The 46,865-nt window shown below is 70.2% G+C and carries 44 protein-coding genes and 2 pseudogenes; 26 read left to right on the forward strand and 20 right to left on the reverse strand.

All coding sequences use genetic code 11. The features are described 5' to 3' along the window. Positions 1 to 341: 341 nt before the first annotated feature. Together CFP71_RS08930 and CFP71_RS08935 are read left to right on the forward strand one after the other, a co-directional pair. On the forward strand, positions 342 to 1,040 hold the full coding sequence (locus CFP71_RS08930) for a GAF and ANTAR domain-containing protein (RefSeq protein ID WP_093933357.1): 699 nt from the start codon (positions 342 to 344) through the stop codon (positions 1,038 to 1,040). A gap of 130 nt (positions 1,041 to 1,170) precedes the next feature. Beyond that, the gene (locus tag CFP71_RS08935; RefSeq protein WP_093933358.1) at positions 1,171 to 1,632 is read left to right on the forward strand and encodes an SRPBCC family protein; all 462 of its coding nucleotides are present in this window, start codon (positions 1,171 to 1,173) and stop codon (positions 1,630 to 1,632) included. On the opposite strand, the gene CFP71_RS08940 is transcribed toward CFP71_RS08935, so the two are convergent. Beyond that, positions 1,623 to 3,215 (reverse strand): phytoene desaturase family protein, encoded by a 1,593-nt coding sequence (locus tag CFP71_RS08940; protein WP_093933359.1) that lies wholly within the window; start codon positions 3,213 to 3,215, stop codon positions 1,623 to 1,625. The two genes, CFP71_RS08935 and CFP71_RS08940, sit on opposite strands and share 10 nt — an antisense overlap. A gap of 14 nt (positions 3,216 to 3,229) precedes the next feature. Beyond that, the gene (locus CFP71_RS08945; RefSeq protein WP_093933360.1) at positions 3,230 to 4,306 is read right to left on the reverse strand and encodes an NAD-dependent epimerase/dehydratase family protein; all 1,077 of its coding nucleotides are present in this window, start codon (positions 4,304 to 4,306) and stop codon (positions 3,230 to 3,232) included. Positions 4,307 to 4,407: 101 nt separating this feature from the next. On the opposite strand from CFP71_RS08945, the gene CFP71_RS08950 reads away from it, so the two are divergent. The 4 genes and pseudogenes from CFP71_RS08950 (at position 4,408) to CFP71_RS08965 (ending at position 7,962) form a co-directional block, all read left to right on the forward strand. Beyond that, a complete protein-coding gene (locus CFP71_RS08950; protein ID WP_093933361.1) occupies positions 4,408 to 5,223 on the forward strand; it encodes an SDR family NAD(P)-dependent oxidoreductase in 816 nt (271 codons plus the stop codon). A 68-nt stretch (positions 5,224 to 5,291) separates the two neighbouring features. Further along, the gene (locus tag CFP71_RS08955; RefSeq protein WP_244199607.1) at positions 5,292 to 5,687 is read left to right on the forward strand and encodes a DUF4383 domain-containing protein; all 396 of its coding nucleotides are present in this window, start codon (positions 5,292 to 5,294) and stop codon (positions 5,685 to 5,687) included. Between the two features lie 27 nt (positions 5,688 to 5,714). After that, positions 5,715 to 6,679, forward strand: a pseudogene (locus tag CFP71_RS08960) (glycosyltransferase). A gap of 29 nt (positions 6,680 to 6,708) precedes the next feature. Then, the gene (locus CFP71_RS08965; protein ID WP_093933363.1) at positions 6,709 to 7,962 is read left to right on the forward strand and encodes a glycosyltransferase; all 1,254 of its coding nucleotides are present in this window, start codon (positions 6,709 to 6,711) and stop codon (positions 7,960 to 7,962) included. Here the strand turns inward: CFP71_RS08965 and CFP71_RS08970 are convergent. From CFP71_RS08970 to CFP71_RS08980, 3 genes are read right to left on the reverse strand one after another with little or no spacing between them, the layout of a single operon-like run. Further along, positions 7,926 to 8,819 carry a glycosyltransferase family 2 protein gene (locus tag CFP71_RS08970; RefSeq protein WP_093933364.1) on the reverse strand — a complete coding sequence of 298 codons (894 nt, stop codon included), beginning with the start codon at positions 8,817 to 8,819 and terminating at the stop codon, positions 7,926 to 7,928. The genes CFP71_RS08965 and CFP71_RS08970 overlap by 37 nt on opposite strands. Before the next feature lies 1 nt (position 8,820). Further along, entirely contained in the window at positions 8,821 to 9,693 is an 873-nt protein-coding gene (locus CFP71_RS08975) for a glycosyltransferase family 2 protein (RefSeq protein ID WP_093933365.1), read from the reverse strand. Beyond that, on the reverse strand, positions 9,690 to 10,577 hold the full coding sequence (locus CFP71_RS08980) for a polysaccharide pyruvyl transferase family protein (RefSeq protein ID WP_093933366.1): 888 nt from the start codon (positions 10,575 to 10,577) through the stop codon (positions 9,690 to 9,692). The genes CFP71_RS08975 and CFP71_RS08980 overlap by 4 nt, the downstream gene beginning before the upstream one ends. A gap of 69 nt (positions 10,578 to 10,646) precedes the next feature. Between CFP71_RS08980 and CFP71_RS08985 the strand changes: the two genes are divergently transcribed. The 7 genes from CFP71_RS08985 to CFP71_RS09015 all read left to right on the forward strand — a co-directional run bounded on the left by CFP71_RS08985 (position 10,647) and on the right by CFP71_RS09015 (position 18,220). Next, positions 10,647 to 11,594 carry an NAD-dependent epimerase/dehydratase family protein gene (locus tag CFP71_RS08985; protein ID WP_093933367.1) on the forward strand — a complete coding sequence of 316 codons (948 nt, stop codon included), beginning with the start codon at positions 10,647 to 10,649 and terminating at the stop codon, positions 11,592 to 11,594. 136 nt (positions 11,595 to 11,730) lie between these two features. Then, the gene (locus tag CFP71_RS08990; RefSeq protein WP_093933368.1) at positions 11,731 to 13,353 is read left to right on the forward strand and encodes a carbamoyltransferase family protein; all 1,623 of its coding nucleotides are present in this window, start codon (positions 11,731 to 11,733) and stop codon (positions 13,351 to 13,353) included. 15 nt (positions 13,354 to 13,368) lie between these two features. Further along, the gene (locus tag CFP71_RS08995; RefSeq protein ID WP_167406052.1) at positions 13,369 to 13,932 is read left to right on the forward strand and encodes a D-sedoheptulose-7-phosphate isomerase; all 564 of its coding nucleotides are present in this window, start codon (positions 13,369 to 13,371) and stop codon (positions 13,930 to 13,932) included. Then, positions 13,929 to 15,287 (forward strand): PfkB family carbohydrate kinase, encoded by a 1,359-nt coding sequence (locus CFP71_RS09000; RefSeq protein ID WP_093933369.1) that lies wholly within the window; start codon positions 13,929 to 13,931, stop codon positions 15,285 to 15,287. Before CFP71_RS08995 ends, CFP71_RS09000 begins: the two co-directional genes overlap by 4 nt. After that, a complete protein-coding gene (locus CFP71_RS09005) occupies positions 15,287 to 15,973 on the forward strand; it encodes an SDR family oxidoreductase (RefSeq protein WP_093933370.1) in 687 nt (228 codons plus the stop codon). The genes CFP71_RS09000 and CFP71_RS09005 overlap by 1 nt, the downstream gene beginning before the upstream one ends. Then, positions 15,964 to 16,911 (forward strand): glycosyltransferase family 9 protein, encoded by a 948-nt coding sequence (locus tag CFP71_RS09010; RefSeq protein ID WP_093933371.1) that lies wholly within the window; start codon positions 15,964 to 15,966, stop codon positions 16,909 to 16,911. The genes CFP71_RS09005 and CFP71_RS09010 overlap by 10 nt, the downstream gene beginning before the upstream one ends. Beyond that, positions 16,904 to 18,220 carry a UDP-glucose dehydrogenase family protein gene (locus tag CFP71_RS09015; RefSeq protein WP_093933372.1) on the forward strand — a complete coding sequence of 439 codons (1,317 nt, stop codon included), beginning with the start codon at positions 16,904 to 16,906 and terminating at the stop codon, positions 18,218 to 18,220. The genes CFP71_RS09010 and CFP71_RS09015 overlap by 8 nt, the downstream gene beginning before the upstream one ends. On the opposite strand, the gene CFP71_RS09020 is transcribed toward CFP71_RS09015, so the two are convergent. Next, a complete protein-coding gene (locus CFP71_RS09020; protein WP_093933373.1) occupies positions 18,196 to 19,536 on the reverse strand; it encodes an aldehyde dehydrogenase family protein in 1,341 nt (446 codons plus the stop codon). The two genes, CFP71_RS09015 and CFP71_RS09020, sit on opposite strands and share 25 nt — an antisense overlap. A gap of 103 nt (positions 19,537 to 19,639) precedes the next feature. Between CFP71_RS09020 and CFP71_RS09025 the strand changes: the two genes are divergently transcribed. Genes CFP71_RS09025 through CFP71_RS09035 form a run of 3 tightly spaced genes read left to right on the forward strand, consistent with a single transcriptional unit; the run spans position 19,640 to position 22,682 of the window. Next, entirely contained in the window at positions 19,640 to 21,127 is a 1,488-nt protein-coding gene (locus CFP71_RS09025) for an HAD-IIIA family hydrolase (RefSeq protein ID WP_093933374.1), read from the forward strand. Continuing rightward, positions 21,124 to 22,176, forward strand: a complete 1,053-nt coding sequence (locus tag CFP71_RS09030) for a glycosyltransferase family 9 protein (RefSeq protein WP_093933375.1) — start codon at positions 21,124 to 21,126, stop codon at positions 22,174 to 22,176. Before CFP71_RS09025 ends, CFP71_RS09030 begins: the two co-directional genes overlap by 4 nt. 41 nt (positions 22,177 to 22,217) lie before the next feature. After that, entirely contained in the window at positions 22,218 to 22,682 is a 465-nt protein-coding gene (locus tag CFP71_RS09035; RefSeq protein WP_093933376.1) for a DUF4383 domain-containing protein, read from the forward strand. A 45-nt stretch (positions 22,683 to 22,727) separates the two neighbouring features. Here the strand turns inward: CFP71_RS09035 and CFP71_RS09040 are convergent, their stop codons facing one another. Both CFP71_RS09040 and CFP71_RS09045 read right to left on the reverse strand, forming a co-directional pair. Next, a complete protein-coding gene (locus CFP71_RS09040) occupies positions 22,728 to 23,993 on the reverse strand; it encodes an NAD(P)/FAD-dependent oxidoreductase (protein ID WP_093933377.1) in 1,266 nt (421 codons plus the stop codon). 422 nt (positions 23,994 to 24,415) lie between these two features. Further along, positions 24,416 to 25,465: a Rieske (2Fe-2S) protein gene (locus tag CFP71_RS09045; RefSeq protein WP_093933378.1), complete on the reverse strand. Its 1,050-nt coding sequence runs from the start codon at positions 25,463 to 25,465 to the stop codon at positions 24,416 to 24,418. A 191-nt stretch (positions 25,466 to 25,656) separates the two neighbouring features. On the opposite strand from CFP71_RS09045, the gene CFP71_RS09050 reads away from it, so the two are divergent. The 7 genes from CFP71_RS09050 to CFP71_RS09080 are packed head-to-tail and all read left to right on the forward strand — an operon-like array spanning position 25,657 to position 32,125. Continuing rightward, positions 25,657 to 26,757: a polyprenyl synthetase family protein gene (locus CFP71_RS09050; protein WP_093933379.1), complete on the forward strand. Its 1,101-nt coding sequence runs from the start codon at positions 25,657 to 25,659 to the stop codon at positions 26,755 to 26,757. Beyond that, positions 26,754 to 28,271 carry a phytoene desaturase family protein gene (gene crtI, locus CFP71_RS09055; RefSeq protein WP_093933380.1) on the forward strand — a complete coding sequence of 506 codons (1,518 nt, stop codon included), beginning with the start codon at positions 26,754 to 26,756 and terminating at the stop codon, positions 28,269 to 28,271. The genes CFP71_RS09050 and crtI (CFP71_RS09055) overlap by 4 nt, the downstream gene beginning before the upstream one ends. Continuing rightward, positions 28,268 to 29,224: a phytoene/squalene synthase family protein gene (locus tag CFP71_RS09060; protein ID WP_093933381.1), complete on the forward strand. Its 957-nt coding sequence runs from the start codon at positions 28,268 to 28,270 to the stop codon at positions 29,222 to 29,224. The genes crtI (CFP71_RS09055) and CFP71_RS09060 overlap by 4 nt, the downstream gene beginning before the upstream one ends. Next, positions 29,225 to 29,566: a lycopene cyclase domain-containing protein gene (locus CFP71_RS09065; protein WP_093933382.1), complete on the forward strand. Its 342-nt coding sequence runs from the start codon at positions 29,225 to 29,227 to the stop codon at positions 29,564 to 29,566. Further along, positions 29,563 to 29,883, forward strand: coding sequence for a lycopene cyclase domain-containing protein (locus CFP71_RS09070; RefSeq protein ID WP_093933383.1), 321 nt, complete (start codon positions 29,563 to 29,565; stop codon positions 29,881 to 29,883). Before CFP71_RS09065 ends, CFP71_RS09070 begins: the two co-directional genes overlap by 4 nt. Before the next feature lie 5 nt (positions 29,884 to 29,888). Continuing rightward, the gene (locus tag CFP71_RS09075; protein WP_378274119.1) at positions 29,889 to 30,587 is read left to right on the forward strand and encodes a class I SAM-dependent methyltransferase; all 699 of its coding nucleotides are present in this window, start codon (positions 29,889 to 29,891) and stop codon (positions 30,585 to 30,587) included. After that, entirely contained in the window at positions 30,584 to 32,125 is a 1,542-nt protein-coding gene (locus CFP71_RS09080; RefSeq protein WP_093933385.1) for an FAD-dependent oxidoreductase, read from the forward strand. Before CFP71_RS09075 ends, CFP71_RS09080 begins: the two co-directional genes overlap by 4 nt. A 46-nt stretch (positions 32,126 to 32,171) precedes the next feature. Here CFP71_RS09080 and CFP71_RS09085 read toward each other — a convergent pair. The 6 genes and pseudogenes from CFP71_RS09085 to CFP71_RS09110 all read right to left on the reverse strand — a co-directional run. After that, positions 32,172 to 33,020 (reverse strand): annotated as a pseudogene (locus CFP71_RS09085) (DMT family transporter); the annotation flags it as partial. A gap of 49 nt (positions 33,021 to 33,069) precedes the next feature. Further along, complete coding sequence (locus CFP71_RS09090) at positions 33,070 to 33,390, reverse strand: hypothetical protein (RefSeq protein ID WP_093933386.1); 321 nt, start codon at positions 33,388 to 33,390, stop codon at positions 33,070 to 33,072. 186 nt (positions 33,391 to 33,576) lie between these two features. Further along, positions 33,577 to 34,548, reverse strand: coding sequence for a quinone oxidoreductase family protein (locus CFP71_RS09095; RefSeq protein ID WP_093933387.1), 972 nt, complete (start codon positions 34,546 to 34,548; stop codon positions 33,577 to 33,579). A gap of 161 nt (positions 34,549 to 34,709) precedes the next feature. Continuing rightward, the gene (locus CFP71_RS09100; RefSeq protein ID WP_093933388.1) at positions 34,710 to 35,510 is read right to left on the reverse strand and encodes a GNAT family N-acetyltransferase; all 801 of its coding nucleotides are present in this window, start codon (positions 35,508 to 35,510) and stop codon (positions 34,710 to 34,712) included. Positions 35,511 to 35,969: 459 nt separating this feature from the next. Then, positions 35,970 to 37,124, reverse strand: coding sequence for an acyl-CoA dehydrogenase family protein (locus CFP71_RS09105; protein WP_093933389.1), 1,155 nt, complete (start codon positions 37,122 to 37,124; stop codon positions 35,970 to 35,972). A 43-nt stretch (positions 37,125 to 37,167) separates the two neighbouring features. Continuing rightward, positions 37,168 to 38,508: an MFS transporter gene (locus tag CFP71_RS09110; RefSeq protein ID WP_093933390.1), complete on the reverse strand. Its 1,341-nt coding sequence runs from the start codon at positions 38,506 to 38,508 to the stop codon at positions 37,168 to 37,170. Between the two features lie 422 nt (positions 38,509 to 38,930). On the opposite strand from CFP71_RS09110, the gene CFP71_RS09115 reads away from it, so the two are divergent. Then, the gene (locus CFP71_RS09115; RefSeq protein WP_093933391.1) at positions 38,931 to 39,851 is read left to right on the forward strand and encodes a hypothetical protein; all 921 of its coding nucleotides are present in this window, start codon (positions 38,931 to 38,933) and stop codon (positions 39,849 to 39,851) included. Between the two features lie 116 nt (positions 39,852 to 39,967). After that, positions 39,968 to 40,525 carry an HAD family acid phosphatase gene (locus CFP71_RS09120; protein ID WP_093933392.1) on the forward strand — a complete coding sequence of 186 codons (558 nt, stop codon included), beginning with the start codon at positions 39,968 to 39,970 and terminating at the stop codon, positions 40,523 to 40,525. Here CFP71_RS09120 and CFP71_RS09125 read toward each other — a convergent pair. Both CFP71_RS09125 and CFP71_RS09130 read right to left on the reverse strand, forming a co-directional pair. Next, positions 40,491 to 41,147, reverse strand: coding sequence for a YdcF family protein (locus tag CFP71_RS09125; protein ID WP_093933393.1), 657 nt, complete (start codon positions 41,145 to 41,147; stop codon positions 40,491 to 40,493). The two genes, CFP71_RS09120 and CFP71_RS09125, sit on opposite strands and share 35 nt — an antisense overlap. Before the next feature lie 80 nt (positions 41,148 to 41,227). Then, the gene (locus CFP71_RS09130) at positions 41,228 to 41,614 is read right to left on the reverse strand and encodes a VOC family protein (protein ID WP_093933394.1); all 387 of its coding nucleotides are present in this window, start codon (positions 41,612 to 41,614) and stop codon (positions 41,228 to 41,230) included. A gap of 106 nt (positions 41,615 to 41,720) precedes the next feature. Between CFP71_RS09130 and CFP71_RS09135 the strand changes: the two genes are divergently transcribed. Further along, entirely contained in the window at positions 41,721 to 42,698 is a 978-nt protein-coding gene (locus CFP71_RS09135) for an FG-GAP repeat domain-containing protein (RefSeq protein ID WP_093933395.1), read from the forward strand. A gap of 351 nt (positions 42,699 to 43,049) precedes the next feature. Here the strand turns inward: CFP71_RS09135 and CFP71_RS09140 are convergent, their stop codons facing one another. From CFP71_RS09140 to CFP71_RS09155, 4 genes are all read right to left on the reverse strand, one after another. Next, positions 43,050 to 43,838 carry an LLM class F420-dependent oxidoreductase gene (locus CFP71_RS09140; RefSeq protein ID WP_093933396.1) on the reverse strand — a complete coding sequence of 263 codons (789 nt, stop codon included), beginning with the start codon at positions 43,836 to 43,838 and terminating at the stop codon, positions 43,050 to 43,052. Then, positions 43,835 to 44,764, reverse strand: a complete 930-nt coding sequence (locus CFP71_RS09145) for a phytoene/squalene synthase family protein (protein WP_093933397.1) — start codon at positions 44,762 to 44,764, stop codon at positions 43,835 to 43,837. The genes CFP71_RS09140 and CFP71_RS09145 overlap by 4 nt, the downstream gene beginning before the upstream one ends. Then, positions 44,761 to 46,236 (reverse strand): phytoene desaturase family protein, encoded by a 1,476-nt coding sequence (gene crtI / locus CFP71_RS09150; RefSeq protein WP_093933398.1) that lies wholly within the window; start codon positions 46,234 to 46,236, stop codon positions 44,761 to 44,763. The genes CFP71_RS09145 and crtI (CFP71_RS09150) overlap by 4 nt, the downstream gene beginning before the upstream one ends. Further along, a partial coding sequence (locus CFP71_RS09155) for a polyprenyl synthetase family protein (RefSeq protein WP_208635913.1) occupies positions 46,236 to 46,865 on the reverse strand: 630 nt, incomplete at its 5' end. The genes crtI (CFP71_RS09150) and CFP71_RS09155, both read right to left, overlap by 1 nt.

The following is a 46,865-nucleotide window of genomic DNA, read 5'->3' on the forward strand; positions in this document are numbered from 1 at the left end:
AAGCCACGCAAAGTGCCCAAAACGGATGTTCCATCTAGGGCAGCCTCTCGATAACCCGAATCGCCACTCACGACGTGGCTTTCGCGGCACCCGAACCAGGCAGACGCGCGAGCGGCCGAGCACGACACCTTCGCCTCGGGCGGATATCGACTTCGTGCAAGCGGAGCTGCGGATTGGACCCCACGTGACACTCGCCGTACGCCGGTCGGCGGATCTTCACAGAAGGCGCGGACCGCGAAGTTACGAGAGACGTGTCGCGAGGTAGTTCACCATTGGCGCTCGGTGCGCGACCGCGTTCCCGGGACGACCTTGCGTTGTGAAAGGCGACGGAGGAGGCGGCTATGACCAGCTCTGAGAGTCTCGTGGACAACAGCGTCAGCGGTGCGCTCGCCGCGATCGCGCGCACGCTGCAGGCCGAGCCCGACGTCGAGACGACTCTCGCGGCGATCGTGAAGGCCGCCGTGGACCAGGTGACCGGAGCCGAATACGCCGGGATCTCCCTGGTCGACCGGCGGCAGCGGATCCGGACGGTCGCGCCGACCGATCAGCTGGTGGTCACCCTCGACGAGGTGCAGTACCGCACCGGGCAGGGTCCGTGCATCGACGCGATCACGGAGCACGAAGTCTATCGCACCGGCGACCTCACCACCGAAGCCCGCTGGCCGGCGTTCACCCCGGCCGCCGCCGAGACCGGTGTTCGCTCGATGCTCTGCTACCGCCTCTTCGTCAGCGAAACCACGCTCGGCGCCTTGAACCTCTCCTCACGCGGCCTCGACGCGTTCAGTGATCAGACCCAGCGGGAAGGCGGCGTGTTCGCCTCCCACGCCGCGATCGCCCTCGTCGGCGCCCAGACCGAGGCCAACCTCCACACCGCGCTCGAACACCGGGACGCGATCGGCACGGCCAAGGGAATCCTGATGCACCGCCACGGGATCGGGCCCGCCGAAGCGTTCCGTCTCCTCGTCGAAGCCTCCCAGGCGGCCAACCTGAAACTGCACGTGGTCGCGGCCTGGCTCGTCGACCATCACCGTGAAGTGTGACCGGAGGCGAATCCGGTGACGGTTTCGCGTGTGGCGTCACTCCCCGCGGGTATCAGAGGGACGGTGGTCGGCTTGTTGAGCAGACAGCGGTCGGCCACCGCCGCCGCCCAGCCCGGAACAGGAGGACGTCGTGCCCGAAGTCAGCCGCGTCGTCGAAGTACCCCCGGAAGCCGTGTTCGCCGTACTCGCGGATGGCTGGCTCTACGCGGGATGGGTGGTGGGTAGTTCACACATCCGTGACGTCGACGAGGACTGGCCCGCCGTCGGCTCCCGCATCCACCACAGTGTCGGGCCGTGGCCCCTGCACATCCAGGACGTGACCGTGGTGAAGGCCGTGGAGCCCGGCACTTCCCTTTCGCTGGAAGCGAGGGGCTGGCCACTCGGTGCCGCGGAGGTGGGCCTCACCCTCTCGCCTCACGGTGCGGGTGAAACGCGGATCCGGATGACCGAACGTATCGTGCGCGGGCCCGCCAAGGTGCTCCCGGAAGCCGTTCAGGCGCTCATCGCCAAGCCGCGCAACGAGGAGGCTCTCGCCAGGCTCGCGGACCTGGCGACCGGGAAGTACGCGAACCGGAAGAGCGCTCAGTCGTAGACCGCCCGGTTCGCCGCCCGGATCACCGCCGCGTAGCCCGCGCCGAGCAGGCCCGTCCTGGCCAGCGCGGCGCGGGCCGCGTTGGCTCCGGGACCACCGTGGACCGCTCCACCGGGATGGGCCGAGGCACCCGCCAAGAACAGCCGGTCCACCGGGGTGTCGGCCCGGCCGAGACCGGGCACCGGGCGGAAGAACAACTGCTGGTGGATGGCCGTGGTACCGGCGTTGATCGCGCCGCCCACGAGGCCCGGGTTGTGTCCCGCCAGTTCTAGAGGACCCTGGACGTACCGGCCCCGGATCAGGTCGGTGAACCCCGGCGCGTTCTTCTCGACGGTCCTCTCGATCCGCGCGACCTGCCGGTCCAGCGCCGTCCGGTCCTCCATCACCCCGCGGGGGACGTGGGTGTAGGCCCACGCCGATTCGGTGCCCGGCGGTGACCGATCCGGATCGCTCGTCGTCATCTGGCCGAACAGCAGGAACGGCTCCTGCGGGCTCCGCCCCCGGACCAGGTCGCCGCCGAACGCCGAGAGGCCGTCCAGATCGGCGCCGAGGTGGATAGTGCCCGCCTCACGAGCGCCTTCCGCCGTCCAGGGAACAGGGCCGGAGAGCGCCCAATCCACCTTCACCGTGGCGCTGTCCCACTGGAACCTGTCGAGGTCGTCCAGCAGCCGGGGCGGCAGCCATTCCGGACCGACCATCTCGCCGTACAGCGTCGGGGCGGGTACGTCCGCGAGCACCGCCTTGCGGGCCCGAAGCAAGTCGCCCGCGCCGGTGCGCACCCCCATGGCGCGGCCGTCGGCGATGAGGACTTCCGTTACCGGACAACGGCATCTCACTTGCCCGCCGCGCGCGACGAGCCGGCGTACCAGCGCGGCGGTCAACTCCCCCGCCCCGCCGACCGGGACGGGAAAGCCCTCGTCCTGGCCGATCATCGCGAGGAGCCAGCCGAAGACCGCGCTTCCCGCGTTGTCCACGGAAAGGTCGCTGTGCGCGGCGTTCCCCGCCAGCAGCAATCGCGCCCCTTCGCCGGCGAAACGCTCCTCGCCGAAGCGGCGCGCGGGCAAGGTGAGCATCCGGGCCAGGCGCAGCGCGTCCGCGGTACCCGTGCGGCGCAGCAGCCGCACCGCGGATCGGACCGGCGGGAACGGGGTGAACAGCGCGTTCAGCAGGGGTTCCCGGATCTCTTGCCATTGGGCGAACAGGCTTCGCCACGCCGCGCCGTCCCCCGGCGCGAAATCGCGGACGGATTCCGCCGTGCGTTCGAGGTCGCGGGACAGCACCACGCACCGGTCGTCCGGCAGGACGTGGGCGAGTACCTGGGGCGCGTGCCGCCAGCGCAGGCCGTGGTCCTCGAGGTCCAGCCCCCGCATGACCGGCGAAACCGCGGTGAGCGGGAAGAAGGCGCTGCACAGGTCGCTGCGGAAGCCGGGTTCGGTGACCTCGTCCGTCCGTACCGATCCGCCGGGCTTCTCCGCCTGCTCCAGCACCAGGACCGACCAGCCGGCGTCCGCCAGGAGGTTGGCCGCCACCAGGCCGTTGTGCCCGGCGCCGACGACGACGGCGTCATGGACTTCAGTACTCACTTTTCCCCCGTTCGTCAGGACTGGGACCGATGGCTCGGCCGGAAGCGGGTCAGTGAGCGGAGTCTCGGCAGCAGCCCGTCGCCGCGTGGTGGGGCGAGCGGCAGGCTCGCCTCGCCCGCCCCCGACCTGAGCCCGGCGACCAGGTCCGCGACCACGCTCGCGGCGTCGTACCGAGGTCGCCAGCCCAGCGCGGTTTCGGCGAGCGTGGTGTCCACGAGAGGCGCGCCGTCGGCGAGATCCAGCCAGCCCGGATGCAGAGGCAGGACACCTGTGCGCCATGCCGCGTACGCGGCCGCGCGGACGAGCTTCTGGGGCGCCGGGACACGGATCCCGCCGAGCAATCCGGCCAGCGCGTCGGCGTCGAGGACTCCTGGTCCGGCCAGATTGACCGCTCCGGTGAACCCGCTGTCGAGAACGAGCCGGATGGCTTCGGCGACATCGGCGCTGTGCACCGCCTGGGCCCGTAGATCTTTCCAAAGAGGAAGGGGCAGCCATCGGTCGCCGACCAGCCGGGCGGGCAGGGCCGGGCCGAGCAGCCAGCGCTGGAACTCCCCCGCCGCCCGCTGCTGGAGGATCGCGCACGGCCGCAACCGCGCCACCCCGACCTCCGGATGATTCGCCTCGAACCGGTCGAGCAGGGTTTCGAGGGCGGCCTTGCCGCGGCTGTACGCGCTGGTTTCGATGCCCTTGCACGGCCAGCTCTCGGTCACCTTCTGCCAGCGCGGAGCGGGGGCGTAGGCGGCGACCGACGAAAGAACGACCACCCGGGGGACACCGGCCGCCACCACCGCGTCGAGTACATGCCGGGTTCCGTGGTCGTTGGAGCGCCACATCGGAGGATCACCACGCTCCGGCGAAATCGCCCAGGCGAGATGGACGACCGCGTCCGCCCCTTCCAGCAAAACGGCCAGCTTGGTCCCGGCGTCGGGTTCGCCGAGGTCTTGCGCGCACCAGCTCGCCGCGCGATACCGCGCGGAGGTGGTGTCAGGCAGTCTCCTGGCCACACCGATCAGCTCGTCGGCGTCGGATTCGAGGACGTCGAGCAGGGCTGTTCCCACGTTTCCGGTGGCACCGGTGATCACGATCCGCACCCCGACCGCGTACCCGGACGCTCCCCGGCGGAAACCCGTCGTCCGGACAGGGTTAGCCGGACGCACAGGGGGTAGCCGCAGGGAACGATCGAAGGAGGAGCATGTCCACTGAGGCCCGTTCACTCGCCGTCGTCACCGGGGCGTCCAGCGGGATCGGATTCGAACTGGCGAAGGTCTTCGCCGACCACGGCTACGACCTGGTGGTAGCGGCGGAAGACGACAGTCTCCTGCCCGCCGCGCGCGAGATTCAGGCTCGCGGAGCCGGCGTGGATGCCGTCCGGACCGACCTCAGCACCTTCGAGGGTGTCGAAGAGCTCGTCGAACACGTGGCCGCGACCGGTCGCCCGGTCGACGTGCTGGCCGTCAACGCCGGGGTCGGTGTCGGCGGCGCGGTGCTGGACAACGATCTGCGGTCACAGCTGCGCACGGTGAATCTCAACGTGACTTCCGCGGTCCACCTGACCTATCGGCTGACCGGGCCGATGGCCGAGCGCAAGGCGGGACGCGTGCTGTTCACCTCGTCCGTCGCCGCTACCGCCCCGGGCCCCTACCTCGCCGTCTATGCGGCGTCGAAAGCGTTTCTGCAGTCCTTTTCGGAGGGCCTGCGGGTCGAGCTGAAGGATTCCGGTGTCACGGTGACGGCGTTGCTGCCGGGCCCGACTGACACCGAGTTCTTCGAGCGGGCCGGGATGCTGGACACCAGAATCGGCGCGGGCCCCAAGGACGATCCCGCCGACATCGCCCGGGCCGGATTCGAAGCCCTGATGAAGGGCGACGACCAGGTGGTCGCCGGCTCGGTCAAGAACAAGGTGCAGGCCGCGGCCGCGCATCTCCTGCCGGACAAGGTCAAGGCCGCTCAGCAGGCGAAGGCCGCCGAACCCGGCGGTGCCGAAAACACCGGAAAGCGGTCCGGCTGATCGAGCGGTCCGCGTCGAACGGAGGCATTCCGATGAACGAACACGGGACCGGACGGCTTTTGCGACCGGTGGTGCTGGTCATCGCCCTGGTCCATCTCGTATTGGGCGTACTGGGCTTTTTCTTCCTGCCGGAAGCCAACCAGACGGGAGAGAACACGGTCTGGATCTTCAGCGCCACCGGCATGCTGAACGTCATCCGCACCCTGATCGGTGTCCTGGGAGTGGTGGCGGTCCTGAAACCGGCGGCCATCTATGGCTACTGCTGGATGGTTTTCGTGGCCTTCGCGGGCTTGACCGCGTTCGGTGTGCTCTCGGCGGCGACCTCGTCGGCCGGTGACGCGGTCAATTTCAACTGGGCCGACAACGTGCTTCACGCGCTGACCTCGCTTTCCGCGCTCATAGCGGGCATCGTTCTGGTTCGGCGGCCGTCAAGGGAACGCACCGGGAGGCGGGCGGACGTTTAACCCGGCGTTTGCAGGAAACCTCCTGGTATGAAGGAAAAAGCACCGCTGCGGATTCTCGTGTGGCATGTACACGGATCCTGGACCGAGGCCTTCGTGCGAGGTGGTCACCGGTACTTCGTCCCCTCGTCGGCCGATGGCGGGCCTTGGGGTCTCGGTCTGAGCGGTCGTGAATGGCCCGCGGCCGAAGAGGTCTCTTTCCCCGAGCTCGCGGACCTCGACCCCGACGTGGTGGTGCTCCAGCGGCCGGAGGAGCTGGAACTGGTCGCCCAGTGGCTGCGCCGTCGTCCCGGCAAAGACCTGCCCGCCGTCTTCGTCGAACACGACACGCCTCGCCCGCACGCGGCCATCACCCGGCACCCGTTGTCCGATCGCGACGACATCCCGGTGGTCCACGTGACGCACTTCAACGACCTGATGTGGGACTCGGGGCTCGCGCCGACGACGGTGATACCGCACGGGATCCCCGATCCCGGCGAGCGCTACACCGGGGAACTCCCGCACGGGGTGGCCTTGATCAACGAGCCGGTCCGCCGAGGACGGATCACGGGAACGGACCTGCTTCCCGCTTTCGCCGAACTCGCCCCTGTCGACGTGTAGGGATCGGGAGCGAGCAACTCGACGGCCGTCACCGCTCCCTGCGTTCCGGCGGAGACCTGCGGAGCCGTGAGCTGCACACCGAAATGGCCCGGCGCCGGGTCTACCTCCACACCGCCCGGTGGACTTCGCTGGGCCTGTCGCTGCTCGAAGCGATGCATCTGGGCATGCCCGTCGTCGCGCTCGCGACCACCGAGGCCGTGCACGCGGTGCCGTCCGACGCCGGTGCGATCTCGACGGACGTCCTTTCCTTGGCCAAGGCTTACCGAGAACTGATCCACGAACCCGATTTCGCCGTCCTCGCCGGGAAATCCGCCCGCGAGTTCGCGCTCGCCCATTACGGGCTCGAAGCGTTCCTCGACCGTTGGGACGCCCTTCTGACCGAGGTGACCGCTTGACTCCGCCGGGCGCGGAGGGAAGGAGTCCGATGAGGATCGCGATGGTTTCCGAGCACGCCAGTCCGCTCGCAGCCCTGGGCGGAGCCGACGCGGGGGGCCAGAATGTCCACGTCGCCGAACTCTCCGCCGCGTTGAGCCGAGCGGGACACGACGTCACCGTCTACACCCGCCGGGAGAACCGCCGCGTTCCCGCCACCGTCGAGGCACCACAGGGGTACCGGATCGTCCACGTCCCGGCGGGACCGCCGAAGAAGCTGCCCAAGGACGAACTCCTGCCGTACATGGGCGATTTCGGCAGGTTCCTGCGGTCTCGCTGGACGAAGGACCGCCCGGACGTCGTCCACGCGCATTTCTGGATGTCCGGTATCGCGGCGATGCTCGCCGCGAAGAACCTCGACATCCCGGTGACGCAGACCTTCCACGCGCTGGGCGTGGTGAAACGCCGCTACCAGGGTGAGCACGACACGAGTCCGGCGGAGCGGATCCGGCTCGAAGGCATGCTCGCCAAACGGGCCGACCAGGTGATCGCGACCTGTTCGGACGAGGTCTTCGAGCTCGCGCGGATGGGCCTGCCCCGGTCACGCGCGGCCGTCGTCCCTTGCGGAGTCGACCTCACCAAGTTCACCCCGGACGGCGAAGTCGCTCCTCGCAAGGCTCGTCATCGGATCGTCAGTGTCGGCAGGCTGGTACCGCGCAAGGGGTTCGACACCGCGATCGCCGCGCTTTCCGCCTTGCCGGACACGGAGCTGGTCATCGCGGGCGGCCCCGACTCCGGCGCCCTCGCCCGGGACCCGGAGGCCACGCGGCTGCGCGAGGTCGCCACCGCGGCCGGCGTCGGTGACCGGTTGTCCCTCCCCGGGCTGGTGTCCCGGGACGACATGCCCGCTCTCCTGCGATCGGCCGACGCGGTCGTCTGCGCGCCTTGGTACGAACCCTTCGGGATCGTCCCGCTGGAAGCCATGGCTTGCGGGGTGCCGGTCGTGGCCACCGCTGTCGGAGGTCTGACGGACACAGTGGTCGACGGCGTGACCGGGCTGCTGGTGCCCCCGCGCAAGCCGAGGGAGCTGGCGAGCGCGCTGAGGAAACTGCTGGACGACACGTCGATGAGGGAAGTGTTCGGCCTCGGCGGGGTCGACAGGGCCAGGGCACGGTACTCGTGGGATCGGGTGGCCTTGGACTGCCTGCGCGCCTACCAGCGGGTTCTGCGGACGGAAACCGATCGCGGCCTAGCCGTCGCGCGTGAAACTCACCCCACGTATCGCCGGGCGGCCGAGTCGCGCTGAGACTCCTCCAACAACAGCAGTCCTCGCTCGACCTCGGCCGGCACCACCCGGCGTTCCCGCAGCACCCACGGGATCCCCCGCGCCGCCTCGGCCACGGCCGCGACGGTCGCCCGGTCGAGAGGCGCGGAGCGCAGGACGACGGCCATGCGGCGCACGGCACTCCGCAGTGGACGCCTCAGCCACAAGGTCCAGAGCGTGTTCCTGATACCCAGCTGACGGCGCCGTCGCGAGTCGCGGACCTTCGAGGGGGCGTGGTGGATCACCATCTCCTGGTCCCAGCACATCCACCAGCCCCCTGCCGCGAGGTCGAGGGCGAACAGTTCTTCCTCTCCCCCGAGCCACATTCGTTCCGAGAACCCACCCACCTGGTGGAAGGCGCGGACCCGGACAGCCGAGAGACCGGCCATGACGCCCAGCAGTGCGGGTCCGGGCAACCAGTCCGGACCGGGGATGGGCGAATGCCGCAGTTCCGGTGTGATCGGGTCTTCGGTCAGCTCCGGCGCCACCAGGCACCGGCCCGTCGTCACCGCGAGGCCGGGGTACCGATCGAGCCTGTCCGCGGCCCGCCGCAACGAGCCCGGCTGCCATCGGGTGTCGTCGTCGCAGAAGGCGACATACGGGGTGGTCACCTCGCGGACGGCGACGTTGCGTGCGACGGCGCCGAGGTTACGGCTCGACCGGATCACCCGTACCGAAGGGAAACCCTCTTCGACCGCGTCCGCCGTCCCGTCGGTGGAGGCGTTGTCCACCAGCACGATCGGTGCGGCGTCGGGCAGGGCGGTCATCGCGCGGAGTGTCTCCAGCACCTGGGCGCGCCGTTCGTGCGTGATCACCACGACCGTGATCCGATCCTCCACTTCAGTCTCCCTGCGCGTGTTCGAGAACCCGGATCTGGCGCTCCACCCCGGCGGGCAGCGGCCGGCGCTCGGCGAGCGCCGACGGCAAGCGCCGCAGCGCCCCGGCGAGTGCGCCCAGCACTCCCGGCTCTCGCGGAACCCTCTTCAGAATCCGCAACCCCTCGGCCACACAGTGGCGGCCAGGTCGTCGCAACACGGTGATCAGCAGCCTGTTGCGCAGCTCGACGCGCTCGCGCCAGCGCTGCGGAGGCCGTGACGCGGAAGGATGATGATGGGCTCGCACGGCGTCCACGTAGCAGAGCCGCCAGCCGTGCGCGGCGAGGTCGTAGGACAGCAGCCTTTCCTCCGCGCCGAAATGCAGCAGCGGATTGAATCCCTCCACCTGGAGATAGGCTTCGCGCCGGACGATGGCGGAGCAGGCCAGGAATCCGAGCACGGCCGGGCCGGGCAGTCCGGCGGGACGTCCCAAGGGGCTGTCCGCCATCAGGGGGACGACTGGATCTTCCCGTTCCTCTTCGCCGACAAGGGTTTTCGCCGCCACCAGTCCGACGTCGGCGTGTCCGTCGAGGATCCGTTCGGACTCGGTGAGAGCGTCTTCGGCCCACCAGGAGTCGTCATCGCTGAAGGCCACATAAGGCGTCCGCGCCAGTGCCACACCGAGATTGCGTGCCGCGACGCCGATGTTGCGCGGCAACCGGACCACGTGCACGCCGGGGAACTCGGCGGCCCGGTCCGCGGTGCCGTCGGAAGAGCCGTTGTCGACCACGATGACCGGCGGCACCGGCCGCAACGCCGTCAAGGCGGTCAACGTCCGTTCCAGTTCGGTCACCCGGTCGCGGGTGGCGACCACGACCGTCGTCCGTGCCCCCGTCATCGCACCGGTCCGCTCTTGAGCGTCTCGACCAGATCCCGTACGAGACCGTCGCCGGTCGGCAGCGCGCGAAGGGCGGCCACCGACCTTCCCTGGACCGAAGAACACCAGCGCCACCAGGAATCGAGGAGGTTAGTGTCGCCGCTCTCCGCCGCGGAAACCAGCGCGGGCCAGCCGAGGGCGTCGGCCTGCGCGCTGACCTTCCCCCCGCCGTCGACCGGGTCCACGGCCAGCACCGGGATCCCCGCCCGGAGGCCCAGCACCAGACCGTGCAGCCGCGTCGTCACCACGACGTCGAGATGCGACAGGATCGAGGTGAACTGATCGGGTGTCTCACAACGCTCCCAGTCGGAGTGAGCGAGCCGGGTGTCGAGCGGGATCCTGGCGCAGTCGACGCCGGCGATCCATTCGGTCACCGAAGTGTGGACCTCCGCGTGACGGCCCGCCGACCCGTACTCGCCTTGCCCCGGCGCCAGGATGACCCCGGTGACCAGCACCTCGTCGGTCCTCGCGCCGAGGGAGAGGTCCGGGGTGCCGATGCCGTCGTGATCGCGGGCGAACACCCGGTCGAACCCCGTGACCGCGTCGTCGGCCGGGTCGATCACGGAGACGCCGACGGCGATCCGGCAGCAGTGGGCGAATCGCCGGTGCACCTCCCGCACCTGCCGGCCGTGCGCGGGCCCGCAGACGAACACGACGTGGCTGTACCTCGCCGGATCCACCTCCTCGTAGCTCAACTCGTCCGGACGGTAGACAGGGCTCCAGGCCAGATCGTGCGGCAGCCCGATGGTCGAAAGGACCTCGCCAACCTCACGCATGGCGAGCACATCCCCGGCGGTCGCCTCGCCGTGCCGGAAACTCGCCCAGCTGATCACCAGTGCACGCATATCCGTGGCTTACCCGGCTGTACCCGGTTCACACCGGTTTTTTCCGGCCCGGACCGGGTAGCCGCCGACATGGACAGTGTGTTCGGACGTGCTTTGGTCACGGGGGGCGCGGGTTTTCTCGGGTCACATCTGTGCGAGCTTCTGCTCGACACCGGCGCCGAGGTCGTCGCGGCCGACAATTTCGCCACCTCCGACGCGGCCAACGTCGCGCATCTCCTCGAACGACCGCGATTCCATTTGGTCTCCCAGGACATCACCGCGCAGGCGACCCTGCCGGGGCCGTTCGACGTCGTGTTCCATCTGGCCTCCGCCGCGTCTCCCCGGGACTACTTCCGTCTCCCGCTGGAGACACTGCGTGCGGGGTCCTACGGCACCGAAAGGGCGCTGGACGTCGCCGCCCGCGACGGCGCGCGGTTCGTCCTCGCCTCGACCAGCGAGGTCTACGGCGATCCCCACGAACATCCGCAGCGCGAGGACTACTGGGGCAACGTGAACCCGATCGGCCCCCGCAGTGTCTACGACGAAGCCAAGCGGTACGCCGAAGCGCTCACCTCGGCCATGCGGCGGGAGCGCGGGGTGAACACCGGGATCGCGCGGATCTTCAACACCTACGGACCGAGGATGCGCGCCGACGACGGCCGCATGATCCCGGAATTCATCGGCCAGGCCCTGCGAGGAGCCCCGCTCACGGTCACCGGAGACGGCAGGCAGACCCGGTCGATCTGCTACGTCGACGACACGGTCCGAGGACTTCTCGCCCTGGCCCGCTCGGGCTCACCCGGCCCGGTCAACCTGGGCAATCCGCAGGAACTGACCGTGCTCCGGATCGCCGAGGAGATCCTGGCGGTCACCGGGAGCACCTCCCGCATCGAACACGTCGAGGCCGCCGTCGACGACCCGGCCCGGCGATGCCCCGACATCTCCCGTGCCCGCCGGGAGCTCGGCTGGGTCCCGGAGATCTCGATGGCGGAAGGACTTCCCCGCACGGTCGCCTGGTTCGCCCGGAGGCTCTCGTGATCCCCCGCGGAGACGCTTCGCTGAGTAGCGACGTCCTGGGCATTCGCGCGGCGTCGTTTATCCCCGACTCCACCGGGTAGCGCTAAAAGAGCAAGCGCGGGTCACGGCCCGTGTCTCCGACCGGAGAGGTGGCCCGGTGCGCATTCTCGGTATCAACGCCGTCTTCCACGACCCGGCCGCGGCACTCGTCATCGACGGCGAGATCGTGGCGGCCGCGGAGGAGGAACGGTTCAGCCAGCGCAAACACGGCAAACGACCAGTGCCCTTCTCCGCTTGGGAACAACCCGCCGAGGCGGCCGCGTGGTGTCTCGCCGAAGCGGGTATCGCGCCGCAGGATCTCGACGCCGTCGGCTATTCCTACGATCCGGCGCTCGTCGAACCCGGACTGGTGGGGCACGACGGCAAGAACGAATGTCTCCGCACCGATTTCGCCCGCCGCGCACCCGCTTTCCTCAAAGCCGCGCTGCCCGGGCTGGATCCCGCGAACGTCCGGTTCGTCCGGCACCATGTCGCGCACGCCGCCTCGGCCGCGTTCGCCGCCCCGTTCGAGGACTGCGCCGTGCTGGTCGCCGACGGCCGTGGTGAGAGTACGTCCTATCTCGCGGGCGAATACCGCGACGGCGAATTCGAGGAACTCGCCGAGCAGCGGCTCCCGCATTCACTCGGGTTGATGTACGAGGACCTGACCGAACACCTCGGTTTCGCCCGCTCCAGCGACGAGTACAAGGTGATGGCCTTGGCCTCGTACGGGAAACCGCGCTTTCTCGGCCGGATCGCCGAGAGCGTGCAGGTCAACGGAATGGGGTTTCGCACCGACGAGATCGACTGGTCCTCGTTCGCCCCGGCCGTCGAGCCCGGTCAGGAACCCGGACGCGAGCACGCGGATCTGACCGCGAGTGTCCAGCGCTGTCTGGAGGACGTGCTGCTGGAACTGGCGGGGAAGCTCCACGAGCACACCGGCCGGGCCGATCTGGCGATGGCGGGCGGGATCGCCCTCAACTGCGTCGCCAACACCCGGCTCCACGCCGAGGGCCCGTTCGACCGGATCTGGGTCCAGCCCGCCGCCGGTGACGCCGGCACCGCGCTCGGCGCGGCCCTGCAACTCGCGGCGGACTTCGGCGACCGGACCAAGCCGATGTCCGGCGCCGACCTCGGGCGCGGCTGGACCGACGCGCAACTGGAGAACGCCCTGCGGACCGCGAACGTGCGGTACGAGCGGCCGGACGACGTCGCCGAGTCGGTCGCCGAGGCCTTGGCCGAGGACCGGATCGTGGCGTGGTTCCAAGGCCGGTCCGAATTCGGGCCGCGCGCGCTCGGTCATCGTTCGCTGCTCGCCCATCCCGGCCACGAGGCCAATCTCGAACGGATCAACGACGTCAAGGGCCGGGAGCAGTTCCGCCCGGTCGCCCCGATGGTGCTCGCCGAACGCGCCGGCGAGATCTTCTCCCGAGGGCCGCTTCCCAGCCCGTACATGCTTTTCGTACACGATGTCGCTCCACAGTGGAGGGACCGGATCCCGGCGGTGACCCATGTCGACGGCACCGCCCGCGTACAGACCGTGGACCCCGCGCAGGAGCCGCTCGTCGCGAGGATGCTCGATGCGTTCGAACGACGCACCGGGGTACCCGCGGTCGTCAACACCAGCCTCAACACGGCGGGCAGGCCGATGGTCGACTCGCCGAGGGACGCGCTCGAATGTTTCGGTTCGGCGCCCATCGACCTGCTCGCGCTCGGACCTTTCGTGGTCCGCCGCCCCTGACCCTGGAGGTGTGCCGTGATCGAAGAACACTTCGCCGCATTGAGCGAAGCCGCAGGGAAATCCGTTTCCTGGGGACCGAAGATCGTGGGCTGGGGTGATCATCTGGCGGCGGTCCTGTCTTCCGGCGGGCGACTGCTCGCCTGCGGCAACGGCGGGAGCGCCGCGGAGGCACAGCACCTCACCGGGGAGCTGGTGGGCCGTTTCCGCAACGACCGGCGGCCGTTCTCGGCGATCGCCCTGCACGCGGACACCTCCGCGGCCACGGCGATCGCCAACGACTACGGCGACCACGAGCTGTTCGCGCGGCAGGTACGCGCGCACGGCCGCCCCGGTGACGTCCTCGTCTGCCTGTCGACCAGCGGCGGCAGCCAGAACGTCGTCGCGGCGGCGAAAGCCGCGCACGAGGAAGGGGTCACGACCTGGGCGCTGACCGGCCCCTCCCCCAACCCGCTCGCCGCGCTCTGCGACGACGCGATCCCGGTGGAGGCGCCGTCGATGGCCACCGTCCAGGAGATCCACCTGGCCCTGGTGCACGCCTTGTGCACGGCGCTGGACGACGCACTCGGGGTGCCCACGTGAGGCCGCTGGTCGTGGTGGGCGACGCCTTGCTGGACGTGGACGTCGACGGCGTCTCGGACCGGCTCTGCCCGGACGCGCCGGTGCCCGTGGTCGACCTGGTCCGCGAATGGCGGCGGCCGGGTGGCGCGGGACTGGCCGCTCTGCTCGCGGCACGCTCCACCGCCGAGGTCGTCCTGATCGCCCCGATGGGTGACGACCAGGCGGGCCACGCCCTGGCCGGTCTGCTGGAACGCGAGGTCGGGCTGGTCCGGATGCCGTTACGCGGCACCACCGTCACCAAGACGCGGGTGCGGGCCGCCGGGCAGTCGCTGGTCCGGCTCGACAGCGGCGACGGCGAGGCCGAGACCGCTCCCCTGACCGGCGAGGTGCGGGACACGCTGCGGTCGGCGGGGGCGATCCTCGTCGCCGACTACGGCCGCGGCATCACCGGACACCCGGAGCTGCGGCGGCTGCTGGGCGGACTGGCCGGGGAGATCCCGGTCGTCTGGGATCCGCATCCCCGCGGCGCCGTGCCCGTCGGCGGGATCCGGCTGGCCACCCCGAATCTCGCCGAGGCCGAGCAGTGCACCGGGACGCGGGCCGACGCCGGGGAGCTGGCCGAGCTGATGCGAGCGGCGTGGGACGCCGGCGCGGTCAGCGTCACCACGGGTTCGCAGGGGGCGGTCCTCACCGAAGGCGGGCACCTCACGGTGTTCCGGCCGCCACCCGGCATCGTCGCCAAGGACACCTGCGGCGCGGGCGACCGGTTCGCTTCCGCCGCCACCGCCGCGCTCCTCGCCGGAGCGACCACGGCCGAAGCGGTGGCCGCGGGGGTCGACACGGCCGCGCGTTTCGTCGCGACGGGCGGCGCCGCCACACTGTCTACTGTGGACAGCGCTCCGGTGCGGGATTCCCTGCCTGCCGGCACGTCGGCGTTCGACGTCGCCGCACGGACCCGCGCGCGTGGCGGCAGGCTGGTCGCCACCGGTGGCTGCTTCGATCTGCTGCACCCCGGCCACGCGAGCCTCCTGCGGCAAGCACGCGCCCTGGGCGACGCGCTCGTCGTCTGCCTCAACTCCGATGAATCGGTCCGCGGGCTGAAGGGACCGGGACGGCCGATCGTGGCCGCCCGCGACCGGGCCCGGCTGCTCACCGAACTCGGTTCCGTCGACGCCGTGGCGGTGTTCGACGAACCCGATCCAGCCGCGTTGCTGGACCGCCTGCGCCCGGACGTCTGGGTCAAGGGCGGCGACTACGCGGACACGGAACTCCCCGAAAGCGCCGTGGTGCACCGGCACGGCGGCGAAATCGTCCTGATCCCGACCATCCGCGGCTATTCCACCTCCCGGCTGGTGGCCGCGGCGGAAGGAGCATGATGCGTCCTCTCGGCAACGTCCTGATCACCGGCGGTGCCTCCGGCCTCGGCGCGGCGGTGGTCGACGCCGTCCGCGAGGCGGGCGGCACCCCGCTCGTCATAGACCGCGCGGAGCCCGCGGCGGACGTCCTTTTCGCGCGGGCCGATCTGGCGGACTCCGCCGCCGCCGCGACCGCCGTCGACGAACTGGCCGAACGCGCGGGCGGCCTGGACGGCGTGTTCACCGCGGCGGGCACCGACGCCTGCGGACCGCTCGACGAAGTGACCACGGAGGACTGGGAACGGGTGGTCAAGGTCAACCTGTTCGGCACGGCCGCGGTCGTCCGCGCGGCCCTGCCCCATCTGCGGCTGAGCCACGGCACGGTGGTGACCTGCGCGTCAACCCTGGGCCTGCGGGTCGCGGGCGACGCGAGTGCCTACTGCGCCTCGAAATTCGGCATCGTCGGGTTCACGAGGGCACTGGCCATGGAACTGGCAGGCCGGGTGGGCGTGACGATGCTCGTCCCCGGCGGGATGCACACCGCGTTCTTCGACGACCGCGCCGCCCGGTACAAGCCGCCGCCCGACGCGAAACTGAACCGGCCCGAGCACGTCGCCGCCTCCGTGGTGTTCGCGCTTTCCCAGCCGCCCGGCTGTGAGGTCCGCGAACTCGTGGTGTGCGCTTCCGAGGAAGGGTCGTGGCCGTGAGCGGCGGCATCCTGGTACTCCGCGCGCTCGGCCTCGGTGACCTGCTCACCGCGGTCCCCGCCCTGCGGGCACTTCGCCGCGCCTTCGAGAACGAGCGGCTGGTGCTGGCCGCCCCCGAGAATTTGCGGGACATCGTCGAGTTGATCGACGCGGTGGACGAACTGCTCCCGACCGCGGGCCTCGGCGAGCTGTCGTGGCCGGGCGAACCCCCGCGGCTGGCGGTCAACCTGCACGGCCGCGGCCCGGAGAGCATCCACGATCTGCTCGCGAAGGACCCGGTCGAAGTGATCACCCACCGGCATCCGGACTTCCCCGGCCTCGACGGCCCGGAGTGGCCCGCCGACGTCCACGAGGTCGACCGCTGGTGCCGCCTGCTGGAGGCCGCCAGGATCCCGGCCGATCGGGCCGACCTCGCCCTGCCGCCGCCACCCGGACCGAGTCCGGCGCCCGGCGCGGTGGTGATCCATCCCGGTGCCGCGTTCGCGGCCCGGCGCTGGCCCGCCGAACGGTACGCGCGGGTGGCGCGGGAACTGGCCGGAGAACATCGGGTGGTGGTCACCGGCAGCGCCGCCGAAGCGGCCCTCGTCCGCGAGGTCACCGACCAGGCGGGCCTCCCCGCGGACGCCGCCCTCACCGAGGACACCGGACTCGCCGAACTGGCCTCGACCGTGGCCGAGGCCTCCCTCGTCCTCTGTGGTGACACCGGCGTCGGTCATCTCGCCACCGCTTACGGCACGCCGTCGGTCCTGCTGTTCGGCCCGACCCCGCCCCGCCTCTGGGGCCCGCCGCCCGAGGCATGGCAGCACACGGTGCTCTGGGTGGGCGACGTCGGCGACCCACACGCGGCCGAGCCGGACGCGGGCCTGTTGCTGCTGCACGAGGAACGGGTGCTCAGCGCGGCGAGCGAACTGCTCCGGACGGGCGTGGCCCATGGTTGACCGGGTCGGCGTCATCGGAGCGGGTTACGTGGGTTTGACGACCGCCGCTTGTCTCACTCACCTGGGCCACGACGTCCTCTGCATCGACAGCGATCAGTCCAAAGTAGACGAACTCGGCCAGGGCGAGGTCGCCATCGCCGAGCCGGGACTGACCGAACTCGTCCGCGACGGCCTCATCTGCGGACGCCTGCGGTTCAGCACCGCGATGAACGGGCTGGCCGCCGTGGACGTCGTCCTGCTCTGCCTGCCGACACCGAAAGGCGAAGGCGGGGAGGCGGACGTCCGGATCCTCGAAGAAGTCGTGGCCACGCTGCCCGGCCTGCTCGCACCGGGATGCGTGGTGGTCACGAAGTCCACCGTTCCCGTCGGCACGGGGAACCGGCTGGCGGAGCTGCTTCGCGACGCCGGTCTCCCGGTGGTCGGCAATCCCGAGTTCCTCCGTGAAGGTCACGCGGTCGAGGACTTCCTGCGTCCGGACCGGATCGTGCTCGGTGCGAGCGAAGAAGATCAGGCCGCCGCCGAAAGGGTGGCGGCGCTGTACGGCGAGACGGACGCGCCCGTGTGGTTCACCGATCCGTCGAGTGCCGAACTGGCGAAGTACGCCAGCAACGCCTTTCTGGCGCTGAAACTGTCCTATGTGAACATCCTCGCCGAACTGTGCGAACACCACGGCGCCGACATCCGCGACGTCGGACGGCTGATCGGGCTCGACTCCCGGATCGGGCCCGCCTTTCTGCGGCCTGGTCCCGGCTGGGGCGGCTCATGCCTGCCGAAGGACACCGCCGCGTTGCTCCGGACGGCGGAACGCGCGGGCGTCGACTTCGGCATGCTGCGCGACGCCATGAAGGCCAACGCGCGGCAGCAGGCGGCCGTCGTGCGCAAGATCCGGCTCGCGATCACCGGCACGCCGGACGGCTCGCTCGCGGGCGTCCGGATCGGCTTGCTCGGGCTGGCGTTCAAGGCGGGGACCGGGGACCTGCGCGACTCCCCCGCGCTGGCGATCGCCAGGGAACTCGCGAGGAGCGGCGCGGTCCTGACCGGTTACGACCCCGGCGTCGAAAGCGCCGAGCCGGACGTCGTCCAGGTCGTCGACGACCCCTACCTGGTGGCCAAGGACGCCGAGGCGCTGGTGGTGCTCACCGAATGGCCCGAGTTCCGCGAACTCGACTGGACCCGGCTCGCCGCGGCCGCCGAACGGGCCGTCGTGGTCGACACCAGGAATCTGCTGGATCCGGCGGCCGTCGGCGAAGCGGGGTTCAGTCACACCAGGCTGGGCATCGACGGTCACGGCCCGGGCGGCGCGAGGTGAACGACCTTCGTCTGGGTCATCTCGTCGAGCAGTTCGGGGCCGTAGCCGTAACCGCTTCCGCTGGCCCGGCGGGGATGCGCGGAACCTCCTGGCGCGCCACCGAAGACGTCGTTGACCTTCACCGTGCCGACGGGGAGCTCCCGCCAGGCCCGCTGCGCGTGCTCCATCGACGCGGTGAGCACCGTGGCGGCGAGGCCGTAGTCGTCCGTAGCCGCCAGCTCCAGCGCCTGGTCGAAGTCCGGCGTCACGCACACCGGCGCGACCGGGCCGAAGGTCTCCTCCTTGAACACCCGCATCCCCGTGGTGCACCCCACGAGCACGGTCGCCGGGTAGAAGGCGCCTGGTCCGTCCGGAAGCTCCCCACCGGTCAGCGGCTCGGCACCCTGCGCGATCGCCTCCACGACCTGGTCGTGCACGCCTTCGCGATGGCGCCGGTCGACCAGCGGGGCGAGCCGGCGGTTTCCGGCTTCCTCGGCCAAAGCGCCGAGGAAGGCATCGGCGATGTCCTGGTGCACATAGATCCGCTCGACGGCCACGCAGATCTGCCCCGAGTTGGCGAAGGCCCCGGTCGCGGCTTGCGCGGCGGCCCAGCGGGGGTCCACCCCGGCGTCGACCACGAGCGGGTCGTTGCCGCCGTTCTCCAGCAACGCTTTCGCTCCCGTTTTCGCGGTCGCGGAGGCGATCGAGCGGCCCGCCGCGGTGCTTCCGACGTGCGCCACCAGGTCGACGTCCCGGCTCGCCGCCAGCGCGGCGCCGATCTCGCCGTCTCCTTGCACCGTTTGGAGAACCCCGTCCGGCAACAGCGAAGAAAGCACGGTCCCGAGCAGTCCTCCGGTGTGCGGGCAGCGTTCACTGGGCTTGTGCACCACCGTGTTGCCGGTGACCAGTGCCGCGCCGAGCAGGCCGCAGGCCACCGCGACCGGGTCGTTCCACGGGGTGAGCGCGACCACCACACCCCGTGCCTCGGGCACCATCAGGTCGGTGGCCCCCGGGTCGCCCAGGAGGGATCGCCCGCGGTGCACCGGTCCGAGTTCGGCATATTGCTCGAGCGTGCCGACACCGGCGAGGACGCTTTCTTCCGCCTCGGCCCGGGGCTTCCCGGTCTCGCTCTCGATGAGGCCGGCGAGCTCGCCGACCCGCTCGCGCAGCTCTCTCGCCGCGTCCTTGACCGCCGCCCCGCGTTCGGCTGCCGGGGTGGACGCCCAGCGCCGAGCGGCCTTCTTCGCCGAGCCGAGCACGGATCCGAGGGCGTCGGCCGCCGTCACCGGCATGGTCCCGACGAGGCTGTCGTCGGCGGGATCGTGGATCTTCAGCATGCGCTTCGGTTACCCGGTTCCCCGTCGATGACACCTCCGCCACCGGCTCGCTCCACTGTGGACGGTCGTGTTTGGAGCCGTCCACCGGGGGTATCGCGATCAGGTGAGCCCTCTCGATTTCACCATCGTGATCCCGACCACCGGCCGCGACAACCTGCACCGGCTGCTCGGCGGCATCGAGGCCGCCGGCGAGCCGAGGCCCGCCCGGATCATCGTGGTCGACGACCGTCCTGACGGCGCCGACCTGCGGCTCTTCCCGGCGACCGCGGGAACGGAGGTGATCCGGAGCGGCGGGCGGGGTCCCGCCGCGGCGCGCAACGCCGGCTGGCGGCGCGCGACGACCGAATGGGTCGCCTTCCTCGACGACGACGTGCTGGTCGGTCCGGACTGGGCGCGGGAACTCGTCGAAGACCTGCGCGCCCTCGACGCGAAGACGGCGGCGTCCCAGGCCAGGATCGTGGTCCCGCTGCCACCGGACCGCCGCCCCACGGACGACGAACGCGGGACGGCCGGGCTGGAGACGGCGAGGTGGATCACCGCGGACATGGCCTATCGCCGGGCCGTGCTCGCCGAGGTCGGCGGCTTCGACGAACGCTTTCCGCGCGCCTACCGGGAGGACTCGGATCTGGCCTTGAAGGTCACGAAGGCGGGCTATCTGATCGCGAAGGGCGAGCGGATCACCACCCATCCGGCCAAACGCGCCGGCCCGCTCGCCAGCCTGCGCGCCCAGCGCGGCAACGCCGACGACGCGCTCATGCGCCACAACCACGGCGTGCTGTGGCGACAACAGGCAGGAGCGGGGCAGGGACGGTTCGGTCGGCACCTCCTCACCACCGCGAGCGTGCTGGGCGCGGCGGCCCTGTTGGCGTCCGGGCGACGCAAGGCCGCCACCGCGGCGGCCGGGCTCTGGGCCGGACTGACCGCCGAGTTCGCCGGACGCCGCGTCAGGTCCGGACCGCTCACCCCCGGCGAGGTCACCCGGATGCTGCTGACCAGCGTCCTGATCCCGCCCGCGGCCTGTTACCACCGCTTGCGCGGTGAACTGCGGCACCGGTTCTCCCGGCGGCCGCGGGCACTGCTCTTCGACCGCGACGACACCCTGATCGTCAATGTGCCGTACCTCGACGACCCCGACGGCGTCCGCCCCGTTCCCGGCGCCAAAGAGCTTCTCCACGACGTACGCGCGGCGGGCATCCGGATCGGGGTGGTCAGCAACCAGTCCGGGGTGGCCAAAGGCCTGATCACGCCCGAACGCCTGACGGCGGTGAACGCCCGCGTGGAAGAACTCCTCGGGCCTTTCGGCACCTGGCAGGTCTGCGTGCACGACGACGGGGACGGATGCGCCTGCCGGAAGCCCGCTCCCGGGCTGGTGCGCCGGGCCGCCGAGGCGCTCGGCGTGGACGTCCGCCGTTGCGTGGTCATCGGCGACACCGGCGCCGACGTCGACGCCGCGACGGCCGCCGGTGCCCGCGGAATACTGGTCCCCACCGCGTACACCCGGTCCGAGGAGGTCGATCGCGCCCACCGGCGGGCGACCGTCGCCCGCGATCTCGCCGAAGCGGTGCACCTGGCCGTCACGGGTTCACGATGACGAAGAACGTCCTGGTGGCGAGGATGGACAATCTCGGCGACGTCCTGCTCGCGGGCCCCTGCGTCCGCGCCGTCGCGGCCGGATCGGCGCGGGTCGTCCTGCTCACCGGACCGCGGGGGCGGGCGGCGGGCGAACTGCTTCCCGGCGTCGGTGAGCACCTCACCTGGTGCGCTCCGTGGATCGACCCCGAGCCGTCGCCGCTGGAACCGGAGGAGACCGAGGCGTTCGTCCGGCGGTTGCGGTCCTTGGATCTCGACTCCGCTCTCGTCCTGACGTCGTTCCACCAGTCCCCGCTGCCGCTGGCGCTGCTGCTGAGAATGGCCGGGGTGCCGTGGATCGGCGCGATCTGTGAGGACTATCCAGGCTCGCTGCTGGACCTTCGGCACCACGTGCCCGGGGACCCACCGGAACCGGCGCGGATGCTGTCCCTCGCGCGAGCGGCCGGATTCTCCTTGCCCGCCGGGGACAACGGCGGGCTCGCGATCCGCGGACCGCTGCCCCCGGTCGACGAACTCCTCGGCGTGGACGGCGAAAACTACGTCGTCGTCCACCCCTCGGCCTCCGTTCCCGCGCGGCAGCCTTCGGCAGGCTCTTCCGCCGCGATAGTCCGGGCGCTGCAAGACGCCGGACGCCGGGTCGTGGTCACCGGCTCGCCGTCGGAAAGCGCCTTGACCAAGGAGGTCGCCGGAAGCGCGCGAGATCTGGGCGGCCGCACCGGCCTGTCCGAGCTGGCCGCCGTACTCGCCGGAGCCGACGCGGTGGTCGCGCCCAACACCGGCCCCGCCCACCTCGCGGCGGCCGTCGGCACCCCGGTGGCCTCCCTTTTCGCTCCCGTCGTGCCGGCGTCGCGCTGGGCCCCCTACGGCGTCCCGGCGGCCTTGCTCGGCGATCAGCACGCCGGGTGCCGCGGCAGCAGGGCCCGGGTCTGCCCGGTACCCGGCCACCCCTGCCTCGACGGTATCCCGCCCGCCGCGGTCGTCCAAGCCGTCGAAGACCTGGCCCCGATCTCAGCCCGCCGTTTCGCCAGGACCACACCGGGTACCGCTTGAGAATCAGCGAAAATCGTCGTCGAGATCGAGGAGATTTCGCCATGACCGGATCCACAGCGGCCACCAGGACCGCCCGGACGCCCGCACAGCTGATCGCGGTCGTCATCGGGGTGGTGTTCCTGCTCGTCGGCATCGCCGGCTTCGTTCCAGGCCTGACCACGAACTACGACCAGCTCACCTTCGCCGGGCACCATTCGTCGGCGATGCTGCTCGGTGTCTTCATGGTTTCGGTGCTGCACAACATCGTGCACCTGCTCTTCGGCGTCGCCGGGCTGCTGCTCGCCCGCACCTCGCGCGGCGCGATCGGCTTCCTGATCGGCGGAGGCGTGATCTACCTCGTGTTGTGGCTCTACGGGTTGGTGATCGACCACGATTCCGCCGCGAACTTCGTGCCCGTCAACACCGCCGACAACTGGCTGCACCTCGGCCTCGCCCTCGGCATGATCGCCCTCGGCGCCGCCGCCGCGACCATCGGCCGTCGTCCCGCGTCGCCGCGCGCCGTCTGAGGGGCCCCGACCGCGGTGGGCGGTGTGCACGCACCCCACCGCGCTTCAAGACGGCCGGCTTCCCTTTGGTGAGGGTGGAACTCCTGGGGGGAAGCCGGCCGTCACCATTCGTGCCACCCGGGCGCCGGATGCCAGTGCCCCTTGCAGAGAGCTCGTGTCCCGGTGGTCCCCGCACACGAAGGTCGTCTCCCCGAACCGGATCGGACGGCGGAAGTCGTGCGGTGCCGGCATCGCGGGAAGCGCGCGGGGGATTTCGTACCGGCCTGCCAACGGCCAGAGCGACGCGTCGGTGCGGTACATCCGGCTCAGTGCCCGCCTCACGTCCCGTTCACCGAGCGGCGTGAGCGCCGACGCGCTGACGAGGCATGCGCCTTCGGGGGCGTAGGTCGGGCACACCTCACTGAGGACGGCGGTATTGAGGATCGGGCCGCTTTGGCCGTCGATCACGAGCACCGGCTCGCGCAGCGGCGATCGGGGCGGGGTGAAGTACCACGTGGTGACGCTGTTCCAGGAGGGCTCCGGGGCACCGGGGACAAGGCGTGCGGCAGTGCTCCCGTCCGTGGCGACGACGACCGCGCGCGCTTTCCAGACGTCTCCCCCGGCGGTCCGCACCTGACCGTCCCGGACTTCCTCGACAGGCGTTCCCGTCCGCACGGTGGCCGAGGGAAGCGAACGGGACAGCTGCCGGGGCAGTTCCCCCATCCCGAGGGCGGGCAGTGACGGCGCCGACCGGAGAAAAGTGCGCCAAACCAGCCGGAAGAACCGGGAGGATGTCGACAAACCGTCTTCCAGGAAGACCCCGGAGAGGAAAGGACGGAACACGGAGTCGATCGCGCGCTCCGACAGGCCGGCCCCGCGCAGTTCGTCGAGGGTGGCGCGGTCTTCACCGCGGACGATGGCCTGAGCGGGGCCCGCGGCGGCGCGGGCCGTCAACACGCCGAGTGCGGCGAGATCCTTGGCCGAAAGATGGCGCCGGGCGGCGACGTCGCGCACGGCCTTCGGTGCGTCGAGCGGGTTGCCGAGCAGGCTCAGCCGGTCTCCGTCGGCGACCCGGACCGCGCGCCAGAACCGTCCCAGCCGCAGCGCGTCGACGTCCACGAGACGCCGGATCGCCGGATAGGCCGGGTTGAGGATCTGGAACCCGCGGTCCAGGCGGAATCCGTCGACGACGTCGGTGCGTACCCGGCCACCGACCTCGTCCCCCGCTTCGAGCACGACACAGGGAATTCCGGCGCGGTGGAACGAAAGCCCGGCGGAGAGACCCGCGAGCCCGGCGCCGACGATCACGACCTCGGTTTCGTGCGCAGCCATTTTCGGCGCTCCTTCGGTTCTGTTGTGGGCGGTAGGCCGGATATGGCACGGGCGATCCTGCCGAGCAGGCGTTCTTCGCTGCCTGAGGGCAGGGTTCCGGACTGGTCGCCCAGTGTCCACATGGGACACTGGACGGTGATTGAGCGCCCGATTGATGCCAATATGACCCGTTCTGTCGGGGGTCGTGAGTGATAAAGAGCGTTAGAACCCTCTTTATCACTCACGACCCCTTCGAAATACCGCGCAAACTGCCCAAAACGGGCGTTTCACCTGGAACAGGTGTCCCTTGTGGACGGTCGAGGTCGCGACCGGCTCCGGGGGCCAGTTCGGTCCGTGCCGCGAAGGCCATGCTCAGCAGGAAACACAACACGCCACACTTGCCTCACCCCTCGATAGAGCCCTCTTCATCACTCACGATCTCGTTATATTCGGCTGACCGTCCCATCACCGCGATGGGCTCGGTTTTGACCGCTTCTCAATGCGTAACGCCGTTCGGCGTAAGCGAGGTCGTCCCGCCAGAGCCGGGCGGAGGCGCGGCGCATGAGGGGTCTCAAGGCCGGCGCGATCCTGGTGGCCATCGCGAAACCGGGCCGGTCTGAGGTGGCGATGGTCGCTTCGATCACGGCGGTGCGCGGACGGCCGTCCGGGCCGGCCCCGAGCGGGGTGGCATGGGTTTCGACCACGCTGCCGACACCTTCGCCCTCGACGATCGTCATCAGCACGGTGCGGGGCCCGGGACAGGTGAACTCGGCGATCACCGGCACCCCCAGTCGTCCCGCGAGCCGGAAGGTCACCTCGACGACGAACCGGTCCTCGGCATCGGTGACGTCATTTCCTTGCGGCGCCGACAGAACGCGGAGCCTGGTGAAGGAGTACGGGTGGAACCAGGCGCCGTGCCAGGGGTCGAGCCGGTTGGCGACGACGTCCAGTGGTTCGCACACGCCGGTCAGGGTCGCGACGGCGTCCACTACCGCCTCCCCGCCGGGTCGTGGTGGCACGAAGGGCTTTTCCGTGGGTGCCTCGCCGCCGAAGCGATCGAGCCGGACCCAGACGAGCACGCCGTCGTCGAAGGACGGCAAGGGCGACCAACCCGGACGCTCGGGACCGATGCGCATTCCGTGCCATCGGCAGACCAGCTCTCCACAATGGACACGGGCCTGGTCCAGCGGAGCGCCGAGATGCGGGCACGCGCCGGTGCCGACGACCACCGCGCCGTGCTGGTCACGCCAGCCCACCAGTTCGCGGCCGCCGACCCGGAACCCGAACGGTTCGTCCCGGCTGATTTCCCGGCTGGCCCCCGCGACGAACCAGTTGCCCGCCGTCCGCGCGTCGGCCCGCTTGACGGCCGCGTCGATCAGCGCGGGCGAGCATTCGCGAAAAGTCGGTTCCTGCCTGGCCCAGGCGGGTTCTTTGAAGGGCTGGACCGGCCAGGTCGATGGCCACCGCCCGAGCACCCGGTGCCTGAAATCCACTGTGGCTCTCCCGCTCGACGACTACTTCCACCACAGTCATCCTCAGGCCACTGGAGCGATCCCGCAACGCTTCGCCCGGCAGTCGAGTGATCACGGTGTTGAAATGGGAACACAGGGGTACCCGCCGGCGAACGGCAATCGCCCCTGAAGCGATTGCGGATCGTCTTTCAGCGAGCAGGAGGTCCACTCGGATGACGTCGGCCTTGACCAAGGAGGCGGTGCCTCCCGACGAGGCTTCCGTTCCCGTGCTGGACGGGCTGGGCGAGCGCTGCCTGGCCGAGGCGCACGCGTTCGTCCGCGAACGGGCGGCCGAATGCTTCTCCGGCCGCCGCGAAGGTGAACTCGCGGAGTTCGCCCTTCCCGAGTTCGCGAGCGGCGGGAAGTGCCTGCGCCCGATGTTCGCCTATGTCGGCTGGAGGTGCGGCGCCGAAGAGTCGGAGGCCGCGGTGCGGGCGGCGTCGAGCCTGGAGCTGCTGCACTGTTTCGCGCTGGCCCAGGACGACGTCATGGACGGTTCCCCCTTGCGCCGCGGGCGCCCCGCCCTCCACGTCCGCTTCGACCGCTGGCACACCGAGCAGGGCTGGAGCGGCTCCGCCCGCCGGTTCGGCGAGGCCGCGGCGACGTTGTCCGGCGACCTCTTCCTGATCTGGTCCGAGCGGATGCTGCGCGAATCGGGACTGGACGCGGAGGCACTGGCGCGGGGCGGACCGCGGTACGACCTGATGCGCGAGGAACTGGCCGTGGGGCAGTTCGCCGACCTGGTGAACGACGCGCGGGAGCTGCCATCCTGGGACACCCTGTTGGACGTTCTGCGCCGCAAGTCCGGCAATTACACCGTGCGCCGGCCGCTGGAGTTCGGCGCGGCGCTGGCGGGCTGCGACCCTGCCGTGCTCACCGCGCTCGGCGAGTACGGCGGCCTGGTCGGCGAGGCGTTCCAGTTCCGGGACGACCTGCTGGGGGTCTTCGGTGATCCGGCGGTCACCGGGAAACCCTCCGGAGACGACCTCCGTGAGCGCAAGGCGTCCAGTGTGGTCGTCCTCGCCGCCGAACGGGCCGACCGGCGGCAGCGTGCGGAACTCGGCGAACTGCTCGCGCTGTCCGAAGTGGACGACGAGGCCGTCACGCGGTGGCGTGCGCTGATCCAGGCGACCGGCGCCCGCGAACGTCTCGGCGAGCTCATCCGGGAACGGGCCGACAAGGCGCTCGCCGCGATCGATCCGGCGGTGTTCCCCGGTCCCGCGGCCGACGCGCTGGCCGCGCTCGCCACCCGGTGCACGGAGCGGGACCAGTGAGGACCGTACGTGGCCGGACGGACCGGATTGTCGTCGTGGGAGCGGGACTGTCCGGCCTCGCGGCGGCACTGCACCTCGCGGGCCGCGGACGCGAAGTCGTCGTCCTCGAACGGGATCCCGCCCCCGGCGGCCGTGCGGGGCGGGTCGATCGGAAGGGCTATCTGCTCGACACGGGGCCGACCGTGCTCACCATGCCCTCGATCCTGCGGGACACCTTCGGCGCCGTCGGGGCGGACCTGTCCGAGGAACTGCCGCTGACCCGGCTGGATCCCGCGTACGTCGCGCGGTTCGCGGACGGCAGTGTGCTTCCCGTGCGCACCGACGCCGCGGCGATGACGGACGCGGTGCGGGAATTCGCCGGCCCCGCCGAGGCCACCGGCTACGTCCGGCTCCGTGAATGGCTGACCCAGCTCTACCGGATCGAATTCGACCGGTTCATCGACTCGAACATCGACTCGCCCTTGGGCATGCTCCGGCCGGACCTCGCCCGGCTGGCGGCGCTGGGCGGCTTCCGGCGGCTGGACCCCAAGATCGGCACTTTCCTGTCCGACGAGCGGCTGAAACGGGTCTTCACCTTCCAGGCGCTCTACGCGGGCGAGTCACCGATGCGGGCGCTGGCGCTCTACGCGGTGATCTCCTACATGGACACCGTCGGCGGTGTCTACTTCCCGCCCGGCGGCGTCGCGGCACTCCCCCGGGCACTCGCCCGGGTCGCCGCCGAGAACGGCGTCACGTTCCACTACGGCGACGCCGTCCTGGCACTCGAACGGGAAGGCCGCCGGGTCAGCGCGGTCCGCACGGCCTCAGGGACCCGTCATCCGTGTGACGCCGTCGTCCTGACGGCCGAACTTCCCGAATGTCACCGTCTGCTCGGCCGGGTACCGAAGCGGATGGTCCCGCTGCGGCCCGCGCCGTCGGCCCTGGTCGTGCACACCGGCGGTCCCGGCGGGCGGCCGGACAGCGGACACCACACGATCTCTTTCGGCCGGGAATGGCGCTCGACCTTCGACGAGCTCATCACCGAGGGACGCCGCATGACCGACCCGTCGCTGCTGATCACCCGGCCCACCGCGACCGACCCCGGTCTCGCGCCGGCCGGACGGCAGCTCTACTCGATCCTCGCCCCGGTACCGAACCTCGACCGCGGCCCGGCCGACTGGGCCGTGGAGGCGGGCCCCTACGCCGAAGAGATCGTCGCCGTGGCACGCCGCCGGCTGTCGTTGGATTTCGAACCCGACTTCACCGAAATCGTCAGCCCGGCCGACTGGGCCGACCGCGGCATGGTGGCCGGGACCCCGTTCAGTTACGCGCATTCGTTCGCCCAGACCGGACCGTTCCGGCCCGGGAACTTCCCGCGCGATACCGAGAACGTCGTCCTGGCCGGGGGCGCGACGGTGCCGGGAGTGGGCGTGCCGACCGTACTGATCTCCGGCAGGCTGGCCGCCGACCGGATCGCCGGGGCGGCACGGCGCCGCTCGCGCGTACTCGACCTGGCGACGGAGGCGAGCCGATGACCGAACGCGAACTCGACGCGGCCGGGATCCACGACCCCGGTCTGCGCACCGCCTACACCTGGTGCCGCGGCGTCAACGCCCGGCACGGTCGCATTTACTTCCTGGCGACCCGCATGCTGGCCCCGGTGCAACGGCCCGCCGTGCACGCGCTCTACGGTTTCGCGCGATGGCTGGACGACATCGTCGACGAGCCCGATCCGGAGGCCACCCCCCGTTCACTGGCCGAACGACTGTCCGAAGTGGAGGGACGATTCCTCGCCGACCTCGGCGACGGCGGAAGCGACGACCCACTTCTGACCGCCGTGATCGACACGGCGTCGAGGTACGGACTGGAGGAGCGGCTCTTCCGCGCCTTCTTCTCGTCCATGCGGATGGACCTGCACGTGACCGATTACGCCACCCGGGCCGACCTCGACGTCTACATGCACGGCTCGGCGGAGGTGATCGGGCTCCAGATGCTGCCGATCCTCGGAGCGGTCTCGTCGCGGGCGGAGGCCGCTCCACGAGCCGCCGCACTGGGGAAAGCGTTCCAGCTCACCAACTTCCTTCGTGACGTCGCCGAGGACTTCGAGCGCGGACGCGTCTACCTGCCCGCCGACGAGCTCGCGGAACACGGCGTCGACCGCGAGCGGCTTTCGTGGTGTGCCCGCCACGGCCGGGCCGACGCTCCGGTGCGCGCCGCGATCAAGGAGCAGATCGCCGTGACGCGGCGGATCTACGCCGAGGCCCGGCCGGGGATAGCGATGCTGCATCCGGTGTCGCGGCCTTGCGTCGCCACCGCGGCGACCCTGTACGGCCGCATCCTGAACCGGATCGAAGACGCGGACCACGACGTGTTCGCGGGCCGGGCCACGGTGTCCCGGCGACGACGGCTCGCGGTCGCCTGTGGTGCGCTGACGCGTTCACAGTGGGCCCGCGTCCGGCACTCCGCCCCACGACCGGCGGTGGCCTGAATGGGCAAGGCCGAGTATCTGATCGTGCTGGCCGCGTGCGTGCTCGTGACGGTGCCGCTGGAGCTCGCCGGCGCCCGCGTCTACCGGCGTCCGAAGCGACTCGCCCGCGCGGTGCTGCCGATGGCCGTCGTGTTCCTGATCTGGGACGCGCTGGCGATCGCCGCCGGGGTCTGGGGCTACGCGCCCGAGTTCGTCACGGGGGTCATGGCGCCGTTCTCCATCCCGCTGGAAGAGGTCTTGTTCTTCGTGGTCATCCCGGTCTGCGGAGTGCTGACCTACGAGGCCGTCCAGCTCACGCTCACCGCGATCCGGCGAAGGAACGGGAAGGTGACCGCACGATGATCCCTTGGGGCTACACGGTTCCGGCCGTCGCCGCGGTGGCCGTGGTGGTGGTCTTCGAACTGGTCCTGCTGAAAACCGGGTTGTTCCGCAAGCCCGCGTACTGGCTGACGATGGTGATCGTCACCGGCTTCCAGATCCCCGTCGACGGCTGGCTGACGAAGCTGTCCGCCCCGATCGTCCTCTACTCGCCCGAGCACATCACCGGCCTGCGGTTCCCGTGGGACATCCCGGTCGAGGACTTCCTTTTCGGCTTCGCCCTGGTAACGGCGGTGCTGCTGGTGTGGGAACGGGCCCGGCAGCGCGAGGAGGCTTCGTGAACGCGATGGCGAGGGACGGCCTGCCCCGCGCCGTGGTCCCGTCCGCCTTCGACGCCGAGGCTCGCTGGTACGACCGGCTGGTCGGCGCCAACCCCGGCTACCACGAACACCTCCGGCTCTCCGCCCGGCGGCTGGGGGTGGCCGGCCCCCGCCTGCTGGACGCGGGCTGCGGGACCGGGGCGTCGACGGCCGCGCTGCTGTCCGTGGCTCCGGACGCGCGGATCACGGCGTTCGACGCGTCGCGCGAAATGCTGACCAGGGCCCGCGCCAAGGAATGGCCGTCCTCAGTGGAGTTCGTGCACACACCCGTTGAAGAGATGACGGGCGTGGAAGGGCCGTTCGACGGGATCCTGACGGCGTACCTGTTGCGCAACCTCACCGACCCGACCGGGCAACTGCGACGGTTGCGCGCTCTGCTCCGGCCCGGTGGCCGGATCGCCGTGCACGAATACTCCGTCCGCGACTCCCGGCGGGCCCGCTGGATCTGGAACGCCGTGTGCGCGGGGGTGATCGTTCCGCTCGGGAAGGTCGTAACCGGCGACGCGACCCTCTACCGGCACCTCCGGCGCAGCGTGCTCGAATTCGACGGGATCGGCGCCCTCGGCCGCCGCCTCGCCGACGCCGGCTTCATCGACATCCGCACCGAGACCGTCCCAGGCTGGCAGCGCGGCATCGTCCACACCGTCACCGGGACCGCGCCGTGACGCGGCCACGGGATCCCAGGATCGTCACCCACCCGGCGTCGCCCGGCCTTGCCGACGCCGGACTGCTCGGCAGGCGCCCGACCGTGGCGATCGTCGGTGCCGGTATCGCCGGGCTCACCGCGGCGACCGGCCTGGCGGAACGCGGCGTCGCCGTCACCGTCTTCGAACGCGAAGATCACCTGGGCGGGCGAGTCGGTGGCTGGAGCGACCGGCTGCCCGACGGCACCGCGGTGACCATGAGCCGGGGCTTCCATGCCTTCTTCCGCCAGTATTACAACCTGCGCGCGCTGCTCAAGCGCACCGACCCTCGTCTGGACCGGCTGACCCCGCTGTCCGACTACCCGCTCCTCGACCCACAGGGACGTGTCGACACCTTCGCCGGCCTTCCGCGCACCCCACCGTGGAACGCGATGGCGTTCGCCCTGCGGAGCCCGACCTTCACGTGGAAGGACCTCCTGCGACTCAACGGCCGCAACGCCCTGCCGCTGGCGACGGTCAGCGTGCCCGGGACCTACCACCTGCTCGACCGCACCGACGCCGCCTCCTTCCTCGAATCGATCAACTTCCCCGCGGCCGCGCGGCATCTCGCGTTCGAAGTGTTCTCCCGCAGCTTCTTCGCGGAACCACAGGAGCTGTCGGCGGCCGAACTCGCGACGATGTTCCACCTGTACTTCCTCGGTTCCAGCGAGGGTCTCACCTTCGACGTGCCCACCGAGCCTTTTCCCCAGGCGCTGTGGGAACCGCTCGCGGACTATCTGGCCGGTCGCCGGGCCGACCTCCGCACCGGCACCACGGTCGCCGCCCTCGGCCGGACACCGGACGGTTTCGAGGTCACGACCGAAACAGGCACGGAGACCTTCGACGGTGTGGTGCTCGCCTGCGATGTCGCCGGGCTGCGCCGGATCGTCGGTGCCTCCACCGTCGGCACCGAGGACTGGCGGCGCGCGATCGGGGACCTGCGGACCGCGCCACCGTTCCTGGTCAGGCGGCTTTGGCTCGACCGCCCGGCCGGACCGCGGCGGTCGCCGTTCCTGGGCACCGGCAGCGTCCCGCCGCTGGACAACATCAGCCTGCTCGACCGGTACGAGGGCGAAGCCCGCCGCTGGGCCGCCCGCACCGGCGGGTCGGTAGTGGAACTACACGCCTACGCGGCCTCCACAACGGACTCGGGCGGCCTGGAGAAGGCCCTGGACTCCCGCCTTCACGAGATCTATCCGGAAACCCGGGACGCGCGCGTCGTCGGCGAGAACACTTTGTGGCGCGAAGACTGCCCGCTGTTCGGTGTCGGCGGCTTCGCCCGACGGCCGGCGGTCCAGACCCCGGAGGCGTTCCTGGCGCTCGCGGGAGACGGCATCCGCGTCGATCTCCCGGTCGCGCTCATGGAACGCGCGGCCGTCACCGGCTGGCTCGCGGCCAACTCGCTCCTCCGGGGGTGGGGCCTCGCCGGGCACCCGATCCGCTCGGTCCCCAACCACGGCCGGATCGGCCTGCTGAACCGGTTGCCGAGTGCCGTCCCAGGCTGCCGATCGCGGCCATGATCAGCACGACACCCACGACGCCGGCCACTGTCAGCCGCTCCCCCAGGAAGACGACGGCGATCACGACGGCGGTGACCGGCTCCAGCAGGGTCGCCACCACCGCCGCGCCGCTGGGGGTGGTCCGCAGGCCGGTGAACAGCAGCGCGTAGGCGAGCGCCATCGTCACGGCCCCGAGATAGCCGATCAGCGCCCACGATCCGAGGTCGGCGGTCCAGATCCCGCCGCCGCTCGCCAACGGCACGACCAGTCCGGCGGGCACGAGGACCATCGCGGCGACGCAGGTGGTCGTCGTGGTCATGGTCAGCGTGTCGAGCCGTAAGGACAGCGGCGCGGCGGCTTCGGCGGAGAAGGCGTAAGCGGCCCCGGACACCAGTGCGGCGAACACCCCTAGAACGGGGTACGGCGATTCGCCGTCAGGGCTGCCGACGACGCTGACCAGCAGCAGCCCTGTCACCGCGACCGTGACCGTGAGGAACTGGCAGGCGGAAGGCCTGCGGCGGCGCCGGACGCTGCCGGTGATCAGCAACAGCACCGGCGCGAACCCGAGACACACCACGGTGGTGATGCTCACCCCGGTCCACAGGACGGCCACGAAGAAGAACAGCTGGAAGATCGCCGTCGAAACCCCGACCGCGGTCACGCGCCGCCACTGCCGCCTGCCGAGCCGCACGCAGTCGCGCGACCGCCGCATCGCGGCGGCGGCGATCACCAGGACGACAACGGCGAAGAAGGCGCGGTACCCGCCGATGGCCAGCGGCGAAAGGCCCGAAGCGTCGTGGACGACCGGGATGGCCGGGCCGATCGTGCCCCAGAGCACGCCGGCCAGGCACACCAGGACCAGGCCCCTTCCCTGGCCCGCGGACGTCTGAACAGGCTGGGTTTCCGTGGTGGTCACACCGGCAGCATGTCAAACGGACTCCGCGGGCCGTCGCTCGCCGTCCGGGCTATTTCACGAGGTAGGACCGGTAAGGCACCAGCGTGTTCGCGGACTGATGCAGGGAAGTGACGGCGTACGCGCCGCCCTGGCAACCAGGCTCCCTGAAGAGGAAGAGGTCGACATCGGTGAGATTCGTGACGGAGCGGACGGCGAAAGGTGCTTCCGTGCAGGATCGAGGCTGCGCCGGGACGCTCACGGACGATCCCGTGTAGGCCACGCCGGAGTAGAGCTGGATCGCGCCGCTCGCCGCGGCGGAGGAGAATTGACCACTCGCAACAATGGCAAGCGAAGCCAGCAGGAACGAAAGGACGGTTTTTCCGGAACGCATTATTTTCCCCACGCTCGATGGACGACGACGAAATCCTAACATCCGGATGACCGGCCGAGGAATGGTTCATTTTCCCGCTCAGCGGTTCATTCGAAACATTCGCTCGAACAAACACGGAGCGAATAGCGCAATATCGGCGATTACTCAAGACCGGCGGGATCATCGACAGCCGATCGACAGAATCGGTCAGCGGCGCGGGTCCAACAGCAGCTTCCCGGAAGTGCGCCGCGACTCGATGTCCACATGCGCCTGTCCCGCTTCACTCAGCGAGTAGCGCTTCGTGATCTCGACCTTCAACTTCCCCTCGCCGAGCATCTCGAACAAGGCGCCGGCGTGTTCGCGCAGCAACTCGGGCGTGTGGATGTGGTCGGCGAACACGGCGTAGGAGACCTTGATGCTCTTGGGCAGGTCCGTCAGCCGCACCTGGGGGATGTCGCCGATCAGCGGGCCGTAGTAGACGAGCGTGCCCGACCGGCGCAGCACCTCGACGGAGGAGTCGAAGGTGGCGGCGCCTCCGCCGTCGAAGACCGCGTGCACTCCCTCGCCGCCGGTGAGCTCCTTGACCCGCTCGGCGAAGGCACCGCCGGTCGAGACGAGCACGTCGTCCGCACCCGCCGCCAGGGCGACCGGCACCTTCTCCTCCTGTGACACCAGGCCGATCACGTGCGCTCCGCGCAGTTTCAGCAGCTGGGTGACCATCCGGCCGACCCCGCCCGCGGCGGAGTGGACCAAGGCGACCCGGCCCTTTTCCAGCGGGGCGACCTCCGTCACGAAGTGATGCGCGGTGAGCCCTTGCATCATGATCGCGGCGGCGACGTCACCGGGTACTTCGTCGGGAACCGGGACGACCCGGTCGGCCGCGATCGCCAGCCGCTCGGCGTAGCTGCCGTAGGCGTAGACCCACGCGACGCGGTCACCGACGGCGAAATCGGTGACACCCGCGCCGATCGCCGCGACCCTGCCCGCGCCCTCCACCCCGGGAATGAACGGAAGCCCCTTGGGCAGGCCGTATCCGACCCGGGATCCGGTGTCCATGAAATTGACACCGGCGAACTCGATGTCCACGAGCAGTTCACCCGCCCCCGGTACCGGATCCGGCCGGTCACGCGTTTTCAGCACCTCGGGACCACCGAATTCTTCCACCACTACAGCACGCATCGCAAATTCCTCTTGTCTTTCGTCACGCCGAGCAGATCGGCGTCGAATCGAGAATTCGTGATCCCGCGTTCCCGCCCGATCACCTCGTACTCGAACGAGACTAGGAGCCATTTTTTGTACCTGCAAGTACAGAAAATGGAACCCTGTCCGCGCACCCGGGATCAGCTCGCCACGGTCAGGAAACGGATCGCCGAATTGGGCCGGAAACCGATCCGCGGATACACGGGCGCGCCCGCGACAGTGGCGTGCAGGACGGCACGCTTGAGCCTTGTGGCCTTCGCTCCCTCGTAAAGCGCCTTGCGGGTGACCGCCTCTCCGAAACCACGGCGTTCGAATCCCGGCGCGGTCGCGACCAGGATCACGAACAGGCGGCCGTCCTGTTCCACCGCGGCCGCGCAGGTGACCGGCTTGCCATCCTTCACCCCGAGATAGGCGTGCACGTCGGCTTTCCACAGGCTGGAGCCACCGATCCCGTCACGGCCGTCTTCGAGCGGGAATCCGTAGGCCAGGGAGTTGAGATCGGCGTACGCCTCCAGCTGCTCGTCGGTCTGGACACGCCGGAAGGTCAGCTCCGGATGCGCCGGTTCCGGTATGGGAAGGAGATCCCCGGCCATGCCGGTGCCGGGAAACGCGAAGCTGAGCCCGGCACGCTCCGTCGCCGCGTCCAGCTCCGCGAAGGCGTCCGGAGCCAGGAGGTCTTCGAACAGCCAGAGGAAGCCACTCCGCCGCTTCGCCCGCATGATCCCGGCGGCCTCGTGCAGCCGGCGTTCCAGCAGAACCTTGTTCACACCGGTTTCGGTGAGGGTGAGGCAATTCCAGAAAACGAAGCCGCAGTCCGCCCAGCGCACCGCGATACCGGGAAGGTCCCGTACGTCCGCGGCCGGTTCGCGGTCCAGCACCATCCGGCGCCAGACCGCGGCGAGCTGCCGCATCGATTCGATCGACTCCGCACTATCCGTCATCCGGCCCTCCAACGGGTTTCACTCACTTGCGAGAGCAAGGGTATTTCCCGATTTCGGCCGCCACTAGCGTTGAACGACGCACGGCGCGTACGTCGGCGCCGTGCTTCGCGGCCACGTAATCGGGTGCGTTCGGGATCGCGGCCAGACCGCCGTCGGAGGCGACGATCCGCGACGACGGGGCACGGGCAGGCGCCTCAATGGCCGGCGGGGTCGCCCGCACCCCGAGCGTCCATATGGGACGTTTAGTGACGAGTGAGTGTCCGTTTTATGCTCGTATAGGATGTTCTGCGTGGGGTCGTGAGTGATAAGGAGGGTTAGAACCCTCTTTATCACTCACGACCCCTTCGAAAAGTCTCTCGCAGGCCAGTTCAGGCCGTGCCGCGAAGGCCCTGCTCGGCAAGCTGCTCGATCACGCCACGTTCGCCTTACTCCTCGACAACTCAACCTCGTGGCAGCCGGTCAGAACAGCGGCAAACCGGGCTCCAGCCCCAGCCGGACGCGCCCCGAACCGCCGAAGAACTCCGGAGCCTGGTTGACATGCTGCAGCGCGACCATCCCGTCGCGGTACAGCCGTTCGAGAGCGTTGCCCCGGTAGAGCGAGGTCGAGCTGCCCAGCCGGTACATCGCGACCAGAGCGTCCCTGCCTACGGCGGCCGCGTGGGCCATCGCCGAGTGCAGATCGGCGTGCAGGGCGACGGTGGTCCGTTCTCCGCGTTCGGCGGTCTCGTCGATCCGCCTGGCCACGTCGAACAGGAACAGGCGCGCGGCGCGGACCGCGGTCTCGTGGCGGGCCAGCGTTTCCTGGACATGCGGCTGTTCGGCGAGCAGGCCACCGAACGGGGTCGTCTTGCCGGGTGCGAGCGCGACCAGTTCCTCGATGGCCTCCTCGACCGCGCCGAGCGCGACGGCGGTGCAGCCGCCGAAGACCAGCAGAATGGGGTTGAGCCGGTAGGTGGGCCGGTCCAGCCGCAGCGGTTCGTCGATGTTCGCGGTCAACTCGGCCGGGACGAACGCGTCCTCGATCACCACCCGGTGGCTGCCGGTGGCGCGCATGCCGCTGACGTCCCAGGTGTGCTCGATCTTCAGCTGCTCCTGGCCGACGTGGAACAGGCGCACGTCCGGTTTGCCCGTCGCGGGCTGCCCGCCGTCCATCACGACGCCGAGCGGGACGAACCACTCGGCCGCCTCGATCCCGCTGACGATGCTCCACTGTCCGGAAAGCCGGTATCCGCCGTCCACCACGACGGCCTTGCCCGGCTGGCCCGCGTTCGCCAGCACCGGTTCCCTGCCACTGGCCCAGACCTTCGCCGCGCCGGCCTCGCCGAGCATCGCCGCGGTGAAACCGAAGTTGGCGTTCCACACGACCCAGGCGACGGAGGTGTCGATCCGGCCCAGCCGCTCGTAAACGGTCAGCGCGGTGGTGAGCGACACCTCCAGTCCGCCGTACTCGGCGGGGGTGAACAGGCTGAAGGCGCCGGCGTCGCGGAGTTCGGCGATCAAGTGACCGGGCAGACGGCCGAGTTCGTCGGCTTCGTCCCGCGCGGACTCGATCGCGCCACGCAGCAGGTTCGGCAGGGCCAGCGCCCGGGCGTCCCCGGAAATGGTGTCGGACATGAACCCAGGCTGCCAAAGCGATGTATACAACCGATTTACACCGCTAAACCCGCTCGGCGTCGAAGTCCGCGCCCCTGGTTTCGGCGCTGAAGAACAAGGCCACGAGGGTGACCGCGATGGTGGCGACGAGGTACAGCACGACGGCGGTGGTCCCGTGGTTCTCGACGAGCCAGACGGCGATGAAGGGAGCCGGCGCACCCGCGATGATCGACGAACCCTGGAAGACCAGCGAAGCTCCGGCGAAGCGGCGATGAGTCGGGAAGAGTTCCGCGATCCAAGCCGCCTCGGGACCGGCGAGGAGACCGTGCAACGCCGCGCCGACGCCCACGCCGATGTAGAGCAACGGCAGGCTCTCCGACTGGACCATGAGGAAGAACAACGGCGCCCACAGCGCCAGGCCCGCGGCCGGGACCAGCATCGCGATCCGCCGTCCGACCACGTCGGACCAGTGTCCACCGGTCAGCATCCCCGCGAACTGCAGCAACGATCCGAAGGTCACCGCGAGGAGGACGTCGGATTTGGTGTACCCGAACGAAGTCGTGGCGTAAGCCACCACGAAGACGGTGTACACGTAGAACGCGACGTTCTCGCCCAGCCGTACGCCGAGGCCACGCAGGACCGGCCCCGGGTGAGCGAGGGTCTCCAGGATGCTCGACCGCGCCTGCTCGGCCGCGACGGCGCGCGAACGCGCCTGCTGGAACACGGGTGATTCGTCGACGCGGCGGCGGATCCAGAAGCCGACGACCAGCAGCGGAACGGCGAGCAGGAATCCGATGCGCCAGCCCCACTGCGTGAACTGCCCGCCGGACAGCACGAGGGTCAGCACGCTCACCACCCCGGTCGCCAGCACGGTGCCGAGCGGGGCCCCCGCCTGCGGCCAGGCGGCCCAGAACCCCCGGCGGCGAGGGCTCCCGTACTCGCTCACCATCAGCACGGCCGCCCCGAACTCGCCACCGAGCGCGAAGCCCTGGACCAAGCGCAAGACGACCAGCGAGATCGTCGCTCCGATACCCGCCTGCGCGTACGTGGGCAGCAGCCCGATGGCCGAAGTGGACAGGCCGAGCAGCAGGAACGTCACGACCAGCATGGGTTTGCGGCCGACGCGGTCACCGAGATGCCCGAAGACGATGCCGCCGATCGGGCGCGCGACGAACCCGAGCCCCTGGGTGGCGAGAGCCAGCAGCAACTGGGCGACGGCGTTTCCGCCCGGGAAGAACAGCGGCCCGAGCACGGTCGCGGCGAGGATGCCGTAGAGCGCGAAGTCGTACCACTCCAGCACGGCACCGGCGGTGCTGCCCGCCAGCACCCGCCGGAACGCCGAACGGCTCACCGCGGGCCCGGATTTCACGACATTCGCCTCGTCCGGGGTGGGCAGGTCGGACATTCTCGCTCCTCCTCGGACCGACGGGTGACCAGTCGCACGATAACCGGACACCAGTGACCAGATATCGGACGCCGTGAACATAGCCCTCTTGCCGCGGAGACCGCAATCGGCATGGGCACGCCGCCTTCCCGAGGTCTGTTCCGAGGCATAGTCGAACCGGGAGGTGGCGTCCACGGGAGTCAAGGTTCCGCGTCTGGTGGGATTGTCCGTGCCCGCTGGGGCGCATCGGCTCGTGGTCGCGGCCAGCCCCGGGAGCCACTACCCCGTCCGCTGGCTCAGGAAGAAGCCGCGGCCCCGGCCGAAGCCCTCATCGGGGCACCGGCCGCGGCGTGGTTGATCAACCGCGCACGGCTCTGTCAACCCGGCGAAGGGCGGTGGTGTGGCGGCGACTTTCGCCGCACACTGTCGCGGCGAGGTGAGCCATGACCCCAGCCGACGATTTCGCCGAGGCGCTGCGGACCGGCCCGTTCTGCCGTGCGTTGTCGATGGCGGTGCAGACCCGCCGACTCAGCCTCCGGCAGTTGCGTTACCGGCTCCATGCCCGGGGTGCCTCGGTGAGCACGATGACGCTGAGCCATTGGCAGAACGGCCGAAGCGTGCCGGAGCGGGAGGAATCGCTTCGGGCCGTGGAAATCCTGGAAGAGGTGCTCGCGCTGGAAGCGGGCTCCCTGCGCCGGCTGCTCGGCTCTCCCCGCCCGCGTGGTCGCGGCGTGCGTTCCGCCGTACCGTTCCAGCGCCTGCATCGGGCGTGGGGGCATCCGGCATTCCTGCCGCCGCTGCTCGAAGAGTTCCAGGACAGCCTGATGAATCCGGTCCGCAAGCTCGATCTGCGCGAAACGTTCCATGTGCGACCGGATCGGCGCGCCGGCCGGATCGTGGTCCGGGAACTCGTCGAGGCCCGGAAGGACGGGACGAACACGATGATTCTCGCCGCCAGAAGCAAACCGGGCGTTCCGCCGCCACTGGTGGTGGAAGGCGACCGGTGCCGTCCGGGCACGGTGCTCACGCTCGACGAAGAGGGCTTCTCGCTGACAGAACTGGTGCTGGACAGGACCTTGCGACGCGGCGAACGGCTCGCCATCGGCTTCGTCCAGGAATACCCACGCCCGATCGTCGCCGAGCATCACCATCGCAGGATCGCGGAATCCGTGGCTCATTACCACGGTCAGGTCGTCTTCACCCGTGACGCGGAGCCGGTCGTGTGCCGGACTTGGCGGACCCGCACGCCCGAAAACCGGACCAGCGGGTGGATCGCCGTACGCCCCGACGCGAGCCACACCGTCCACGTGTCGCGGCGGAACGCGGCCCCCGGGGTTCACGGTCTCCAGTGGAGCTGGGAATAGCGTTTCTCTGTTTACGGATTCTTCCGCCGAAGGTTTCCCGCGCAGAGGCGTCCGGTTAGGTTCGAGGCGCACAGTTCCTTGTGCGAAAGGCCTACCGCGAGGAAAGAAGGTCCACAGTGAACAGCAGGACTGCACGTGCTCTGGCCATCGCCGCCCTCGCCGGAGCGATGCTCGGCGTCGCGGCGCCGTCGGCTTCCGCGAGCTCGGTGCCGGGTTACCGGACCTGGCTGTCCGACGTGCACACGGCCATGCAGGGCGGCACGAGCTACCTCGACCAGCGGATCGCCAAGGGCGGCACGAAACTGGCGGTCGTCACCGACATCGACAACACCGCGCTCGAGACCTACTACCACCCCGGCGAGCCGACCGCGGACGTGCTCGCTTTCATCAAGCACGCCAAGGAAAAGGGCGTCTCGGTGCTGGTGGCCAGCTACCGCAGCAGCGCGAGCAGCGCCAAAGAGGCGCTCGTCGACGCCGGCTACCCGGTGGACCGCGTCTGCGTCCGGAAGAGCTCGGAGTCCCACGCGACCGACACGAAACAGCGCTGCCGCAAGGAATACGCCGCCGCCGGGTACACGATCATCGCCAACGTCGGGAACCGTCCCGGTGACTTCACCGGTGGCAACTACGAGAAGGGCTTCAAGCTGCCCGATTACAACGAGCAGCTCTCCTAGCGCTCAGGAGGGAACGAGCCCGGCCTGTCGTTGACAGGCCGGGCTCGCCTGCGAGGCGGCGGAGCGTCCACAGTCCATACAGAGCCAAAAGCGGTTTGGCGAACAGCCACTCTCCGGGACGGTAGTCTTCCGCGGGCACGAGCCTTTCGGCGAGATCAGGGCGCTGCCGGCGCAAGTACGCGCGGGCTTTGAGCGCGTGAGCCGGCTGGGAGGCGATCTTGACGCGGTCGACGCTTTCCAGCAGGGGAATCACGTTCGTGACGTTCTCCCACGTCGATCTGCTTTGCTCTTCGAGGACGACCGTGCCGTCGAACCCGAGCGCGGACTTCGCGTAGTCGGCCATCAACCGGGCCTCGGACTCGCCGCCGCTGGTCGAGCCGCCGCTGAAGATCACGAACGTGTCCCGCCTGTTCCCGGTGGCGACCGAGCGAAGGCCCGCCCGGACTCGCCAGCGATTGACGAAGTTCGCCGTCGCCTGGGGGTTCCGGTACCCCAGCACGACAACCGCCTCGGAGCCGCCCTGACCTTCCCTCACGAGAGTGCGGGACCAACGCCGGTTCAACCATTCTCCCCAGCCGAGGGCCATCGCCCCGGCGATCGCCCATCCGGTCCGCCGCCTCATGGGACGACCCTAGAGCACCCGCGACCGCGGAGCGGCCGGGATGGTTGCCCTGGTGCCGATCGTCGTCGGGAACGCGTCCCTCAGGAGTCCCCGGATCCGTACGGGCGGGTGAGGATCTCCAGCACGTGACCGTCGGGATCGTCGAAGTAGACCCCTCGGCCGCCGTCGTTGGTGTTGATCTCGCCGGGCCGGTAGTGCCTCGGCCCCGCCCAGTACGGCAGCCCTCCTTCGCGGATCCGCCCGAAGATCGTGTCGAACTCGTCCTCCTCGACCAGGAACGCGTAATGCTGCCTGGAAAACTCCCCCTCGTCGTGCATGACATCGAGCGAGACCCCGTTGTCGGTCTGGACCACCAGGAACGGGCCGAACTCGGCGGGTTCGGGCAGTCCGAGGACCGAGACCAGGAAGTCCGCCGTCGCGGCCCGGTCGGTGGCGTGGATGATCGTGTGATTCAGCTGCACTGTCATGAAAAAATCCTAAAATCTCAAGTTAGCTGGAGGTCAACCCGCGCCTTGGTAACGTTTCCCGGCTTCTCACGACTTGAGTAGTGCAAGCCGACACGAAGGGGACGTGATGCGTGCTTTGGTGATGGCCGGTGTGGCCGGACTGCTCACCCTGACCCTCGCTCCGCCGGCGGCGGCCTCCGGCGTACCGGAACAGTGGTCCGCCGGACCGTTCACGGCGCAGGTCGCGGTCATGGCGGGCGACGTCGACGGCGATGGCAAGGACGACCTGGTCAGCTACAACACCTATCTGTACGGATGCTACGTGATGCGGTCGAACGGCACCGCCTTCCAGCCACAGCAGAACTGGGGTGCCGGCAACTTCCTGAGCAGCGGCTTCAACGGCAACGCCAACTTCGTCGGCGACATGGACAACGACGGCCGCGCCGACGCCATCGCCGTCCGGCGGCCCACGCCCTCGACACCGCAAGGCATCTTCGTGGCGAGGTCGATCACCGACTACTACGGCGTGGAACGCTTCGGGACGCCCACACAGTGGCTGAACAACTACATCGCCGGCGATTTCGGGAACCTGGCCGCGGATCTGGACGGCGACGGGGACACCGACATCATCGGCCTGTTCGACGTGGCCACCCTGGCCGCGAGATCGGACGGCACCAAGACGCTGCCCCTGGTCGCGTGGGCTCCGCCCATCCGTGGCGGGAAGGCGACCCTGGCGGCGGACGCGACCGGTGACGGCAAGGCCGACTTCATCCTCGTCGACCAGGGCGGCACGCGGGTCGTGGCAGGCAACGCGAACCGCTGGTTCGACACCCCGGTGTCGTGGTCGACGACGCCGTTCTACGGCACCAAGAAAACCCTCACCGCGGACATCGACGCCGACGGAGACGCGGACCTCATCGCCGTCAACGACACCGACGTGCAGGTGATGCGCTCCACCGGTTCGAGCTACTCCGCACCGGAAACGTGGTACGCGGGCTCCTTCTCCGGCACGAAGGAGACCCTCACGGCAGACGTCGACGGAGACGGCGACGCGGACCTCGTCGCGGTGAACGCCAACGACGTCTGGGTCCTGCGCTCGCAGTAGCTTCCAGGCACCGCCGCTGTTCCGTGCCGGCCTCGAGCGGCGTGAAAGCCACTTTGAGGGACTCGCATTTGCTTACCCACTGGGGTGAGCTGGTATATCTCGGCGCCCGGGTGAGGCTTGTTCTGGGGGCCAGCGTGGTCGACGGGGGAGGATTCCGGACGTTCAACGGCCGGAATCCTCCCCCGGTCGACCGCACTGGCTTCACCCAGCGACGAGACGGAGCAGGGCTCCGTGCGTGGAGTATTTGGGACATTGAGCGTCCCGGATCCTCCACGCTCGCCAGCCACACCAGTGGGTAGGCAAATACGAGTCCGTTGGAACCGTCCTCACCACTCACGAGCCCGAAAGCGGTCAGGACTGCTGCTTGTCGCGCCAGGCGATCCAGGCCCGCAGCTTGTCCAGGTTGTAGTCCGGCCCACCGGTCCCCACGGTGAACAGCGAGACGCCGTGCTCCAGCAGCTTCGGGCCCAGCTCCTCGGGGTCTCCGTCGACACCGACCGAACGCTCGATCTCCTTCGGGTCCCGGCCGATGTCGGCGCAGTGCTGGTCGAGGATCTTGACCTTGCGCTCCACGACCTCCGGGTCGCCGAAGCCGTGCCAGATGTCGGCGTGCTTCGCGACCAGGCGCAGCGTCTTCTTCTCGCCGCCGCCACCGATCAGCACCGGGATGTCGCGGGTCGGCGCCGGGTTCAGCTTGCCGAGCCTGCTCTCGATCCGGGGGAGCGCTTCGGCGAGGTCGTCGAGCCGCCCGCCGGCGGTGCCGAACTCGTAGCCGTACTCGTCGTAGTCCTTCTCGAACCAGCCGGAGCCGATGCCGAGGATCAGCCGTCCGTCGGAGATGTGGTCGACGGTGCGGGCCATGTCGGCGAGCAGTTCGGGGTTGCGGTAGCTGTTGCACGTCACCAGCGCGCCGATCTCGACCCGCGACGTGGACTCCGCCCAGGCGCCCAGCATGGTCCAGCACTCGTAGTGCAGTCCCTCGGGCTCGCCGTAGAGCGGGTAGAAGTGGTCCCAGTTGAAGACGATGTCCACACCGAGGTCTTCGGCCTCCGAGGCCGCCCGGCGGATCGCCTTGTACTCGGCGTGCTGAGGCTGCAGCTGGACGCCGATCCGGATCTTCCTGTTCGCAGCAGTCGTCATGATCGCAGCCTAAGCCTGGAGTTGCTCCACGTGCTCGCCAGTAACCTCGGAAGGGCGACCGCCATCCGACGTCGCCGGGGGACGACGGCGCGGGTGTTCAGCACGTCGTAACCGAGGGCCGCGATCTCGTCCAGAATGCCTTCGTAGAGCGCGAGCGCCGTCCGCACGCAATCCCGGGATTCCTCGCGCAGCAACGGGATTCCCGCTTCCGCGCGGCGGTACACCGCCCGGTTGCGCGCGACCGCCACGGCGAGGGCCCGCCGCACCCGCCGGTCCGGCAGGCCGCGGGCGCGCGACCATTCGAGCAGTTCGCGGTCGACGCCGAACGCGGCCAGTTCGTCGGTGGGCAGGTAGAGCCTTCCCCGGTCGAGGTCCTCGCCGACGTCGCGCAGGAAGTTGGTCAGCTGGAACGCCTCGCCCAGCGCGGCGGCGCCGGGCACGGCGTCGGCGACCGGGACGACGGTGCCGAAGACCGGCAGCATCTGGAGCCCGATGACCTCGGCCGAACCGTGGATGTACTCCTTGAGGTCGGCGTAGGTCGCGTACTCGGTGATCTTGAGGTCCATCGTCATGGACCGCAGGAACGCGTCGAACAGCTCACGGTCCAGGTCGTGGCGCCGCACGGTGTCGGCGAGGGCGGCCAGCACCGGGTCGGCGGGCGTGCCACCGTCGAAGACCTGCCCGACCATGACGGCGACGTCGTCCAGCGCGACAGCGGGATCGGTGCCGGGCGCGGGGTTGTCGACCACCTCGTCCGCCATCCGCGCGAAGCCGTACAGCGCGTGCGCGAACGGCCGCGTGCGGGGCGGCAGCAGCCGGGTCGCGAGGAAGAAGGTGCGGCCGTAGTGCGCGTTGACGCGACGGCATTCGGTGTACGCGGCCCGCAACGCCGGTTCGGTGATGCCCGCGGCGTCGAGTTCGTTCATCGGCCGGTGACCCTTCCCGCCGCGAGCCTGCCGGAGATCACCACCGGCGGGATGCCGACCCCCGGCGTCGTCCCGCAGCCCGCGAGCACGACGTTGTCGGCCGCCCGCAGCAGGTTCCCCGGGCGGAACGGGCCGGTCTGGGCGAAGGTGTGCGCGAGCGAGAACGGGGTGCCCGCGGTCAGCCCGCGCTCCGCCCAGCCCGCCGGGGTGATCGTCTCGTCGACGGTGAAATCGTCCGGGAACCCGGTGAGGCCGCGGTTTTCCAGCGTGCGCAGGAGTTCCGTGCGATAAGCGGGCCCGACCCGGCCCCAGTCGATCTTGCCGCGGCGCAGGTTCGGCGCCGGGGCCAGCACCGAGATCACCTGGTCGCCGCCGGGGGCGAGGCCCGGTTCGGTCGCGGTCGGCCGGGTCACCAGCAGCGACGGATCGCTCATCAGCCTGCCCTCGCGGATGATCTCCGAGAACGTCCTTTCCCAGGCCTGACCGAAGAAAATGGTGTGGTGGCCCAACTCCGGCCACGATCGCGGCGCGTGCCCGTGCAGCACCACGGCCGACGGCGAGTACCGCAGCGGCAGCGGACGCCGCGGGCGGGCGCCGAGCAGCCGGTACGCGGTGCCGAGTTCGGTCGCGAGAACCACGGTGTCGCAAGGGATCCGCTCGCCGGAGCGGGTCCGCACCGCGCGCACCCGCGAGGAAACCCTTTCCAGCCAAGCGGCTTCGGTGCCGAACCGCACTTCCGCGCCCGCGCGCCCGGCCGCGTTCGCCATCGCCCGCGCGATCTCGCCCATCCCGCCCGACGGGTAGTAGACCCCGCCGACGGTGTCCATGTAGGAGATGACGCCGTACGCGCCGATCGCGCGCGCCGGGTCGAGTCCCGCGTAGAGCGCCTGGAAGGAGAACAGGCGACGCACCCGGTCGTCGCGCAGGAAGCCGTCGATCTTCGGGCCGAGCCGCCCGAAGCCGCCCAGCGCGGCCAGTTTCGCCAGTTCCGGGCGCGCGAGGTCGAGCGGGGAGTCGAAGTTCGCGCCGATGAACCGATCCTTCTGCACCGCGTACAGCTCGGTCAGCCAGCGCCGGAGCCGACGGTAGCCCTCGGCTTCGGCCGGACCGGCGGCCTCGCGGATCTCGGCCTCCATCGCCGCCGCGTCGGTGTGCACGGCGATGGTGCTGCCGTCGGCGAACCTCGCGCGATACGCGGGGTCGAGCCGCGTCAGTGTCAGGTTGTCGGCCAAGGATTCGCCGACCGCCGAGAACGCCTCGTCGAGCAGTTCCGGCATGGTCAGCACGCTGGCCCCGGTGTCGACGGTGTTGCCGCCGAAATCCGCCTGTCCGGCGCGTCCGCCGGGAGTCTTGTCCTGCTCCAGCAGGGTCACGCGGCGTCCGGCGCCGAGCAGGTGCAGCGTCGCCGACAGCCCGGCGAGCCCGCCACCGATCACCACCACGTGGTCACTCGGACCGGTGACGGTGCGCATCAGTACGTCCGCTGGGTCGCCTTGACGACCAGCCCGGTCAGCGCGGCGGGGGCGGGCTCGGCCAGGTGGGCGCGGTCCAGCGCCGCCATCGCGGACTCGGTGAGCTCGTCGATGCGGCGCTCCACCGCGTCGACGGCGCCGACGTCGAGCAGCGCCTCGCGCACGGTTTCGACGGCGTCTTCGGACAGGTGCGCGTCGCCGATGGCGTCGGAGATGACCTTCGACGCGGCGTTCTTGCCCTGCTCGGCCGCGCGCTGGAGACCCAGCGCGACCAGCAGCGTCCGCTTGCCCTCGCGCAGGTCGTCGCCCGCGGGCTTGCCGGTGACCGACGGGTCGCCGAACACGCCGAGCAGGTCGTCCCGCAGCTGGAACGCCACGCCGACCTCGTCGCCGAATTCGCGCAGCGTCGCGATCAGGGCGTCGTCGGCGCCGCCGAGCGCGGCACCGAGGTGCAGCGGGCGCATGACGGTGTACGCGGCCGTCTTGAGCTTGCAGATGTGCAGCGCAGCCTCGGGGGAGGCGTCGCCGGTGGCCTGGGTGCGGACGTCGAGGTACTGGCCGGCGAGGACTTCGGTGCGCATCGCGCGCCACGCGGGCCGCGCCGCCGCGAGGGCCGCGGGCGGGAGCGG

This window comes from Amycolatopsis thailandensis (assembly GCF_002234405.1).
Taxonomy (GTDB): Bacteria; Actinomycetota; Actinomycetes; order Mycobacteriales; family Pseudonocardiaceae; genus Amycolatopsis; species Amycolatopsis thailandensis.

What these genes read in the sequence shown, in the direction of transcription:
- CFP71_RS08930 (WP_093933357.1), top strand. Translation starts at nt 342, where the DNA reads ATGACCAGCTCTGAGAGTCTCGTGGACAACAGCGTCAGCGGTGCGCTC.
- CFP71_RS08950 (WP_093933361.1), top strand. Translation starts at nt 4,408, where the DNA reads ATGTCCACTGAGGCCCGTTCACTCGCCGTCGTCACCGGGGCGTCCAGC.
- CFP71_RS08965 (WP_093933363.1), top strand. Translation starts at nt 6,709, where the DNA reads ATGAGGATCGCGATGGTTTCCGAGCACGCCAGTCCGCTCGCAGCCCTG.
- CFP71_RS08975 (WP_093933365.1), bottom strand. Translation starts at nt 9,693, where the DNA reads ATGACGGGGGCACGGACGACGGTCGTGGTCGCCACCCGCGACCGGGTG.
- CFP71_RS08980 (WP_093933366.1), bottom strand. Translation starts at nt 10,577, where the DNA reads ATGCGTGCACTGGTGATCAGCTGGGCGAGTTTCCGGCACGGCGAGGCG.
- CFP71_RS08985 (WP_093933367.1), top strand. Translation starts at nt 10,647, where the DNA reads ATGGACAGTGTGTTCGGACGTGCTTTGGTCACGGGGGGCGCGGGTTTT.
- CFP71_RS09005 (WP_093933370.1), top strand. Translation starts at nt 15,287, where the DNA reads ATGCGTCCTCTCGGCAACGTCCTGATCACCGGCGGTGCCTCCGGCCTC.
- CFP71_RS09015 (WP_093933372.1), top strand. Translation starts at nt 16,904, where the DNA reads ATGGTTGACCGGGTCGGCGTCATCGGAGCGGGTTACGTGGGTTTGACG.
- CFP71_RS09020 (WP_093933373.1), bottom strand. Translation starts at nt 19,536, where the DNA reads ATGCTGAAGATCCACGATCCCGCCGACGACAGCCTCGTCGGGACCATG.
- CFP71_RS09030 (WP_093933375.1), top strand. Translation starts at nt 21,124, where the DNA reads ATGACGAAGAACGTCCTGGTGGCGAGGATGGACAATCTCGGCGACGTC.
- CFP71_RS09035 (WP_093933376.1), top strand. Translation starts at nt 22,218, where the DNA reads ATGACCGGATCCACAGCGGCCACCAGGACCGCCCGGACGCCCGCACAG.
- CFP71_RS09040 (WP_093933377.1), bottom strand. Translation starts at nt 23,993, where the DNA reads ATGGCTGCGCACGAAACCGAGGTCGTGATCGTCGGCGCCGGGCTCGCG.
- CFP71_RS09050 (WP_093933379.1), top strand. Translation starts at nt 25,657, where the DNA reads ATGACGTCGGCCTTGACCAAGGAGGCGGTGCCTCCCGACGAGGCTTCC.
- CFP71_RS09060 (WP_093933381.1), top strand. Translation starts at nt 28,268, where the DNA reads ATGACCGAACGCGAACTCGACGCGGCCGGGATCCACGACCCCGGTCTG.
- CFP71_RS09065 (WP_093933382.1), top strand. Translation starts at nt 29,225, where the DNA reads ATGGGCAAGGCCGAGTATCTGATCGTGCTGGCCGCGTGCGTGCTCGTG.
- CFP71_RS09070 (WP_093933383.1), top strand. Translation starts at nt 29,563, where the DNA reads ATGATCCCTTGGGGCTACACGGTTCCGGCCGTCGCCGCGGTGGCCGTG.
- CFP71_RS09075 (WP_378274119.1), top strand. Translation starts at nt 29,889, where the DNA reads ATGGCGAGGGACGGCCTGCCCCGCGCCGTGGTCCCGTCCGCCTTCGAC.
- CFP71_RS09090 (WP_093933386.1), bottom strand. Translation starts at nt 33,390, where the DNA reads ATGCGTTCCGGAAAAACCGTCCTTTCGTTCCTGCTGGCTTCGCTTGCC.
- CFP71_RS09095 (WP_093933387.1), bottom strand. Translation starts at nt 34,548, where the DNA reads ATGCGTGCTGTAGTGGTGGAAGAATTCGGTGGTCCCGAGGTGCTGAAA.
- CFP71_RS09100 (WP_093933388.1), bottom strand. Translation starts at nt 35,510, where the DNA reads ATGACGGATAGTGCGGAGTCGATCGAATCGATGCGGCAGCTCGCCGCG.
- CFP71_RS09105 (WP_093933389.1), bottom strand. Translation starts at nt 37,124, where the DNA reads ATGTCCGACACCATTTCCGGGGACGCCCGGGCGCTGGCCCTGCCGAAC.
- CFP71_RS09110 (WP_093933390.1), bottom strand. Translation starts at nt 38,508, where the DNA reads ATGTCCGACCTGCCCACCCCGGACGAGGCGAATGTCGTGAAATCCGGG.
- CFP71_RS09115 (WP_093933391.1), top strand. Translation starts at nt 38,931, where the DNA reads ATGACCCCAGCCGACGATTTCGCCGAGGCGCTGCGGACCGGCCCGTTC.
- CFP71_RS09125 (WP_093933393.1), bottom strand. Translation starts at nt 41,147, where the DNA reads ATGAGGCGGCGGACCGGATGGGCGATCGCCGGGGCGATGGCCCTCGGC.
- CFP71_RS09130 (WP_093933394.1), bottom strand. Translation starts at nt 41,614, where the DNA reads ATGACAGTGCAGCTGAATCACACGATCATCCACGCCACCGACCGGGCC.
- CFP71_RS09135 (WP_093933395.1), top strand. Translation starts at nt 41,721, where the DNA reads ATGCGTGCTTTGGTGATGGCCGGTGTGGCCGGACTGCTCACCCTGACC.
- CFP71_RS09140 (WP_093933396.1), bottom strand. Translation starts at nt 43,838, where the DNA reads ATGACGACTGCTGCGAACAGGAAGATCCGGATCGGCGTCCAGCTGCAG.
- CFP71_RS09145 (WP_093933397.1), bottom strand. Translation starts at nt 44,764, where the DNA reads ATGAACGAACTCGACGCCGCGGGCATCACCGAACCGGCGTTGCGGGCC.
- crtI (WP_093933398.1), bottom strand. Translation starts at nt 46,236, where the DNA reads ATGCGCACCGTCACCGGTCCGAGTGACCACGTGGTGGTGATCGGTGGC.